Source organism: Enterococcus sp. AZ177 (assembly GCF_050544585.1).
Classification (GTDB): Bacteria; Bacillota; Bacilli; order Lactobacillales; family Enterococcaceae; genus Enterococcus_L; species Enterococcus_L plantarum.
Genome location: NZ_CP172944.1, coordinates 2,247,989 through 2,305,659, shown reverse-complemented (window position 1 = coordinate 2,305,659; position 57,671 = coordinate 2,247,989). Strand labels below are relative to the sequence as shown.

Below are 57,671 nucleotides of genomic sequence, written 5' to 3'. Positions count from 1 at the left end.
AAAAAAATACTGGCCTAGATGAATATATTGAAACGGGGATTCCTTTAGATGCCGATATCACAGGAGAATTGCTAATCAATATATTTATTCCCAATACGCCATTGCATGATGGAGCAGTGATTGTGAAACAAGGAAAAATCGCTGTAGCAAGTGCCTACCTGCCGTTGTCTGAAAGTAACTTGATTCCAAAAGAATTTGGGACGCGTCACAGAGCGGCCGTCGGTATCAGTGAAGTTAGTGATGCTGTGACCATCATTGTGTCTGAAGAGACAGGGGATGTCAGTCTCACCTTGAATAATGATCTGATTCCTAAATTGACACAGGAAGAATACCTGAGAATTCTTCGAGCAGAATTAGTGCCAAAAGAAGAACGCAAGGATAAAAAGAATCTTTTGCAACACTTTATTGAAGGTGTATCGAAAGGGGCGAAAAAGAAATGAAGATCCCCTATCAAAGCAATTGGTTCTCAGGATTATTAGCGTTACTTTTTGCTTTGTTATTATTTTTTAATGCCAATGCATCAGGGAATTTATCCGATATAACAGGTGGGAGCCAAGTTTATGATGAAATGCTGTATAACATTCCTGTTCAATTAGAATATGACCAAGATAAGTATTTTGTGTCTGGTTATGAAGAAACTGTCAATGTTCATTTAAGTAGTGCCAATCGAATTCAACTGAATTTAGAAGCAAATGAAGATACAAGAAACTTTCAAGTCGTGGCTGATTTGACCAAAACACCGATTGGGACATCAGAAATCCAATTGCGAGTTAAAGGATTGAGTACGGCAGTAACAGCTGAAATCGAGCCTAAAACGATTACTGTAACGGTAGAGAACAAAGTAACAAAATCGTTCGATGTTGAAGCGCAACTACCAGAATCGATTGAGGCAGAAGGCTACAAAGTAGAGAAAATTGCGGTTAGTCCTAAAACTGTTGAAATCACAACGGGAGAAGAGACTGCCAAAGCGATTACACGTGTTATTGCTCCCTTGTCCAATGTCAAACAATCGGTTGATACGATCAAGCAAACGGTCAATGTTCAAGCAATTGATAGCAAAGGACAAGTGTTAAGTATTGAAAATCCAGCACCTCAAGTAAAAGTCGTTGTTGATTTGACCTTACCTTCAAAAGAAGTGGGTCTTACGATCAGTCCAACTGGCTCACCACCAACAGGGGTTGAGAATTTCACATTTAATCTTTCAGAACAAAAAGTGGAAATTAGAGGAACAAAATCTGTTTTAGATGCAATTGATACAATAGAGTTACCAGTTGACATAAGTAATATAAAATCATCAACCAAACAAAAAATAAAAATACCGACAAATACAGAGTATATTGTTTCACCTGAGGAAGTAGAAGTGACGATCAATCCAGTCTTTGCAGGAACAAGTACAAGTTTTTCTGGAACTAGCGGACAAGGCACAACGACATCAAGTTCGAGTCGATCGGTCCCAACGTCTGTGACTTCCAGTGAAAAAACAACAAGTTCCTCTAGTACATCAAGCTCGTCGAGTTCGTCTAGCATTGAAAGTACAACTGAAGATGATCTGGAAAATGGGAGTAGTTCAGTTCCTGCAAATTAAGTTGATTGACTAAGAAAACCCATTATTCTATTGAGGACACCTCATAAGAATAATCGAGGCTAGCTTAGTAAGTAGAAGGAGAGTTATGATGGGTAAATATTTTGGAACAGATGGTGTTAGAGGAATTGCAAATAAGGAATTAACACCAGAATTAGCATTCAAATTAGGCCGTTTTGGCGGATATGTTTTAAGTCAACATGAAGATTCTACACGTCGTCCAAGAGTATTGGTCGGTCGTGATACACGTATATCAGGTCAATTATTAGAGCAGGCGTTGATTTCAGGTCTTTTATCTGTTGGGATCGAGGTATTTCAATTAGGTGTTATTTCAACACCCGGCGTTGCGTATCTAACAAGATTACAAAAAGCATCAGCTGGTGTCATGATTTCAGCTTCTCATAACCCAGCAGAAGACAATGGGATCAAGTTCTTTGGGGCAGATGGCTTTAAATTAGTGGACGATCAAGAACTTGAAATTGAAGCGTTATTAGATGCAGAAGAAGATAATTTACCTCGTCCTTCAGCTGAAGGCTTAGGTACATTGGATGAATTTCCTGAAGGCTTATTGAAATATTCTCAATTCCTCGTTCAAACGATACCAGGTGACTTATCTGGTTTAACGGTTTGTATCGATGCCGCAAATGGAGCAACGGCAACTTCTGTCAACCGTTTATTCGCTGACTTAGAAACTGATTTTTACACAATGGGTACAAGTCCTAATGGTTTGAATATCAATGATGGTGTAGGGTCTACACATCCAGAAAAGTTAGCTGAAATGGTTGTTGAAAAAGGCGCTGATGTGGGTCTTGCATTCGATGGTGATGGTGATCGAATTATTGCAGTGGATGAATTAGGAAATATTGTTGACGGAGACAAGATCATGTTTATCTGCGCAAAATACCTTGCCGAAAAAAATCGTTTGAAAAAAGATACGATCGTCACGACCGTTATGAGTAATCTGGGTTTCCGCAAAGCAGTGGAAGCCGCTGGTATGAAAGATGTAATCACTCAAGTTGGTGACCGATATGTTGTGGAAGAAATGCGTAAAAATGATTATAATTTTGGTGGAGAACAGTCAGGACATATGATTTTCTTAGATTATAATACAACAGGTGATGGCATGCTTTCCGGTATTCAGTTATTGAATGTTATGAAACAAACTGGGAAAAAATTATCTGAGTTAGCGTCAGAATTAACTGTTTATCCACAAAAATTAGTGAATATTCGTGTAACTGATAAACATGGTGCAATGGAAGTTCCAGCAATCAAAGAAATTGTTGACTTAATGGAGGCAGAAATGAATGGCGATGGTCGTATATTAGTTCGTCCTTCTGGGACAGAGCCTTTATTACGAGTGATGGCAGAAGCACCAACACAAGAAAAAGTGGATTATTATGTAGATAAAATCGCAGAAGTCGTGAAAGCTGAAATCGGCATAGGATGATAATCTTTTTTAGAATAACCTGCATACATGGAAAATGTATCAGGTTATTTTTCTGTTTTTATAAAGGACGAATAATCGTTGCTGAAAGTAGGTGATTGTTCGATAATATTATTGACAGAACTACTATAAAAAGGTACTATGTTTGAGAATTGATAGTGAAATAATCAGTGGTCAGCCTGTTCGTTCGTAAAAAATCATGAATAGAATAATTAGTGAGAGGGGAGATTAAATGGGGAACTATTTAGTTTTACAAACAGATTTTGGGCTTGGTGATGGCGCAGTAAGTGCAATGTATGGTGTTGCTCATATGGTAAGTGATGAGATCATCATTGGCGATTTGACTCATGAAATTCCTCCTTATGATATTTGGGCAGCGTCTTATCGTTTGTATCAGACAGTGAAATATTGGCCAAAAGGCAGTGTTTTTGTCTCTGTTGTTGATCCGGGGGTAGGCAGTACAAGACGAAGCATCGTAGCGAAAACAAATTCGGGGCATTATATTATTACTCCAGATAATGGTTCGTTAACGCATATTTCTCATTATCAAGGAATTGAAGAGATTCGTGCAATTGACGAAGTAACGAGTCGTTTACCACATTCAGAAGAAAGTCATACGTTTCATGGCAGAGATATTTATGCATACAATGGAGCGCGCTTAGCGAGTGAGGAAATTGCTTTTGAGGAATTAGGTAAGACTGTTGCGATTGATTCTATTGAAGCGTTACCGTTGATTGAAGCAAAGCATGATCAACATATTTTAGAAGGCAGTATCGATGTTTTGGATATCCGTTTTGGTTCCTTATGGACCAATATTCCATTGGCGTTTATGAAGGAAGAAAAGATTGTTCATGATGACCAGCTACAAGTAACAATCTATCATCAAGGGAAAAAAGTGTATCAAAATATTATGAAATTTGCTAAATCTTTCGCAGATGTTAATATTGGGGAACCTTTAGTTTATGTAAATTCATTAGTAAATATTGGTGTAGCAGTCAATCAAGACTCATTTTCTAAACTCTACCACATTGGTACTGGAACGGATTGGACGACCCAATTAAGAAAAGCACCGAAGATCATTTTTGAATAGGAGTAGGGAATATGAAAAAAGATTTTTCAGTAAAAACAATTGTGGCAATTGGTATCGGATCAGCTGTATTCGTAATTTTAGGGCGTTTTGTGGTGATTCCAACAGGCTTTCCTAATACAAACTTAGAGACAGCCTACCCATTTTTAGCACTGATTTCTGTTATTTTTGGACCGGTTGCAGGTGGCTTGATTGGGCTGATTGGTCATACGCTAAAAGACTTTACAACATATGGCAGTGCATGGTGGAGTTGGATCATTTGTTCTGGTATTATAGGAGTGGTGTATGGTTTAGCAGGAAGGAAAATCGATCTTATACACGGCGAATTTAATAAAAAAGACATTATTTATTTTAATATTTATCAAGTGATTGGAAATGCCGTTGTTTGGGGATTGATTGCACCGACATTAGATGTATTGATTTACAGTGAACCTGCTAGTAAAGTCTATACACAAGGTGTGATTGCTGTTGTATTAAATATTATTGCAGTAGGAATCATCGGTACATTGTTGATGGCAGCGTATGCTACAACACGGACTAAAAAAGGTAGTTTAACAAAAGATTGATTATGTAGTAAAATGAAATTAGCATAAATATAATTTCTGAAATAAAATTAAGGGCGAGAAAAAGCAAGCTTGATTTTTAAAGCTGAACAGCCTTTTCTTGTCCTTTTTTACATAGAATGAGGGAGCGTCATCAATGAAGAAACCACTGATAACTTTTGACAATTTTACTTTCCAATATCATAGTCAGGCTGAACCTACATTACATAGTATTGATTTAACGATTTATGAAGGGGAGAAAGTCTTGATCGTAGGTCCAAGCGGTAGTGGTAAATCAACTTTTGCCCAATGTATCAATGGACTGATTCCTTATAGCTATGAGGGCGAAATAACTGGAAATGTTACGATCAGGGATAAAGAATTAACAAAGACAAGTCTATTTGAGTTATCTTTTGACGTTGGGACAGTGTTGCAAGATACAGATGGTCAATTCATCGGATTAACAGTAGGAGAAGATGTTGCATTTGCTTTAGAAAACGATGAAGTATCGCAAAGTAAGATGAAACAAGAAGTCGATCATTGGACTAAAATCGTTGGATTGAATGATTTTTTACAGTATCGGCCGCAAGATTTATCAGGCGGACAAAAACAGCGAGTATCGATGGCTGGTGTGTTGATCGATGAAGCACCGATTTTATTATTTGATGAACCACTTGCGAATTTAGATCCTAAAGCTGGTAAAGAAACAATTGCATTGATTGAAGAAATCCATCAAAAGACAGAAACGACGGTTTTGATTATCGAGCATCGTCTGGAAGATGTTCTATATCGTTCGGTTGATCGTGTGATTGTTTTTAACGATGGGCGAGTTGTCGCCGATTTACCTGCAGATGAGCTGCTCAAAACAGATATATTAACGGAACAAGGAATTCGAGAACCACTTTATGTGACAGCAATGAAATATGCAGGCGTAGATTTGGAAACAGTTCAATATTTGGCTGACATTGAAAAAGTCCAAGCACCTGACTTAAAACTACAAATGGAAAAATGGATGAAAAAACAAGCTCAAATACCCAAGCAAGAAACGTTACAACCATTATTGAAATTGGAAACTATTATGTACCAATATAATCGAAAGGATCAATATGTTTTAAATGATGTTTCGGTTACATTCAATCGTGGCGAAATGCTGAGTATCGTTGGGAAAAATGGTGCTGGTAAATCCACTTTAAGTAAAGCAATCTGTGGTTTTGTTACACCGCAATCAGGCAAAATGACTTGGTCAGACGAAGATTTTACTCAGTTTTCAATTAAAGAACGAGCAGATAAGATTGGCTTTGTCATGCAAAATCCGAACCAAATGATTTCAAAGAAAATGATTTTTGAAGAAGTTGCTTTAGGATTGGTCTTGAAAGGCATGCCAGAAGCAGAAATCAAGGAACGCGTTGAACAAGCTTTAAAAATCTGTGGCTTGTATTCATTTCGCAATTGGCCAATTTCAGCGCTTAGTTTTGGTCAGAAAAAAAGAGTCACCATTGCTGCGATTTTAGTTCTGGAACCTGAAATGATCATCTTAGATGAACCAACGGCGGGACAAGATTTTAAACATTATACTGAAATGATGACATTTCTAGAAAAGCTCAATGAACGTGGCGTCACCATTGCGATGATTACTCATGACATGCATCTTATGTTGGAATATACAGAGCGAGCAATAGTCTTGTATGATGGCAAAATCATCGCAGATACATCGCCAGTTAAAGTATTGACTAATTCTCAATTAGTGGAGCGTGCATCATTGAAAGAAACAAGCTTATTTACTTTTGCTCAACATTTAGGTTTGGACGATCCTTTTTTGTTTACAGAAAACTTTATGACCTATGATCAGGAGGTGCGTTTGAAATGAATGAACATCAAATGTTAGGTTATATTCCTGATAATACAATGATTCATAAATTGAATGGAACAGCTAAATTAATTTTTTTGATTTTATTGTCTGTGGCATGTATGACCACATATGATACGCGTTTTTTGATTGGTATGACGGTATTTTCACTTGTTTTATTTAAGTTATCAAATATTAAGTGGCACCAGATTTCATTTGTTGTAAAATTTATTTTTGTATTTTCATTACTGAACATTATTGCCGTTTATCTTTTTGCACCAGAATATGGGGTAGACTTATACCAGTCTAGAACGCTTATTTGGGAAGGGCTTGGACGTTTTACTATAACGCAAGAGCAATTATTTTATGAATTTAATTTAGTTCTAAAGTATTTTTGCACAATACCGCTGGTACTAATTTTTCTTTTAACGACAAACCCTAGTGAATTTGCATCTAGTTTAAATCGGATTGGTGTTAGCTATAAAATTAGTTATGCTGTGGCTCTGGCAATTCGCTATATTCCCGACATTCAAGAAGATTTTTTCAATATCTCTCTGGCGCAACAAGCACGTGGGTTTGAAATGTCTAAAAAAGGCAAACTAATGCAACGATTAAAAGGAACCGCTCAAATTGTTTTTCCTTTGATTTTGTCTAGCTTAGATCGAATTGAAACAATCAGTACGGCAATGGAACTACGTCGTTTTGGGGAAAAAAAGAAAAGGACTTGGTATGCTCAGCGACCATTTCATGCTTCTGATTTTCTTGTTATTGGCTTAGCAGTTTTATTAACTGTCATAAGTTTTTCCTTATTTAAAGTCAATGGCGGAAGATTTTATAATCCGTTTAGTTGATTGTTTTTAAGAAGTTAGAACACGAATCTTTATATGAATTCCATGTGGAGGCTGGGACAGAAGCTTATTTCCGAAGGGATTGCTTCTGCTCCCACCGTTTATTCGTATCTGGGGTGTGAAACAAAAGTGATTTTACTTTTGTCCCACACCCTTTTTTTGTTTTTTATAACTAGACCAATTTTGGGTTTTTCATAAAATTATTGACATATATACTTGTTCTATTGTATTATTAATGCAGTTTCTATTTAATATGAAAAAAGGAGGGTAGTTAGACCAATAGGGATAGCGCCAGGCCTGAACATTCAGGTGACGAGGAAAGAGCTGATCGAAAAATTCGGCGGATAGCTCTAGGGACTGCACTCTACAAGCTAGAGGGAAAAAATAATTGCAAGGTTATAACAAAAATCTAGCTATGCAGAATAGAAACCTATGATAGAAATTCAAGAAATAGAATGTGCTGATACTAAAAAATACGAAGTTATCTACTGAAATAACTCAAGGCTTATTTTTTATGGATTTGCTTCTTTTTCTTGAATAGTGACTCAAGACAATCGAGAAAGTAGGAAATGGATAATATGTGTGGAATTGTAGGAATTATTGGAAAAGAGAATACAACGGATATTTTAGTTCAAGGATTAGAAAAATTAGAATATAGAGGATATGATTCTGCTGGGATTTTTGTCACAGGCAAAAACAAAGAAGATCATTTAGTAAAATCACTAGGAAGAATTGCTGATTTACAGAGTAAAATCACTCCAGAAGTTCAGGGAACAGTCGGGATCGGCCATACTCGTTGGGCAACACACGGGAAACCCAGTGAGAGAAATGCTCATCCACATACATCAAGTAACCACCAGTTTATTTTGGTACACAATGGTGTGATCGAAAATTTTGAAGAATTAAAACAGGAATTTCTTCAAAACAAGCAACTTGAAGGTGAGACGGACACAGAAATCGTTGTTCATTTAATCGAGCATTTTGCAGAAGATGGACTCGTAACAAAAGAAGCGTTAAAAAAAGCTTTAACAGTAATCAAAGGTTCATACGCATTTGCGTTGATCAACAAAAATGATCCAGATACTATTTATGTTGCTAAAAATAAAAGCCCATTATTGATTGGATTAGGGGATGGGTTTAATGTCATCTGTAGTGATGCGATGGCGATGCTTGCTGAAACAAACCATTTTGTCGAGATTGCGGATGGCGAAATGGTGATAGTTAAAGCAGACAAGATAGAAATCGAAGATGAAAAAGGGAATGTAGTTTATCGAGAGTCGTATGAAGCTCAATTTGATTTAAGTGACATCGGAAAAGGAACATACCCTTATTATATGCTAAAAGAAATCGATGATCAGCCAACTGTAATGCGTCGTATTATTCGGGAATATACGAATACAGTAGGTGATGCTGTGATCGATAAAAAAATCATCGAAAAATTAACTGCTAGTGATCGTATCTATATCGTTGCTTGCGGGACTAGTTATAATGCTGGCTGGGTCGGCAAAGCGATTCTTGAGAAAATGACGAATATACCAGTTGAGGTTCATCTTTCAAGCGAATTTGGCTATAACATGCCATTACTATCAGAAAAACCATTTTTCATTTTCTTAAGTCAAAGTGGAGAAACAGCTGATAGCCGTCAGGTATTAGTGCAGATAACTGAACTTGGGTTACCATCATTAACACTAACAAACGTGGCTGGCTCGACCTTATCCAGAGAAGCCGATTATACCTTACTTCTTCATGCTGGACCAGAAATTGCTGTTGCTTCAACAAAAGCGTATACAGCACAAATTGCCGTTTTAGCAGTTCTTGCCAAAGCAGCGGGAGATAATAAGGGAAATCAGTTATCATTAGACTTTGATATTGCGCATGAACTAAGTGTAATTGCAGCAGTAATGGAAACGATTATCGATGAGAAAATGACGATCAGTCAGTTAGTGGAAGATTACTTATCAACTACTCGAAATGCTTTTTATATCGGTCGTGGCGTTGATTACTATGTATCGATGGAAGCTTCATTGAAATTAAAAGAAATTTCATACATTCAAGCTGAAGGGTTTGCAGCTGGAGAATTAAAACATGGCACGATTGCCTTGATTGAAGAAGGGACGCCCGTTTTCGGTATAATTACAGATCAAAAAACAGCGGCACATACTCGTGGAAATTTGAAAGAAGTTGAAAGTCGTGGCGCTCATAATGTTGTCATTGCCTTAGCATCATTTGCGAAAGAGACGGATCAATTGATCATACCGGATGTCCACCCGTTGCTGACGCCTTTAGTTAGTGTTATTCCAACTCAATTAATTGCTTATTTTGCGACATTACAAAGAGGCTACGATGTAGATAAACCACGTAACTTAGCAAAAAGTGTTACGGTAGAATAAGAATGAAACAATGCGAGGCTGGGACAGAAGCTTATTTCTGAAGGGATTGCTTCTGCTCCCACCGTTTAATCGCATTTAGGGTGTGAAACAAAAGTGATTTTTACTTTTGTCTCACACCCTTGTTTGTTTTGCTTATGATTTAAGAAAAAGATTATATGGAAATGACAAGCAGAATCTGCCATGCTAGATTGAATGGTTTTAGTTTGTGAAAAATGAATAAAAAAATATTCCCTCATCTGAAAGATGGAGGGAACACAAATCAAATTACACACACTAATAAAGTACCATAATTTTTAATGATTCTCAACAATTTCATTTTTTATTTAAAAAAATGAGAAACTTTTTAGGCGCAAAACATTCTCTATTCAATTTATTATGGTTTTTATCAGGAAATCATTAAGAAGTTCCTTAAAATGAAAAAACAATCATTGCTCAATTGATGTGAGTGATGATTGTTTTTCGAGAGCACTTTATAAAATGTTAACAGCAAAATCAGGAGCATAAGAAGCGACCGTTGCGACTTGTACAACATCACCAGGAACGGGGGCGTGGATATAGGAACCGTCCCCCGTTGAGATGCCGACGTGATACGTTCCACCATGATTCCCCCAAAAAACTAAATCGCCAGCTTGTGCCTCTGCTACTGAAATTGTAGCACCAGCGGTTTCTTGATCAACGGTGGTTCTACCAATGGAACGACCGGCAGAAGCAAAAGCGACTTGAACCAAACCAGAGCAATCGAAAGCGTCAGGTCCAGCTGCACCATAGACATAGGGCTTACCTAAATGTGTTTTTGCAGCAGCAACTATAGCTGAACGAATGTCCGTTTGTTTTGCCTGTTCCGTTTTTTGTTTACTTACTTGAGCAATCTTTTCTGATAATTGAGTTTCTTGCTCAACTGTTTCTGATACTTGTTTTGAAATCGATTTTGTCGCTAAGGTTAATGAGACTTGTTTTTGTTTTAATCCTTCTAATTGTTCCTTTTTCTCTATTACTGAATCATCTTTTATCTTTATAGATGGAAGCTGTACCGAAAGTATTGATGCCTTGTCATTATCATCATCTTCTGTTTCTGAGATTGCACCGATAGATTCGATTTTTTCCAACTGATCAAGATCGATTTGAATTTTTTGCATTTTTTTCTCTATGCTAGAAAGTTGGTTATTATTCTCCATTTTTTGTTCTGAAAATGTTTGTTTCGTTTGTTTTAATTGTGCTAATTTTTTAGAATAGTCATGGATGAGATTGTCTTGAGTAGTGGCTTCTGTAGAGGTTGCAAAGGCGTGGTCACTTAGTAGTAAACCAGCAGAAAGTGTTAAACAACTGAGTAATAATTTAGTGATAAATTTATTTTTCTTCAAAAAAACGCTCCTTAATTATTTAAATTTTTTGATTAATTTGGTGATATTGCTTAAAATGTAGGATTTCTATTTTTAAGGCCAGTTAATATTTAAACATAGGTAGAGTGGAAAGTATGTAAAAGGGAGGTTAAATGTTTGTTTCTGATTTTACAAAAAAGGTACTTTTATTTCAAATTTCTTGTTCGATGTAATATAAAATTGAATAGATTTCAATAGTATGTGTTTTTCTAAAATAGACTAAATGGTAGATTTTTATAGTTGAAAGCTCACTGACTATTTTTATTGACTATCTTTTTTTCTAATTTTGATTTAAAATAGTTCATACAGTCAAAGAGTAGGATTATGAAAAAATTGGAGGGTAGGGCAATGAAAAAAGAAAAAGTTTTTGAGATCACTCATCACTCGATTTTAGAAACCGCCAAGGAACTGTTTTTGACAAACGGGTATAAAAATACTTCTACGCGTGACATTGCGAAAGCTGTAAATATCACACAACCGGCTTTGTATTACCATTTTTCCAATAAAGAAGTTTTGTTTATTGAAATCAATAAACAAATTGGTAGTCAGTTGAAACAAGAGATAGAGCAAATTCAGTATGCGTCAGACTCACTTGAAAACCAATTGATCAACTGTACTAATGCGTTGCTAAATGTCTATCACCGAGATATTTTTTCCTTTATCCATCAAAGTGCAGCTGAAATGGAGCAAGAAAACAAACAAAAATTGTTTTATATATTGAATGATTATTATTTGAAACCATTACAAGCTATTTTTGAAACAAGCCAAACACCTTTAAACACCAAGGTGTCATCAAAAAAAGCAGCTCAGTTTTATCTTATGAGTTTGTCATTGTTATTCTCAACTGTTCACCAACTATCTACAGAAAAAGAACGTTCAGAACAAATTGCTGAATTGATGGATATGGTTTTACATGGCGTTATAGCGTAAAGAATTAACTTTTTTATCATCTGATAAAAATATTGTTTAATTCTTTTTTTTGTGGTAAACTTTTTATCAAGTGATAAATAAAGGTTGATTTTTTTTCGGCCGTTTTTTATCAACTGATAAAAAAGAGGTGGAATCAATGTTTTTAGGTTTAGAAGAGATGAAGTATTTTAAGCTTAGGTACACATTAGTAATAGGTGTCATTGTACTAGTTGCTTATGTAGCGTTTATGTTGTCTGGTTTGGCGAATGGGCTTGCTCAAGGAGTGAGACAAGGCGTTGATCAGTGGGATGCTACAAGTATTGTATTGTCTGAAGATGCGAATAAAAGTCTGAATGCTTCAAGTCTGGTCATGGAAGATTTAAATCAGGTGGAAGCGAAGCAAAAAGAACCCCTTGGACAATATGCTGGTGCATTAAATAAAGTCGGTCAAAACAAAGAGGCGGATAAAATCAATATTTCGCTTTTTGGCGTGACCGAAACTAGTTCAATCAAACCGGAACTAGTTGAAGGACGCTATTTTAAGGAGTCGGGTGAAATCATCATTCCGCAAAATTTAGTGGATAAAGGAATTAAGCTCGGAGATACTGTGAAAATTGGAAAATTGGATAAAGAGCTGAAAGTTGTGGGCATCACGAAGCAAAACAGCTTTAGCATTGTCCCATTGATTTATACATCGCTTACTCAATGGCAAGAGCTTAAATTCGGCAAAATCATTGAAGGAGATAAAGCACCGATCAATGGAATTGTTGTTCGCTCGACTAAAACAAAGGATGTTAAATTGACAGACAAAGATGGTCATTTGGCCAAATATGAAATTGAAGCATTTATCGAGAAATTACCTGGTTACAGTGAACAAAATCTCACCTTAAATGCGATGATCTATTTCTTGTTTGTAATTACAGCTGCGATTATTGGGATTTTTATCTATGTGATGACCTTACAAAAAACAAGCTTGTTCGGCGTTATGAAAGCTCAAGGTATCTCTAATGGATATATTATCAAATCAATCATTGCCCAAACGTTTATTTTAGGGGTAATCGGTGTCTTGATCGGTGTGGTCTTGACTTTAGTGACAAATCTTGTTTTACCATCTGCAATGCCGTTTGAATTAGACAGTATGAATCTATTGATTTATAGTCTAGTATTGATTATCGTCGCTGTATTAGGTGGCGTATTCTCGATTCGCACCGTGACACATGTTGATCCAATGAAAGCGATAGGAGGGTAAAGAAATGACTGATATTTTGGTAATGGATGATATTCGTAAAAGCTTTGGTACAGGTCATGCAAAAGTTGAAGCATTAAAAGGAATTGATTTAAAGGTCAAAGCAGGAGAATTTGTTAGTATTATTGGTCCTTCTGGTTCAGGTAAAAGTACGTTTTTAACCATTGCAGGTGGGTTGCAAAGCCCTACTTCAGGTGCGATTAAAATCAATGGCAAAGATTTTACCCATTTAAATGAAAAGAAACGTTCGAGATTGCGTTTTGAAGAAATTGGCTTTATTTTACAATCTTCCAATTTGATTCCATTTCTGACTGTGGAAAAGCAGTTTACATTAGTTGATAAAATCGAAAAGAAAAAAATCGAAACAGAACGAATCAACGAATTATTAACATCATTAGATATCGCTGATTTACTGCATAAATTCCCAAGGGACCTATCTGGTGGAGAGCGTCAACGAGTAGCGATTGCTCGTGCATTGTTCAATGAACCAAGTTTAATTTTGGCAGATGAACCTACTGCTAGTTTAGACACAGAGCATGCGTATGAAGTTGTAAAAATTTTGGCAAAAGAAGCACACGAAAAACAAAAAGCAACGATCATGGTTACTCATGACCCTAGAATGATTGAGTGGAGTGATAATGTTTATCGGATTGAAGACGGTGAATTAACAAAAGAGTAGTAAACAATCAAAGGAGGGAAATAAACAAAAAAGTTTATTTTTCTTCTTTTTAATTTTGAGTATTATAAAAATCAATTTTAGGTTATGATGATAGTAGAATAAATAAAAAGGTTGAATAGACATGTGTTTGGTATGATAAATCAAAGAATTAAACATCAGAAAGTGAGGCAGTACAATGGATAACAGAGTTGAGGTAATGACTTTTTCGCAATTAAAACAGCTTGTGAAAGAACTTGAGACAAACAATTCCATCGATGATAATACAAAAGTATTTATTGATACTGGGTGGGATAGTGTTCAAGAAGTTGAACCAAATGCTTTTCATGTAGAAGAGGTTGTTGAATTTAAAGTACAAGATGAATTAACAAAAGATTTTTATGTTGGGTATACATTGAGCGAAAAAGCAGAACGGATGCAGGCACAAGGGCAAACAGAAACGGCTGTTATTATTAGAAATTTATATTAGTAGGACGTTGATGTTTCGGGGCTTTAAGTCCAAATTAAGTTTTCCCTTTTTATAGATACACACTATATCTTTTTTGATATGATACTATATCATGGGAAATAATCATTAGGAAGGTGGTGTTTCTTTTGACAAATAAAATTCCATTTCCAAAGAACTATGAACGGTTTATTGAGTTGGGACAAGAAGCAATAAAAAATAATAATCTGATTGGCGCTGTGGATTATTATGAACACGCGTATGCAATCAGACAAGATTTTACATTGAATTTAGTGTTGGTAAACATGTACTTAGAAATAGGTGAAAACGAGCAAGCATTATCATTAGCTTCAGAAATGAAAGAAAAATATTTTGCTTACTTAGATTATGTAGAAATTTACATTCAAATTTTGATTCAAAATCATCTGTTTATTCAAGCACATAGCATCATTAATGAACGAATTTTGATGGAGCAAAGCGGAGAAATGAGAAAGTTGATTTCTTTAAAGAAGAAAATCCGACACGTTGAACTGATGTATCAGCAATTTGAAGTAGGAAAAATCAAAGAATTAAAAGAAGAATTACAACAGTTAAATAAACACAATTACTATGAGCAGATGGCAATTGTAAAAAAAGCAGGGCAATTGCCTCAAGAAGAATTTATTGTAATTGGAAAAAAGATATTAGTAGATGTGCAGGTACATAATTTGGTTCGATCTTGGATACTTGAAGAACTTGTCCGCCTTCATGTTAAAGAAGAAGTTGAGTTTTTTTGGCGAGATAACAAAAAATATACCGTTGTTCCAGCTTCTGTTGGTACGCCGTTGGATAGTGCCGCGTATCAAAGAATCTTATTGTTTTTAGAAAAAGAATTAATTAACGATGATCCTATTTTACTAGTAGACATTATGGAAGAGATTCGTCTGCATTTTGCATTACTTTATCCTTTGGCAGATGAAATCATTGAAGATCCAAGGTTGTGGGCTGTGAGTTATGTGAGCTCTTACAACCATTCAATTGCACAGAAGTATCAAGTTGAAGAGGAACAATTAGAAATTGAAAAAATCCAGAAGATTCAAAGTGAGATACGTTTTGAATTAGAAAAGATGGTTTTATAGAGAGAAAAAGAGTAAAGGGCTGAAAATTCCTTTACTCTTTTTTGATATACATTAACTGCATGTTTAGTTTTTAGTCAAATAATGAATAAATAAGAGCAGTAAAAATGAAAGTAGAAAATAGAAAAAGATCCCTCCTTGAATGAAAACGAAAATCAAAAAGACAAGCTGATAATCAACAGACGTAAATTGAATAACATAACGATTCAAGATAAATTCTGCGAGGGTTAAAAGAAGTGAAGAAATTAATAATCTTTGATGGCGCTGACTCAATACTATTCACTACCTAACGATTAGAATGATTAAAAAAATATAGTAGCATAAAAAAAGATAGTTTTTTATCAATTTTTAGATGATATCGACAAATAAATGAGAATTTTGAAGGGACGTTTGCAATTTAGATCTTATTGTTAAGAAGAGTTTGATAGAAATAAAAAAACACTACTTACTTGTAGTGTTTAAGGTCAAGTTCTCATGATTATTGCGACATCTGATTTTAAATTATGCTATAATTCTACATGTAGTAGTAAAGCAATTATCTAAGAATAAAGACGCGCCCTGAGGGAATCGAACCCCCGTCTCAAGAACCGGAATCTTACGTGATATCCACTACACTAAGGGCGCAAGCACGTTTACTAGTTTAGCTGATATTTCGATAAATTACAAGGGGGAGGACAAAAATAATGAAATTTGAACAACATCAATCGCAACAACAAAAACAAGTCCAAAAGCTTGCAATGACGCAACAATTACAACAATCGATCCAGATTTTACAATACAATTCAGAAGAACTTTTTGCCTATATAGAAGCCAAGTCATTAGAAAATCCTTTGATCGACATCCAAACAGAGACCAACTATGGAGATTTTCCGAGTTCTAGTAACAAAACGTATAGCAACGAAGAAAATAACTATCTAAATCAAATTCCAGATAATCACACATCACTTTTTGAATATTTGATCGATCAAATCCACTTGAATTATCGTGATACATATCTACGAACATTGGTTTTATTTTTAGTCGAATATATTGATTTAAATGGATATTTAATGATTGATTTAGATGAAGCAACGCTAAAAACAGGAGCAAAATCTATTGAAATGCTAGATGCATTGACGCTGATTCAGCAATTAGATCCAGCAGGTGTTGGTGCAAGAGATTTACGTGAATGTTTGTTACTGCAAGTTGAGCGGGACGATACGGCACCAGCATTAGCCTATATTGTAATTGAGGAAGAATTTGATCATTTGGCTAATCGTAAGTGGAGCTTGATTGCTAAAAAATTTGAAGTAGAGATGTCAGAAATTCAAACGATTTTTGATTATATTCAGACATTGAACCCAGCTCCTGGAAGCATTTTCGAGTCAACATTGGGACTGTATATTCGTCCCGATTTAACCTTGAGAATCAAAGAGAATCAACTAAACGTGATATCTAATAGAACAGGTACTCCAACGATTCAATTTCAACAAGCCTATTTTGAGCGAATGGAAGCAACCGATGACAAAGAAGTCCAAGAATATATCAAGGAAAAGAAAAATGAATTTGAATGGTTAGAAAAAACGATCCTTCAACGTGGTGATACTATTTTAAGAGTCGGAACAGAAATCGTTCAGCGCCAACAACAATTCTTTTTTAAGGAAGACAGACCGCTAAAACCAATGACTCTAAAAGAAATTGCAGAGGCCTTGGATATCCATGAATCAACCGTTAGCCGAGCTGTAAATGGTAAATATTTAGAAACAGAATTTGGTGTTTTTGAGCTACGGTCATTTTTTTCAAATGGGTTGTCAAACGAAACCACTGGAGAAGAAACGTCAACAAGTAGCATCAAAAAACTAATACAAGCTTTAGTGGACAGCGAAAACAAAGCCAAGCCACTCTCAGATCAGAAACTAGTAGATTTACTAAAGGAACAAGAAATTGAAATTTCTCGTCGTACTGTTACAAAATATCGAGAAGCATTAGGAATACCCGCTTCATCTAAACGAAAACGATATGATAATTAAGAAAAAGCGTTTAACTCTCGAGTTCTACTCAAAGGGTTAGACGCTTTTTTATGGTTGCCAGATCAAGTGTTCAGAAGGTAATCCCTCTTCGATTCCTTGCCAGATGGAGACAAAGTGATTTTTTTCTAATAGATGTTTTGAGGCACCATTTTTAGGATCAATTATGGCGTAAACAGTGGATTCAGATAATCGTTCAGAATGTTCAACTATACGTAGTAAAGTAGCGATGACTTGTGTGGCGTATCTTTTCCCCCAGTGCTCAGGTAAAAGCATATACCCTATCTCGATTTTGTGTTCTTCATCCCAAGATAACTTACCAAAACCGATATACGTTTCTTTGTCAAAGAATTTGTAGTAGCCGGTTTGATCGTGGTGTCCCTGATTATAAGCTGAAATTTTTTTGAAGTTTTCAATAACGTCCTGTTCAGGTTCTGCTTTTTCAGTGATGTAGCGCATGACTCGAATCTCTTTTGTGAGTACAGAATAAAGTTCTTGATCATCTTTTTGATAGAACTCGAAGGTTAACTGTTTTGAATGGGTCATTCTCTTCACCTATTTCACTTAAAAGTTTGGGTAATTCAATAGAAAAAAACTATATCCAAATAAATCGGGTACAGTTTTTTGTAAGCCACCTGACGGATTCGAACCGTCGACCCCCACCTTACCATGGTGGTGCTCTACCAGCTGAGCTAAGGCGGCACTATTAATAATACAGATACCAGATTACCTTAGAAACTAATGTTTGTCAATCTATTTTCACTTGTAAAAGAAGATCAAATAGTTTAATAGAGTGTTATAGAACGAAGGTCTAATCCGAGCCTATATTGTATCATCCTATTGACATTGGATAATACCTATTGATAAACTAAAATAAAGGGGAGAAAAAAATATGTTTATTGTTTGGGGTAGTAAAGGATTTGAGAGAGCGTTAGGCGATACAGTGATTCAATGTGACTGTAGCCATTGTAATAATGAAGTGGTTATGCAAGGAAAACAAATCGGAAGAAAATTTACGTTATTTTGGATTCCAATTTTTACCACATCATCTAGTCATTACTTGCTGTGTCCAATTTGTGGATATGGAAAAGAATTGTCTAAAGAAATCTTGGCGCAATACTTAGTGAATTCCACTGAAACAATTATAGAGTAAAAATAAAAAAACATTTGACATGTAATTTACTTTCCAGTAAAATACAACGTAACAACAAATGAATAATAATCCGTTGAAGAGAAGAGTAAATTTGGACGTGCTTTAGTAGAGAGTCTCGGTTGGTGAAAAGAGATAAGCGCATAAGAGTTGAAGATGGCCTCAAGAGGACAAGCTGTTGATACGTAAGCAGCTTCGGGAAAGCACCCGTTATCAAAGCGACAAGTTATAAGACTTGGTCTAAGAAAAGTAAGCATGACTTACTTTAAAACAAAGGTGGTACCGCGATTATTCGCCCTTTACTAGCAGAAGCTGGTAGAGGGCTATTTTTATGTTTATCGATACAAATGAGAGGTTTCGTACAAGACATACGAAGGACGTATTAACCCTTAAAATTAACTAAATAAATAAAGCAATGAGATGGAAAGTACAGATGAAACGATATCTAACAGAGAGCTTGGGTAGCTGAAAACAAGTGATAAACGAAATCTGGAAAATGGCCATTGAGCAGCGCTTCGAGTGAGTGATTCATAAGACAGCGACGGATGCACCCGTTAATGTGCTAAAGTATAATCGATCATTGATCGACGTACTTGATGAGGATATCGACGTGAGTGGATATCAAATAGAGGTGGTAGCACGCAAAAGCGTCCTCAAATGTATGATAAATACATTTGAGGGCGTTTTTTCTTTTTATATATGACAATAATGGAGGGGACGATACATGAAGAAAAAGTGTTTGAGTATAGTGTTGATTTTGCTGGGAATAGTAACAATTACGGCATGTGGTAAGAATCAAGATTCGGCTGTGAATAAAGAAAAAGAGGGTAAAACGATTCGAATTGGGACTTCACCAGGACCGTATAGCGAATTATTTTTAGAAGCTGTCAAACCCATTTTAGAAAACAAAGGGTATCAAATAGAACAAACGGAATTTACAGAATTGATTCAAGCAAATGTAGCCTTAGCAGAAGGTACGATTGATTTAAATGTTGATCAGCATACTGCTTATCTAAATAATTTCAACGAGAATAAAGGAACCCACTTGATTGGGATAACAGCACTTCCTACCGTTCCGGCAGGGCTGTTTCCGGGAAATAGAAGCACTTTGGATACAGTAAAAGAAGGAGACAAAATTGGTATTCCAGATGATGCTTCAAATACTGCGAGAGCGTTCAATCTTTTGCAAAAGGCAGGCTGGATCAAATTGAAAACAGGCATCGATCCAGTCAAAGCAACAAAAGAAGATATTGTCAGCAATCCTAAAAAATTAGCACTTATCCAAATGTCATCGGCTCAAATTCCGAGGAGTTTAGCAGATTTAGAATACGCAGTAATTCCAGGAAGTATTGTTTACAGTGCTAAACTTGATCCAAAGGACAGTTTACTTTCAGAAGACGTGTTAAAAGACTATGAATTGGTTGCGACGGTCGACGAAAAAAATCAAGAGACTGATTGGGCAAAAGCCATAGTTAAAGCCTATCGCTCAGATGAGTTCAAACACTACTTAAAGGAAACTAATCAAGGAAATTACTGGTTTATCCCAAAAGAATTACAGGAGGAGCAAAAATGATCGAATTAAAGAATATAGATGTTACTTTTTTTCAGAAAAAACAGCAAATCGATGCAGTCAAGAAGGTTTCCCTCAGAATTGAAAAAGAAGATGTTTTTGGAATCGTGGGGTATTCAGGAGCTGGAAAAAGCACTTTAGTCCGGGTGATCAATTTACTGCAAAGACCAACCGCTGGAGAAGTTATTATCCACAATAAAAATATTCTTGGTTTTTCACCAAAAGAATTAAGAGCACAGCGAAAAAAAATTGGGATGATTTTCCAACATTTTAATTTGATGAAGGAACGAACAATTTTCGCCAATGTAGATTTTTCCTTAAAGTATTCTGGATTGTCAAAACAGCAACGGAAAGAAAAAATTGAAAGATTGCTTGATTTAGTAGGACTTTCAGAGAAGAAAGAGGCCTATCCTAGTCAATTATCTGGTGGACAAAAGCAGCGGGTAGCCATTGCTAGAGCCTTAGCGAATGATCCAGAGATATTATTATGTGACGAAGCAACAAGCGCATTAGACCCTAAAACAACGATTCAGATTTTAGATTTATTGAAGAAGTTAAATAAAGAGTTGGGGTTGACGATTGTTTTGATCACGCATGAAATGCAAGTTGTAAAAGAAATTTGTAACAAAGTAGCTGTGATGGAAGATGGACAAGTAATTGAAGAGAATGATATTGTGTCGATTTTCAGTCAACCTAAAGAAGCCTTGACGAAGGACTTCATAAGAACAGCAACGCATATTGATCAGGCATTGGAAACAATTATTCAACATCCAAGTTTAACTAAACTAAGTGGAGATGAAGTGTTAGTAGAATTTTCTTATGTAGGAGAGCAAACAAGTGAGCCGCTGATTGCTCAACTTTACAGCAAATATCATGTGGTCACGAATATTTTATATGGCAATGTAGAAATAGTACAACAAGTTCCCATCGGCAATTTGATCGTTATTCTTTCGGGAGAAGAAATTCAACGAGAAAAAGCATTGACGTTTTTACAAGCACAAGACGTGAAAATCAAAGTCTTAAAAAATAGCGGATCAGAAGACAAAATCATACCAGTACATGTTATCTAAACAGAACAGCGAGAAGGAGTGACTGAAATGCAAGATTTTTTACAACGGTATTTTCCAAATGTCTTATCACTAAAAGAAGAGTTTATCAACAGCACAATTGAAACCTTATATATGGTCTTTTGGACAGCTATTATTGCTGGAATTCTGGGGACATTACTTGGTGTTGTACTGGTTGCAACAGGGCCAGACGGCATTTTAATGAATCGCATTCTTTACAATAGTTTAGAAAAAATCATCAATATTTTTAGATCTATCCCCTTTATCATCATGCTGGCATTGATTCAGCCAATCACTCGTTTTTTAACAGGAACAACGATTGGGACAACGGCTGCTTTAGTGCCGCTGGTGATTGGGGTGATTCCATTTTTCGCACGTCAAATCGAAAATGCCTTATTAGAAGTTGATCCAGGAGTGATAGAAGCCGCAGAATCAATGGGAACGAGTCCGTTAGGGATCATTTTTCGGGTGTACTTAATTGAAGGCTTACCAAGCATCATTCGCGTTTCTTCTGTTACGATCATCAACTTGATTGGGTTAACAGCAATGGCTGGTGCGATTGGTGCTGGTGGTCTAGGCAATTTGGCGATCACAAGAGGCTATAATCGTTTCCAAACAGATGTGACAATTGTGGCAACATTGATCATCTTAGTTTTAGTTTTTGCCAGTCAGTTTATAAGTAACGCATTGATCAAGAAAACATCACATTAAAAAAACGAAAAGAGGAAATGTACATGAAAAAGACAATTAAATTTATCGTTTTAGCGTTAACTATCGGGTTTGTATTGGCAGGATGTTCTGCTGGAAGTGCTAAAGAAGAAAAGAATGAAGTTGTAAAAATAGGTGTTGTTGGTGCAAATAATGACGTCTTAGAATCGGTCAAAGAACGTTTGAAAGAGGATGGAATTGACCTTCAACTTGTTGAATTTTCTGATTATACACAACCCAATGCTGCTTTAGCAGAAAAAGAAATTGATTTGAATTCATTCCAACACCAGATTTTCTTAGATAACTATAACAAAGAACACAAAACAGAGCTTGTTTCAATTGGTCATACAGTCAGTGCACCATTAGGTATCTATTCTTCTAAAATCAAAGACGTCAAGGAATTAAAAAATGGCGCTGAAATTGCGATTCCAAATGACGCAACAAATGGCGGACGAGCATTATTGTTATTACAAAGTGCGGGACTAATCAAAGTGGACCCTGCTAAAAAACAAACACCCACTGTAAGTGACGTAACAGAAAATAAATTGAACATAAAAATCACAGAATTAGATGCTTCTCAAACAGCTAGGGCGCTACAAGATATCGACGCTTCTGTCATCAATAGTGGAATGGCTGTTGATGCAGGCTTTGTCCCAACGAAAGATGCAATTTTCTTAGAACCTGTGGATGAAACATCAAAACCGTATGTCAATATCATTGTTGCCCGTGAAGCGGACAAAGACAATAAAACATACAATAAAGTAGTTGATGTTTATCAACAAGAAGAAACGAAAAAAGTTATTGAAGAAACATCAAAAGGTTCAAGTATTCCAGCTTGGGAAACATTTGGCAGAAACTAAAAGGAGGATGATCATATGACTACATTGACAAAACAATCAATCAAAGAAGAAATTCAACAATATGCAGATGAAGTGATTGCGTTAAGACGACATTTTCATCAGTACCCAGAAGCTAGTTTAAAGGAATTTGAAACAATCAAACGAATCAAAGCAGAATTAAATAAGCTTGACATTCCTTTTGAAGAAGTCGGAAAAACTGGCGTACTTGGAACAATCGTTGGAGAAAAGCCTGGTAAAACAATCATTTTAAGAGCCGATATTGATGCATTGGAATTAGAAGACGCAACAGGAAAAGAGTATCAATCTAAATATCCAGGCTTGAATCATGCATGCGGTCATGACGGTCATACTGCAGCTTTATTAGGCGCTGCTAAAGTCTTGAAAAACCATAAAGACGATTTTGCTGGAACAATCAAATTAGCGTTTCAACCTGCAGAAGAAATTGGCGCTGGCGCTTGTCAGTTTGTCGCTGGCGGTTTTGTTGAAAATATCGATCAGGTTTTTGGCATCCATTTAGATTCAAGTGTTCCTGTAGGGAAATTGGTTGCGACTAAAGGTGCGACTAATGCCTCTTGTGATATTTTCAAGATTGAAGTTGAAGGGTTAAGCAGTCATGTGGCACAACCGAATGTTGGACGGGATGCTGTATTAGCTGCAGCAAGTATTGTAGTTGAACTACAAAAAATTGCTGCAAGAGAAGTTAGTCCCCTAGATCCAATCGTGGTCGGTATTGGTGTGCTTGACGCTGGCACTAGATATAACATTGTGGCTAACCATGCGAAAATCGAAGGGACAGTTCGAGCTTTTAGTCACGAAACGCGCGCCTTTGTTTTAAAACGTGTGGAAGAGATTGCGCATCAAATTGCTGAAGCTCATCGGACTAAAATTTCATCTTTCCATATCTACGATGCGGCAGGACCGTTGATCAATGATGATACTGCAACAGAGTTAGCTCAAAAAGTAGCAGCTGAAATTGTTGGCAGTGAAAATGTCGTGACCGATCATACAAAGAGTTTAGGCGCTGATGATTTTGCTGATTTTTTACAGAAAGCACCAGGCGTATATGGTCGAGTAGGAACTCGAAATTTAGATAATCCGGATACACAATATGGCCATCATCATGAAAAATTTGATATTGATGAAGCTGGATTGGCGTTAGCAACAGAATTTCATGTGCGTTATGCACTGACCTATTTACATTCTTTTGAATAATTTTTATAAAAGTATAAGGTTTTAAGAGTAATTGACGTTCAATCTTATACTTTTTCATTTTGTGAGGTAAGAAGACAGGTTTAGTGATCAGATATAGCACTATTCTTGCATTTCAAAACAATTATGTTAAACTATTTTTGTAAAGAAAGGTGATTAAGAATGTTTTTTCTTTCAGATAAATTTGTGAAAAGAAGCAGCTCCCGACAAATGAATGTGATGAAGCATTGTTGTGGAGCCTAATAAAATGAACCCTTCATCGTCTAAATCAATACTGAATTTTTGAGACTAAGCTGTAGTCTTATTTTGTGTTGTTTTTGGCGATGAACTTGATTTTTATAACGCTGAACAAAGGACAACGTGTTTCGTACGTTGTCCTTTGTTGATACTGACAAGGGATGAGATAGGGGGACCTATTTGATTGCTTGTTTTTTTGTCTGGATAAGCAAATACCTTTCAGCCTAACGTACGAGAACGTTGGAGCAAACAATTTTAATTTTGAATCAATAAAACAGATAATTACTACAATTTACCATTAAAGAGAAGCAAAGAGAGCAGAAAAATCTTTGCAATAAACGAAAAGAGGAAGAAAGATGAGTTTATTAACAATCGAACATTTAACCCAACGTTTTGGGGAGAAAATTCTTTATGAAGATGCATCACTTCGTGTCAATAAAGGGGATCACATGGGGTTAACAGGTCAAAATGGTGTAGGGAAATCTACTTTAATCAAGATTTTAACAGGGGAAATTTTAGCGGATGATGGAACGATCACGTGGCAAAACAATACGAAAATCGGTTACTTAGATCAATATGTGGAAGTGATTGGCAATAGTACGATTAACGAATTTTTACACCAAGCATACAAGCCATTATACGAAATTGAAGGAAAAATCAATGATTTATACACAGAATTTGGTGAGAATGGTGCAGATAAATTATTAGAGCGAGCAGGGAACTTGCAAAAACAGCTAGATGAAAGTGATTTTTATCAAATCGATACAATCATCAACGATCTTGCAAATGGTCTGGGTATTGAAGCAATCGGGTTGGAACGACCAATGAAAGAATTGAGTGGAGGACAACGATCTAAAGTTATTTTAGCGAAACTACTTTTAGAAGAACCAGATGTTTTATTATTAGACGAACCAACAAACTACTTGGATGACACTCATATTCAGTGGTTGATCCATTATTTAAATGATTTTGATGGAACCTTTATTTTAGTTTCTCACGATTATCACTTTTTAAATGCCGTAACGAATTGTATTTGTGATATTGAATTTGCTAAATTAACGAAATATACAGGAAATGTTGAAAAATCTTTTGCTCAAAAAGAACAAAACAAAGAAAGCTACTTAAAACAATACCATGTGCAACAAGCGAAAATCGAAAAAGCCGAAGCGTATATTCGGAAGTACAAAGCTGGAAATCGTGCTACAATGGCGAAAAGTCGTCAAAAACAATTAGACCGAGTAGAACGAATGGCACCTCCAGGCAGTTTGATGAAACCACAGATTCAGTTTCCTTACCAACCAATCGTTGCCAGCTTGTCCCTGATTACAGGTGGATTGACGATTGGTTACACTGAACCATTATTAGCGCCAATTAATCTATCTGTCCACAGTGGTGAAAAAGTGGCAATCAAAGGATTTAATGGCATAGGAAAATCGACATTGATCAAAACGTTGACAGGAAAGATCAAACCAATCGATGGAGAATATCACTATCCTGCAAACACAAAAATTGCTTATTTTTCACAAGATTTACTTTGGGAAAATGATTATTTAACACCCCTTGCTTTTTTAAGTAATTGCTTTCCAAAAAAAACAGTGAAAGAAATTCGAACGTATTTAGCGAAATGTGGCTTACCAGACAAATTAGTGAATCAACAATTGCGTCTACTAAGCGGAGGGGAACAAACGAAAGTGAAGCTATGTGAGTTGACAATGGAGTCTAGTAATCTTATTTTTTTAGATGAACCAACGAACCATATTGATGCAGCTGCAAAAGAAAGCGTACGTCAAGCGATTCAGCAATTTCAGGGAACGATTGTCATCGTTTCACATGAGGAGGAGTTTTATACTGATATTACAGACCGTGTGATCAATATTGAGGAAATGATACAATAAAAAAATTGCTTCTAACAATTTAGACCGTTAGAAGCAATTTTTTTATTTCATTAACCCATCATGGATTTTATCTAAATTCCATTTCATCATTGCATAATAGCTATCGCCATCTTCCCCTTTTTTAGCAATAGAATCAGTAAAAATCGTACTATAAATTGGCAAATATGTTTCTTTTGATACTCGTTCCATACTACGTTTGTCGACACTTGTTTCAACAAATAAAGCAGGTACTTTTGTTTTGTGGATTTGATCAATGATTTGTTTCATTTGATCGGGTGTTCCTTGGCTTTCTGTATTGATTTCCCAAATATAAGCAGCAGTCAGTCCATATGCTTTAGAGAAGTATTTAAAAGCCCCTTCACTGGTAACGAGTAATTTTTGATTTTCGGGAATATCTGCGAATTTTTCTTTGGCTTCTTTGTCTAGAGTGTTAAGCTTTTCGATGTATTCTTTAGCATTTTTTTCATAAGTTTCTTTGTTTTTTGGATCTTTTTTACTCAATGTGTCTCTGATCGATTCTACATAAGCAATCCCGTTTTGAATATCTAGCCATGCATGTGGATCTTGTTCGTCTTCTTTTCCAGCACTCGTTAAATACATGGGTTCGACTTTCTTACTTACAGAGAAAAAGTCTTCATCTTCTTTTTTCTTAGCGGTTTCCATTAGTTTATTGAACCAACCGTTACCACCTGTTTCTAAGTTTAACCCATTGAAGAATAAAACATCAGCTTCCGAAGCTTTAGCCACATCTTCAGGTAGGGGTTCATATTCATGTGGATCTGTTCCGACCGGCACAATACTATGGAGATTAACTAAATCTTCTCCAACATTTTCGACCATATCGGCAAGAATCGAGTTCGTGGCAACAACGTTGATCTTTTCTTTTTCTGAAGTATTGGCAGAGTTAGGTTGACAAGCGACTAGTAAAAATAAACTGGCTAGAGCAGTGATAAAAAGTATTTTTTTTCTCATAAAGTTGGTTCCTCCGTTTTCTGTTTATTGACAAAAAATAGTCCTTTTTTTGGTGAAAATAGAAAGGCAATAATAAAAAATGCTGCGGCAGTTAAAACGATCGTAGCCCCCGATGCTAAATTGTACGAATAGCTAAAGAATAGGCCGATAATCGAACTTAGAATTCCGAAAAGAGAAGCTAAGGCAATCATAGTAGGCAAGTGATTCGTCAACAAGTAAGCGGTAGCGGCAGGAGTAATCAGCATAGCAATCACTAAAATCGTTCCGACTGTTTGTAAAGATGAAACAGCAACGAGCGTTAATAAAAACATTAAAGCATAGTGGAAAAATTGAACATTTAATCCATAGGCTTGTGCCATTGTAGGATCAAAAGAAGTAATTTGTAATTCTTTATAGAAGATTCCGACAAAAATCAATACGATAATCCCCACGATCACAGTAATCAATATATCAGAATCACGAACAGCTAGAACATTCCCAAAGAGAATATGATAAAGGTCAGTCGAACTTTTAGCAAAAGAAATCATAATAATTCCTAAAGCAAAAAATGAACTGAAGACAACCCCAATAGCTGTATCGTTTTTTAACTGACTTTTTTGAGTGATAAATCCGATCAATAAAGCAGCTAGAATACCGAAAATCGATGCCCCAAAAATATAATTGACCCCAAACATATAAGAAGCTGCTACTCCTGGGAGTACGGCATGAGAAATTGCATCTCCCATCAAAGACATTCCTCGTAAAACAATAAATGAACCAATAATTCCTGAAACCAATCCAACGATGATCGAGGTGATCAAAGCATTTTGTAAAAATTGGTAACGAACCAAACCATCAATAAAATTTGCAATCATGCGTCAGCCACCCCTTTGATCATAATATCACCCATTGTGTCACCATAGGCTGATTGAATATTTTTGTTTGTAAACGTTGTTGCAACAGGACCACTAGCAATCAATTTTTTCTTTAAAATGATCACATTATCAAAGTAATGAGCAACTTTGTGAAGATCATGATGAACGATCAAAATCGTTTTTCCGGCATCTTTTAATTGTTTTAGAATATCCATGATCACTTTTTCGCTGGTCATATCGATGCCTACAAAGGGTTCATCCAAGACGATGACATCTGCTTTTTGAGCGAGAACGCGCGCAATGAATACTCGTTGTAATTGACCACCGGATAATTCACCGATTTGACGTTTGGCAAATGCCTCCAACTGAACGGTTTTGAGGGCTGCCAAAGCTTGTTCTTTTTCTTTCTTTTTAGGTCGTTTCATCAAACCCAGTTTCGGATATGTTCCTAAGAGAACGACTTCCATAACATTGATTGGAAAAGAAAGGTCTAATGCACTCCGTTGTTCTACATAAGCGATTCTCTTTTTCTGTGTATCCAGAGGTTGCTCTCCAATTGCTACAGTTCTGGAGTCTGTTTTAAGTAGACCTAGCAATCCCTTTAGAAATGTTGACTTTCCGGCTCCATTTGGACCGATGATCCCCGTTATTTTTCCAGCAGGAATGTTTAAAGAAATATCAGTTAGCGCTTTTTGACCTTGATAACTAACTGTTAACTGTTTGATTGTAACATTATTGTTATTTATAGACATAAAAAAACCTCCTTTTTAGGTTTGCCTTAAAATCAGTATAAGATAAACTTAAAATAAAATCAATCCATTTTTTAGGTTCGCCTAAAAATAAACGAAAAAAGAGGCCGGATACAACTCTACGAGTCATATCTCAGCCTAAAAGAATTCAAATAAACGATATAAGTAAAAGCAACGCCTTCGGAAATTAGCTCAAAAACACAACGAGGGACGTATTGATATTATACAGCATCTACTTGTTTTTCGGAGTTAATTACGTCTCTCTCAACTTCTTTATAGTAAAATTATTCGCTTTGATCGGATTCTAATAAGTCGAAAATTGAATCAGCTAATTTCGAATGGGAATCATTTTTTGGGTATTGATTTGATAATAAAATGACTGCATTTTTTCGGTCTTTTGAGAACATTGCATTTGATTCGAAACCTGCTTCGTTACCATGTCCTTTGATATGGGTTGCGAAATTGTATAATCCGCCCATATATTTTGTTTCAGTTTCAGGAGTCCAAACTTCTTCCATGATTTGTTGGTCAATAATTTTTCCTTCAAATAAGTCAGAGTAAAATAAATAAAGATCGCCGACGGTCATGCCAACATTTCCTGTTCCAACTTCTTGATCAAATGTTAATGGATTGTCATTGATTTGGGTGCCAAAATCTTTACCAGACGCTGGTTTATACGCATAGGTTCGATTCGAAGAGTGTATAAAGTCATCATAAAAGCATGTATGAGACAAATTTAGTCCTTGAATAAAGGTTTGCGTAAATAAAGTTCGATAAGACTGACCAGTCACTTGTTCTAGAATACCAACTAAAATGGAGTAATTAACTCCTTCATATTTATATTTTCCATAAACGCCCATAGTGGCATTGGCAATAGAAAACTGAATGAAATCATCATCCGTCATCAAAATAGTAGGCTTGACCTTTTGCTCTAATCCGGAAGTCATTGAGAGTAATTGGCGAATGGTTATTTTCTGGCTATCTGGAATTGTAGGATAAAATTGATCTAAAGTATCATCCAACGAAAGTTTTCTCGCTTGAACTTGCTTTAAAATAAGTGAAGCGGTAAAAGCTTTTTGAATCGAACCGATTTGAAAGGTAGCGTCATAAGTGTTCGGTCGACTTTCAGAAACATTGGCATAGCCAAAGCCTTTTTGCAATATGATTTGTCCGTTGTGAATAATTAAAGCTGTACCTGTAAACTGAATATCTTCTAGTTTTTGGTTTAGTTCTTCAGCAAAATCTGAACTGGGTTGAACTTCTTGATTAAAGTTTTTCGTTTGCTCTATATCTTGGGTATTTGAAGGAGAAGATTCAGTCATCATACTTGTTTCGCTTGAGTTGGTTTGCGATGAAGAATCAGGCTGGTTTTGATAGAACAAAAGATAACATTCTACCATGACCAAAAGAATCAAAACTAAAATGATGAATGCAGGGATAAAAGAATTTCTTTTTTTATGATGTTTTTTGTAATGCATGAGTTCAGGCACCTCCGATTATTAATTTATTTTACTTATATTTTGTTGAAACACAAGATGATCCTATAAGATTTTACGAACAGTTTTGTAAGCACAACTATTCTTCATTTAAAAGTCGATAGATTTTCAATTATTTTTCACAAGAAAGCAAAAGATTCATGATTTTTTTAGCAATCAATGTTAAAATAGAAACTGAAGTTTTTAACTATAGGAAAAGAAAAATACCTAGATCACGGAGGAAATCATGACCCAAAAATACAAGGATAAAACATTACGAATCTTTAGTTTGAATGCCAATCGCCCTTTAGCGGAGAAAATTGCTGAAGTTGTCGGGACTGAACTGGGAAAAAGTACGGTGCGCCAATTTAGTGACGGAGAGATTCAAATCAATATTGAAGAGAGTATTCGTGGGGACCATGTTTTTCTTGTTCAGTCAACCAACCTTCCAGTTAATGATAATTTAATGGAATTGTTGATCATGATTGATGCATTAAAACGAGCAAGTGCTAAAACAATCAATGTAGTGCTGCCTTATTATGGGTATGCTAGACAAGATCGTACGGCTAAGCCAAGAGAACCTATTACCGCAAAATTAGTCGCCAATTTATTAGAAGAAGCCGGAGCAACGCGTGTCTTGACCTTGGATTTACACACTGTTCAAGTCCAAGGATTCTTCGATATTCCAGTAGACAATCTATTCACAATGCCGTTATTCGCGCACAATTATCGTGAGCAACAGTTGACAGGTGACGATATCGTGGTTGTTTCACCTAAAAATAGTGGGGTGCAGCGTGCTAGAAGTTTATCGGAATATTTAGATGCGACACTTGCAATTATTGATCAAGATGAAGTAGATGGTGTACGTTCAGGTTACGTTATCGGAGAAGTCAAAGGTAAGACATGTATTTTAGTCGATGATATTTTAAATTCCGGTAGTACTATGGCAACAGCTGCTAAGATTTTAAAAGAAAATGGCGCCAAATCTATTTATGCTTGTGCGTCTCATGGTTTACTATCTAAAGGGGCTAAAGAGAGGTTAGATGCATCGCCGATCGAGCAAATTTGTGTAACGGACTCTGTTTTCATTTCTGAGGACCGCAAACCTGATGCTTTAAGTATCGTTTCTTGTGCGGAGCTTATGGGTGAGGCAGTTAAACGAATCCACGAAAATACGCCGATGAGTCCACTATTTCGTTTAGAAGAGAAATAAGACCGATTGAGTTAAATCAAGAAAGAAGTTCAGTTATTGTTTTATACTGGGCTTCTTTTTATCATTTAATAGAATGGAGTTGTACATGTGAAGGAACAGAAAAAAGGAATCTTATTTGGATTTATTGCGTATATATTTTGGGGGATCATCCCAATTTACTGGAAATTGCTACCTACAGTCGATCCGTTGGATATCTTATGCTATCGAATAGTTTGGTCATTTGTCTTTATGATTCTTTATATTTTGATCACTAGAAGATGGTCATTATTTTTAGCAGAAGTTAACGTTGTATTACAAGATAAGAAAAAATTATTCGCTATTATTTGCGCCGCTATGCTGATTTCAGTAAATTGGTTTACCTTTATTTATACGGTTAGCCAAGGACATGTTACACAAGCTAGCTTAGGTTATTATATAAATCCGTTAGTGAATGTGTTGTTAGCAACATTGATCTTGAAGGAAAAATTGAGTCGTTCGGGAATGATTGCATGTGGGTTAGCACTGTTCGGTGTTCTGTTATTAACGATTCAAACAGGAGAAATTCCATATGCGCCATTAATTATGGCGGTGACCTTCAGTTTTTACGGGTTGATCAAAAAAGGGATAACCGTAAGTTCATATACGGGTTTGACCATTGAGACAGTGGTTATTTTGCCAATAGCGGTCATTTATTTAGTCTTCTTTTCAAGCCAAGGATTTATGCACTATGAACTGTCTACTAATTTATTATTGATGGGAGCAGGCATCGTGACGGCTATTCCATTATTGCTATTTGCACAAGCAGCAAAACAAATTTCCTACATTATTCTAGGATTCATTCAATATATAGGCCCAACAATCATGTTGCTATCTGCACTTTTTTTATACCATGAACCCTATTCAGCAGAGCAATTTATCGCCTTTGGTTTTATTTGGTTAGCGATAGCAGTGTTTACGTATGGCAATATTTACACGTATCGCAAGGAAAAACGGTTCGCCAAGTGAGAAGCTTAAGAATCAATCTTTGAGGAACATTTCTAGTTATGTTAAACTAATCCCATTAAAAAGGATTCAGAAAGGACGAGTTTAGTGGAACCCATTTATTTAGATCACGCAGCAACAACACCAGCGCATCCAGCAGTTATTGAGATAATGGCCAGTGAATTGGCTAACACATTTGGTAATCCATCTAGTATCCATACATTTGGTAGAAAAGCACATCGTACCTTAGAAGATATCCGTCAAGTGATTGCAGCTAGTCTTAAAGTGAGCCCTCATGAAATTATTTTTAATAGTGGTGGGACTGAAGGGGATAACACAGCAATCATCGAAACGGCGCTTTCTAGAAAAAATCAAGGGATGCATTTGATCACAACGGCGATCGAACATCCAGCTGTTTTGGAAACCATGAAATATTTGGAAGAATTAGGTTTTGAAGTCACCTATTTACCTGTTGATGAACGTGGAGAATTGTCTATCACAGATTTCGAGAATGCCTTAAGAAAAGATACAACATTGGTTTCTGTGATGTACGGTAATAATGAAATCGGTAATTTGCTCCCAATCAAAGAAATCGGCGCTTTACTAGTATCACATCCAGCGATTTTTCATACAGATGCCGTACAAGCGTATGGTTCTGAACAGATTTCACCTCACGAATTAGGGATTGATTTATTAAGTATTTCTGCTCATAAAATCAATGGACCAAAGGGTGTGGGCTTCTTATTTAAAAATGACAACATTTCGTTGCCCTCATTTTTACATGGTGGCGAGCAGGAAGAAAAACGTCGGGCAGGAACGGAAAACTTAGCTGGCATTGCAGGTATGGGCAAAGCGGTTGAGCTTTTATCAGATAGTGAAAAAAAACAACGACATGAAAAATATGCTGATTTTGAGCGAATGATTTTAGCTCAACTAGATCAAGCTCAGATTGAGTATCAGGTCAATGGCAATCCTGAAAATAAATTAGCTCATATTCTAAACTTACGGTTTTCAGGTGTCTCAAGCGAGCTGTTATTGATGCATTTAGATCTTCAAGGTGTGGCAATCTCAACGGGATCGGCGTGTACGGCTGGCACAGTAGAGCCTTCTCATGTTTTAGAAGCAATGTATGGCGAGAACCATCCTGCAATCAAGGAATCTGTTCGGATCAGTTTTGGGTTAGGCAATGATGAAGTACAAATTCAACGTTTCGTAGCGCTATTGATCGAAACAATCAAAAAAATTAAACAGTAATGCAATAAAAATAAGATTAGAACTAGTAAAAAGAAAGCGCACCAATTATAATAGAAGAGACAAAAAATAAAGAGGTGGAAAAATGGCATTTAAAGAAAAGGCAACAGTCGAAGGTTGTACGGTATTTTATAAGGTAAATGAACAAGCAAAAAAATACACACTGAAAGATAATGGCTTCACTGAAACAAATTCAGGAAATTTTCAATTGATTCGTCCATTAGATGGGACACCCCAAAGTAAAGAAGGATTTAAATTAAAAATCACGATTGCTGAAGATCTGAAAACATTGAAAATGTCAGTAACAACTGCAAATGGATTAAAAGCAATGAATATCTTTAAGAGTGAATCTCATGCAATGAGTCAAGAGAAGTTTTATTTCTTGATGGATGGTATGATTAACCGCGGTGTGTTTGAGAAAGCGTAATGTTCAAATCCTGAAAATAAGACAAGGTCAAAAAGATCGAGTCTTATTTTTTTACTATCAAAATGAAGAAAGATTTTGCAAAGAAGGACGTTGTATTCTCTTAATACCTTTACTTCTTCCAAAATCCTAGTATAATAAGTATCACTGAAAAGTTACGACCTTCAAATCGTAGATGCATTCAGAATCTAAATTGAAATGATGGTGATCAAATGACAGATAACAGCAAAACTCGTGTCGTTGTGGGCATGAGCGGAGGCGTAGATTCTTCTGTTACAGCACTGCTTTTAAAAGAGCAAGGCTATGATGTTGTGGGTATCTTTATGAAAAATTGGGATGACACGGATGAAAATGGTGTGTGTACAGCTACCGAAGACTACAAAGATGTAGCAAAAGTTGCCGATCAAATAGGTATTCCTTATTACTCTGTAAATTTTGAAAAAGAATATTGGGATCGCGTATTTGAGTATTTCCTTAAAGAATATCGCTTGGGACGAACGCCAAATCCTGATGTGATGTGTAATAAAGAAATCAAATTCAAAGCCTTTTTGGAATATGCCATGCAATTAGGCGCAGATTATGTTGCAACTGGACATTATGCTCAAGTAGAACGAAAAGAAGATGGCACCGTACGTATGTTGCGTGGTATAGATAACAATAAAGACCAAACTTATTTCTTAAGTCAATTATCTCAAGCTCAATTGGCTAAAACCATGTTTCCTTTAGGCGGTATGGAAAAATCAGAAGTTCGAGCAATCGCTGAACGTGCTGATTTAGCAACAGCGAAGAAAAAAGATTCAACCGGGATTTGTTTTATTGGAGAAAAGAACTTCAAGCAATTTTTAAGTACCTATTTACCTGCTAACAAAGGAAATATGGTGACTTTAGATGGTGAAATCAAAGGACAACATGATGGTTTGATGTATTATACCATTGGGCAACGTCAAGGTTTAGGCATTGGCGGTGGCAAAGGTTCACAAGAACCTTGGTTTGTAGTGGGAAAAGACTTAGCAACGAATACATTATATGTTGGACAAGGGTTTCATCATGAACAATTATATGCAACGCATTTAGACGCAAGTGAAATCCATTTCACAGTCGATACAGAAATGCCAAGAGAATTTGAATGTACGGCGAAATTCCGCTATCGTCAAGAGGATATACCAGTCAAAGTTGTGTTAACTGGTGACGGAGCGACAGCGAAAGTGATTTTTTCTGAACCTGTTCGTGCCATCACTCCAGGACAAGCAGTCGTCTTTTATGATGGCATGGAATGTCTTGGTGGTGGCTTGATTGACCAAGCCTATCAAGAAGAAAAAATATTGCAATATATTTAATCAAAGCGGTTGGGACAGGAGTGTTTAATCCCGAAAAATAAGGAGGGATTGCTCCTGAACCCACCGTTTATAAGGATTCAATGTGAGCGGGATATGACTCAAAGAGTTGTCCTACTCATTTTTTTTAGTAATATAAGCTCTTGATTCAGGCGAAATAACAAGATAAATCATTGAAGCAAACTCGATCACACGAAATGCTAGCATAAGCATTTTAGGAAACATACTGACCATCATAGGAGGATAAATGTACATTAAAAAGATAAATGGAATGAAAAGAATGGAAATGATGTACCCTTTTTTACCACCCGTCATCAATCCGGCAATCTCAATAATGTAAATAAGATAGACAAATATCTGATACCAAACATCCGATCCAAATGTTCCATTTCCTTCGACCACCGTTTTTAGCGCTATGATCAATGAAATAATAAGTAAAATATTATTATATAAGAGTAAATAAATCGCAATCGAGTTCCAAAATACAGGTTTTTTCATAATAAGAAACGTTCCTTTCTATTCTTTCCATATTTTAGCAAATGCTATTTCTATTCGCAATCAAATAAAGTAGAAATTAAGTTTATTCTTTCGTACAGAATAACTTGTGGTGGAATAAAAAAACGCAAACGTTTAAACAAAAAGAATTTCACAAGCACTTAAGTTGAAAAGTTTTTGGGAAGTGACTAGAATAGCTCTTGTAGAAAGAATTGGAGTGATCGATCAATGTATCAAGTAGTTACCATGTACGGCGATAATGAACCTTGGTGGTTTTTTGAAGACTGGCAAGAAGATATTGAAGAAAATAAAACGTTTAATTGTTTAGAAGATGCCGAACGTTACTACATAAAAAAATGGCAAGAACTTTCTTCAACATATGAATACATAAATACAAAAGTGAATTATTTGGCAGCCTTTTGGAATGCTGGTGATGAACGCTGGTGCGAGGAATGTGACGAAGATTTGCAACAATACAAAGGAATAGCTTTGCTGAAAGACTTGCAGGCTGTAACATTTGAAAGTGGCGATGATTTTCATGAAAGGCATAATGACTGTGCTAAGCCGAAATGTTGTAAATCGAGTTTTGCTTAAATGAACCAATAAAGGGTTAGAAGAGTGAGAGAACAGAATTGTTTCTTACTTTTCTAACTTTTTATATTCTATTAGAGCAAACAACCGAGTAATCAAAAATCTGATTCACAGTATGAGCTGTACAAAAATTAGTTTGAAGACATGATTAATCTGTACAAACCCATTTGCCATTTTCCATGTTGCAAGATCCATGCTCGGACTCATTATTTTCGATTACTTCAATAATAGGTGTTTCTTTATCTTTGATCGTCTCGATAGCTTGGCTGATTTGGTCCATTGGTTGTGCACCGCTAATCAGATATTTTCCGTTAACGATCAATGCAGGGTCGCCTGTAAGTTGATAAGTATTAGCTAAAAGAAAATCGTCTTCAACTAAAGTTAGAGTAGCTGGATCAGTGAAGGTCTGTTGCCACTTTTTAAAATCAATCGAGCTAGCTTTTACGATGGACTCAATCACGTTTAGATCATCAATATTTTGGCTATTAACGAATAAGCCTGTCTGCAAAGCATCAAAAACAGACCAATAACCGGTCTGCCCTCCTACGACACCAGCTGCCTTTGAAGCAAGCAAACTGTTCATAGAGGTTAGGAAAAGAAAATCAGCCTCGTTCATTCCTTCGATATTAAAGCGATGGAGAGCATCATTTTGATTCGCATGAACCCAGTGGGATAAAATATCATTTTTTGCATTTTCTCTTGAGCCAAACATTTCCTCGTGACCTTTTGAATCTCTAGCTAAAGCAAAAGAGCGGTGTATAATTTTGACTTCAGGCATTTCTTTTTGAACTTGTCTCATTCTATAGGACATGGGAAAACAAAAACTGCAGATAACGTCGTGAAAAAATTTAATTGCAATCATAGCTTCTCCTTGATAATCATTATTTTATCTTACAATTAGTAAGTATATGCTCTTTTATAGGCATTTCAATGAAAAAGCGTAAATAAGAGGCGAAAAGAATAGGGAGAGTGTGGTAAAATCTACCTATTGACATTTTACAGATAAATTCAATTTACATAAGGAATACAGAAAGTGAGTGAATAAAATGGCGAATAAACAACTGATCATTGCTGAAAAACCGAGTGTTGCCAAAGATTTAAGTAAAGTACTTGGCGCCAATCAAAAAAATAAAAGCTACTACGAAGGCCCAAATGTCATTGTGACTTGGGCATTAGGACATCTGCTAGGATTAAAAATGCCGGAAGATATCAACAAAGAATGGCAGTCTTGGCAAATGGAGACTTTACCAATGGTACCCAAACATCTAGGGATCAAACCATTACCCAAAACGGGTCATCAATTAAAAGCCATCAAACAATTAGCGAACAGAAAAGATGTCACAGAAGCAGTTATCGCAACGGATGCTGGACGTGAAGGAGAACTTGTTGCTCGTTGGATTTTAGAATATGTTCATTTTAATAAGCCAGTTAAGCGTTTATGGATCTCTTCTCAAACAGACAAAGCAATCAAAGATGGCTTCAAAAAATTAAGACCAGCTAAAGAATATGACAACTTATATTATTCAGCCTTAGCTCGTGCAAAAGCGGACTGGTTAGTGGGATTGAATGTTACTAGAGCTTTGACTGTGAAGTATCAAGATAGCTTATCAGCAGGACGTGTACAAACACCAACCCTATCTTTGGTCCGTCAACAAGAAAAGAAAATCGAAGGCTTTAGACCGCAAACGTATTTTTCAGTGGAACTACACGTTCAAAAAGAAAAAGCTAAATTAGTTCAAAGTAATCCATATGCCTTAAAAGAACGCAATGATGTCGAATCCTTTGTAAAAAAATTAAACGAAGGCAAAGGAAAAGTAACTGATATTCAAGAAAAAACAAAGACAGAACAAGCACCGTTACCTTATGATCTAACCGAAATTCAAAGAGAAGCGAACCAACGCTACCAATTTTCAGCGAAGAAAACGCTATCGCTTGTTCAAAGTCTCTATGAATTTCATAAAATTGTGACGTATCCAAGAACGGATAGTAAATATTTAACAACGGATATGAAAGCTACTATGAAAGAACGCTTGCAAGCAGTCAGCGATTTTTCGCCAGAAGTTAAAACCTATATCAAAGACGGCGGTCAAGTGAAACTAACAAAAGTATTCCAAAATGAGAAGGTCACAGATCATCATGCCTTAATCCCAACAGAACAACGCCCACGCTATGAGAAGCTAAGTGGGGATGAACAAAAAATCTATAACATGATTGTGACTCGTTTCCTAGGGATGTTTGCAGAATCTCATCGCACGAAACAAACAAAAGTAATCGTGAATTTTGGCAAAGAACAATTTATCTTCCGTCAAAGTAAAGTTGAAGTTGCTGGCTGGAAACAAGAAAAAGAAGAAGTCGTTCCGTCTGTGGATTGGAAATTAGGCATGATCATACCGCCGAATTTCACTATAAACAAAGAACTCACTACGCCACCTAAACCTTTAACTGAAGGAACCTTACTCGGTTTGATGGAAAAACACAGCTTAGGAACGCCTGCTACACGAGCAGAAATCATTGAAAAACTAATCAAATCAGAATTGATGGAACGGAATACGAATGGGTTAAATGTTTCTCCGAAAGGGAAGCAATTACTAGAATTAGTCAATCCGTCATTGGTAACGCCAGAACTAACTGAAAAATGGGAAAAAACACTTGAAGCTATCGCCAAAGGCAAACAAAGTAGCACTGTTTTTCTAAAAGAAATCGAACAAGACACGAAAAAATTAGTCAACGAAATCAAACAAAGCGAAAGCAAATACCAAGACTTTTCGATCACGCAAAAGAAATGCCCAGAATGCGGCTCAAATTTACGTGAGAAAAATACCAAAGATGGAAAAATCTATGTTTGCTCCAACCAAGATTGTAGCTATCGCCGTAGAAAAGATCCAAAAGTATCTAATCATCGTTGTTCACAATGCCATCGAAAAATGGAAATCATCGATGGTAAAAACGGTTCATACTTCAAATGTAAGTACTGCTCAATCACTGAAAAAATGCAAGATAAAAAAGAACGTAGTAAAAAACTTACAAAACATGAAGAACGTAAGTTAATGAAAAAATACTCACAAAAAGAAGAACCAGAAGAAAGTGCATTAGCACAAGCGCTGAAAGCAGCGATGAAAAACGATTGATCACAAAAAATCCAACCATTAGCTATTCTTTTGGTTGGATTTTTTACGTTACAGTTCACTAAGCGGGTATTTTTTCCAAATATTTTGCTGGAATTCATTTACGTCATCCTCGGGATAAAAAGAAAAGAGCCATGAAAAATGCTCGATATACCATTCTTGATAAGGATCACCAGACCAAATATATCGGCCAACTAAAAAAGATACTGCAAGTTGTTCCCAAGAAGAAAAGTCTTGTACGACCAATTCGTTAAATGCAAGGATGTAGCGCCACGTTTCGTTTTCATCAAGATAGCCTAAATTATAACAATCTTTTGCCATGCTTGCGCCACGGATATAATCCCAACCACTAAGATTCGTAAAGTTGTAGATGATGTTGGGGTTGATGTAATCAATCTGTTTGCTGTGAATAGAATATGTAATTTGATTGACATTTTTGATCAATTCAGAGATTTCTTCTGTTAACTCAGCTGGATTACGTAGCTGAGCTATGAGGGCATTTTTTTGAGTGATGATAGTCTTGTCATTTCTATGACCAGAATGAAGCAACCAATCAAGTTGTTTTTTTGCAGAAGTCATATCAACAATTCCCCAAGACTCGTTTATATTCTCTTTTCCCTTTAGAGTATCTTCGGGTTTTTGCAGAAAAAACTTATTCAAGCATTCAACAGTCCGATAGGGATGAAGTGAAAATAACGCGCCCAGAGCCAGATATTTTCTTTTCTCTTCCGGTGCAATATGGTTAAATAGAAAATCTTCTTGTTGATTTTCTAAGGTTGAAGCAGAGCCAGATAAATTCCGTATAAAAATAAAAAGGCCAATGAGAAGTGATAGACCACCGCCTATCAAAACGTAACCTGCGTAACCAGTATTCCAATCAACATAGGTATCTTTTGTGAACCCCATAAAAAGGAAAACTAGCCCCAATAAAAGAAAGACTCCTGATTTACTTAGCGCACGTGAAAGACGAATATACAACAACATAATAGTACCTCCTTTTTTAAAAAATTATAACAAAAAGTTATATATTTGTACATATTAGCTTTACTTTACCGTCACTTCAGTGATATAAATAGAGTAAGCAGTTTCAGAGTGTAGAGTTTTTAAAAGTTAGACAACCATTTACGGTATGTTGAATCAATTACAAGTAATTGATCATATGAAAAAATTATTGTAGGCAAAATCTTACTATTAAGGAATATATTTATGAAATATCGACTAAAGTAAAAGTTGTTTCTAAATTAAGGAAGAAAAACTTTATTCAGACTGTTTTTTTTATATTCTATCATCTGAGCCTACTTTTCTTATTTTTCCCCAAGAACAAAGGAATATTTTGATGAAAATAGGACAGAAACATTTGTATTTTGTAAATAAAAGAGTATACTTTAGATTGGAATCATTCTAAAATTAATAAAAAGAGTTTCCGCGCACATATTGTATTTAGGTTTGTTTTATTCTGAGTTTTGATTCATTTTGGCAGCACCAACCAACTGCGCAAATGAATAATTATGTTGAATGAAATTAGCTTATTCTTTTTGTGGAGACAGTAAAAAAGGGGGATTATTGATGTTTGATATTGTAACATTAGCAAGATTCCAATTTGCAATGACAACAGTCTTTCATTACTTCTTCGTACCGTTTTCAATAGGATTAGCACTTGTAGTTGCAGTCATGGAAACGATGTATGTCGTGAAAAAAGATGAACGTTATCGCAAAATGGCGAAGTTTTGGGGCAACATTTTTCTATTAAGTTTTGCAGTCGGAGTTGTAACAGGAATTATTCAAGAATTCCAGTTTGGAATGAACTGGTCAGATTATTCACGCTTTGTTGGAGATATTTTTGGTGCTCCACTGGCAATCGAGGCGTTACTTGCATTCTTTTTAGAATCAACATTTTTAGGGTTATGGATCTTTACTTGGGATAAAGTAAGTCCTAAACTACATTTAACATTTATTTGGTTGGTGGTATTTGGTTCAATGATGTCTGCTTTCTGGATTTTAGCTGCAAACAGCTTTATGCAACATCCAGTGGGCTATACATTAAATAATGGTCGTGCTGAGTTGATCGACTTTGGAGCCGTAATTGGCAATCCAAAAGTGTGGTATGAGTTTACCCACGTTCTGTCTGGCGCAATTGTAATGGGCGGCATGATCGTTGCAGGTCTTGCAGCGTTCCAAATTTTGAAAAAACGTGATCTTAATTTCCACAAAACGTCTATGCGCATTGGGTTATGGATTGCTTTATTTGGTTCACTATCTGTTTTATTTACAGGGGACTTACAAATGAAAGCTTTGATCAATGATCAACCAATGAAATTTGCGGCAATGGAAGGCGATTATGAAGATTCTGGAGATCCAGCAGCTTGGACATTGATCGCATGGGCAGACGAAGCGCAGCATAAACAAGTATTTGGAATCCAAATTCCTTATATGCTAAGTATTCTTTCTTATAATAGTTTATCTGGTTCTGTTGATGGAATGGACACTGTGAATGAACGTTTGAAAGAACAGTATGGTGATGATAAAAATTATTATCCACCAGTCAACACATTATTCTGGAGCTTTAGAGTCATGGCTGGCTTTGGTGCATTGATGCTTTTAGTTTCAGCTTTAGGATTATTCTTTAGTCGCAAGAAAAAACCTTCACTTTATGAAAAACGTTGGATGGTTTGGATATTAGCATTGTGTACATTTGCTCCATTCTTGGCAAATACAACAGGTTGGTTGATCACTGAACTTGGTCGTTATCCTTGGACTGTTTATGGTCTATTCACGATTGAAGATAGTGTCTCACCAAATGTATCAGTGGCTTCATTATTAACATCGAATATTATTTACTTCATTCTTTTTGCTGGTCTAGGCTCAGTAATGGTTTACTTGATTACTGTAGAACTTAAAAAAGGCCCAGATTATGAAGAAAAGAAATTAGCAGAGGCGAACTCTACTGATGTAGATCCATTTGATAAGGAGGTCTTTGGCGAATGAGTACGTTGCAATTACTTTGGTTTGTCCTAATTGGTATTTTATTCTCAGGCTTCTTCTTTCTAGAAGGGTTTGACTTTGGCGTGGGTATGTCGGTTCAAACTTTGGCTCATGATGAAGAAGAGAAAGAACAAATCATCCAAACAATTGGACCGGTTTGGGATGGTAATGAAGTATGGTTATTAACAGCAGGTGGGGCGATGTTTGCTTCTTTCCCATACTGGTATGCTTCATTGTTTAGTGGTTTTTACTTGATTTTGTTTATTATTTTAGTTGGTCTGATCATTCGTGGAGTGTCGTTTGAATTCCGTCACCGTATGCCAGATGGCAAACGTCGTAGAATGTGGAACTGGACATTATCGATTGGTAGTTTTATCGTACCATTTTTCTTTGGGGTTTTATTCATTGATCTAGTTCAAGGGATGCCTCTTGATGTGAACGGAAATATGATGGCGTCATTTACAGATTATATCAATGTGTTTTCTGTTGTTGGTGGTGTTGCATTGTCCTTACTTTGCTACTTGCATGGTTTAAACTATATTACGCTTAAAACAGAAGGACCAGTTAGAGAACGTGCTCGCAATTATGCGTCATTCTTCTATTGGGTTTTATATGTTGGCTTAGTTGTGTTTGCAGCTTTGTTGTACTTTAAAACAGATTTCTTTGATAATCACTTTTTAGTGACAATGTTACTTGTTGTAGCAATTGTAGCATTGACAGTTGTTGCTAACGTTAGTGTCTTTAAGAAAAAAGAAATGTTGGCGTTTCTTGCTAGTGGTTTAACACTGATTCTTCTAGTGGCGTTATTATTTAGTGGTTTATTCCCACGAGTGATGATCGGTAGTGAAGGGTATTATGACATCTTGATCCAAGATGCTTCAAGTTCTCCTTACACATTGAAGACAATGACGTGGTTATCATTAACGATTCTACCATTTGTACTAGCGTATACAGGTTGGTCTTATTATGTCTTTAGAAAACGTATCAAACATCCAGCGATTGCTGCTGTGGGGTATGAAGGATGATTGATAAAGCCATCTTAAAAATGCCGAAAATCAAAAATATCATGATCTTGCTTGCAGGTTTTTCTTTCCTGCAAGCAGTATTTATTATAGGACAAGCATTTTATTTATCTAAAGCCGTTGTTGGGTTATGGGAAGGTGGTCAGCTACACGACCAGCTGTTGAATATTTTGGTGTTCTTTTTGTTTTACACTGGTAGACATGTCGTGACGTATCTTCGTGAGAAAATGTTAGACACCTTTAGTTATGAGCGGTCACGTGAATTAAGGGAAGCTTTGTTACAAAAGGTTTTCCGCTTAGGACCAACGGTGGTTCAAAAAAATGGTACGGGAAATATGATTACAATGGCGCTTGAAGGAATTAGTCAAGCGGAAAATTATCTTCATTTGATCTTGATGAAAATCATGAATATGATGATTATTCCGTGGATCATTTTGATTTTTGTTTTTATGTTGGATGTTCGTTCAGGGGTTGTTTTACTGGTTGTGTTTCCTATGATCATTATTTTTATGATCATTTTAGGCTATGCAGCGCAAAGTAAAGCGGATAAACAATACAAAGCTTTTCAAATTTTGTCTAATCACTTTATTGATTCGTTACGAGGATTGGATACGTTGAAGTTGTTTGGCTTGAGTAAAAAATACGCAAGTAGCATTTACAATACGAGTGAGCGGTTTAGAGAAGCAACGATGAGTACGCTAAAAATTGCGATTTTATCAACGTTTGCTTTGGATTTTTTCACAACGTTATCTGTGGCTGTTGTGGCAGTGTTTTTAGGATTGAGCTTGTTAGAAGGGGGGATTTTACTATTCCCAGCATTAACGACCTTGATTTTAGCACCAGAATTCTTCTTACCTGTTCGAGATTTTGCCAGTGATTATCACGCGACATTAGACGGGAAAAATTCATTCCAGGCAATTCAAGCTGTATTGGATTTACCAGAAATGACTGAAACGGATCGCCTTACTTTAGGGGATTGGACTGCATTAAGTGAAGTATCTGTTAAACAATTGACATTCCAATATGAAGAAGCAACTCATCCTGCTCTAAAAGGACTGGACTTTGCAGCAAGAGGGTATCAAAAAATTGGAATCATTGGTGCTAGCGGTTCAGGAAAATCGACGCTGATCAATGTATTGAGTGGATTTTTAGAACCTGATACACAAATGACTGAAATTGAAGTTGATGGGCAATCCATTCCTCATTTTTTACAAAAAGAATGGCAGAAGCAAGTCGTGTATATTCCGCAGTCTCCTTATATTTTCCAAGATACATTGGCAAACAATGTTCGTTTTTACACACCTGAAGCGACAGATGAACAAGTTTCAGCTGCAGTTCAATTAGTAGGATTAGAAACGCTTGTAGAAGAGCTTACGGATGGTTTAAGCACGGTGATCGGTGAAAGTGGCAGAATGTTAAGTGGTGGTCAAGCGCAGCGTGTAGCGCTTGCTAGAGCCTTTTTAGACAAAACACGTCGAATTTTATTATTTGATGAACCGACTGCTCATTTGGATATTGAAACGGAAGTGGAATTAAAAGAAAGAATGTTGCCATTAATGGAAGATCATCTTGTATTTTTTGCTACACACAGATTACATTGGATGGCCGAAATGGACTATATTTTAGTGATGGATAAAGGGCGACTGGTTGAGGCCGGAACTTTATCAGAATTGACCGATAAAAATGGTTATTATGTGAAATTAGTCAATCAAATGAGGGGGACAGAATAATGGAAAATACCCCAACAAATAAAGAATTATACCAAAAAGATAAATGGATCAAACCGTTTTTAAAAAAATACAAAGGATTATTATACTTAGCATTGGTTTTAGGTTTTTTGACTTTCTTCAGTGCAGGAGCGTTGATGTTTAACTCTGGTTATTTAATTAGTCGAGCGGCGTCACTTCCAGAGAATATTTTGATGATTTATATTCCTATTGTACTAACACGTGCGTTTGGGATTAGTCGACCAGTTTTTCGTTATATTGAACGTTTAGTTAGTCATAATTGGGTGTTGAAAATGACGTCTGATTTACGTTTGAAGCTTTATCTAGTATTAGAAAAAGATGCAATTTTCTTTAAATCAAAATACCAAACGGGTGATATTTTAGGGTTATTATCAGAAGATATCAATCATTTGCAGAATTTGTATTTACGTACGGTGTTCCCAACTGTGATTGCTTGGTTGTTATATATCTTTATCATTATTGGCCTAGGATTATTTTCTTGGTGGTTTGGGTTGTGTATGTTGCTAATGTTAGGTGTAGTGATTTTTCTATTGCCATTGATTTCAGTTTTAGTGAATGGCGCCAGACAAGAAAAACAAAAAGTGTCAAAAAATGAATTGTATAAAACGTTAACGGATAATATCTTAGGTGTTTCAGATTGGGTATTCAGTCAGCGTGGACAGGAATTTGTTCATTCTTATGAAAAAGAAGAAGCCAAATTACGACAGTTAGATGAACAAATCAAACGCTTCAATCGTTTTCGAGATTTTGTATTACAAGTGGCTTTTGGTGTAATCACTATTGCGATTTTAGCATGGGCGAGCGTTCGTTTTCCTGGAAATCACGGTGGTGCGGCAAATTGGATTGCGGCTTTTACACTGACCGTTTTTCCGTTGATTGACGCTTTTGCACCGCTACCCGACGCAGCGCAAGAAACGAATATTTACAAGGATTCAATCAAACGTTTAAATGATTTGCCGGAATTAGAAGAAAACCAAGTTGTAACAAAAGAAATCTCAATCACAGATGCGGAAATTAAAATTAGCGATGTTTCTTTTTCGTATGCTGGAACAACTAAACAAGTGTTAGAAAACATAGAGTTAACGATTCATACAAAAGAAAAATTAGCGATTTTAGGTCGTAGTGGTTCAGGGAAAAGTACTCTAGCAACATTGATTCGTGGAGATTTACAACCTGATAAAGGATCGATTACATTGGGTGGACTACCGACTTATGAATTTGGGGATCAAATTACGAAATCAATCGGTGTGATTCATCAAGCACCGTATCTTTTTAGAACAACGATTTTAAATAATGTCCGAATCGGCCGAGAAGAAGCCTCTGAAGAAGAGGTTTGGCAAGTATTGGATAAAGTTGGTTTGAAAGAAATGATCGAAGGTCTTCCAGAGGGACTATTAACGATGGTAGATGAAGCTGGTTTACGTTTTTCCGGTGGTGAACGTCATCGATTAGCGCTAGCTCGTATTTTACTTCAGGATACACCAGTGGTATTGTTGGATGAACCAACGACAGGACTGGATCCAATCACAGAACAACATTTATTAGATACATTCTTTGAGGCATTAGAAGACAAAACCATTATTTGGATCACTCATCATTTACAAGGGGTTCACAAAATGGATCGAGTGATATTTATTGAAGATGGACAACTAGAGATGAGTGGTTCTCCAGAAGAGTTATTAGCGACAAATCAGCATTACCAACAGCTTTATGCCATTGATCGTGGAACAAATCACCGTTAATGAAACTAAAAAAGATGAGGCTGGGATATAACTCTATGAGTCACATCTCAGCCTCAATAACTTTAACGAACTACTTCTGTTTTAACTTCATTCGTTTAAAAAGTGAAGTTGAGTATCAAAAAGAGCGTTGCAGTAATAAATCTGTCAACAAAGTTAATTGTTCTTTCCCTAGACAATTTGGTAATTTTTCGATGTCAGTCAAGGCTTTTTCAGTGACACGTCGCGCAAATACTTTGGCATCATTGACGCCATCTAGCTCATGAACCAGTTGAGCTGTTTCAATTGCTTGTTCGGCTGTGATAGCAGCCCCTTTCTCTAAGTAAACGGCAAAGCGTTCGGGCGCTTTTTGCATTGCATAAATCAAAGGCAATGTATAGACACCTTGTGCCAGATCCTCTAAAATTGGTTTTTTCAAGGTTTTTACATCTGCTGTATAGTCTAAGATATCATCATAGATCTGAAAAGCAATTCCAATATGCCGACCAATTCGTTTGGCTAAGCGTTGTACCTCTGGACAAGCGTAACCAAAATGAGCGCCTTCCAGACAGCTTAGAGAAAATAATTCAGCTGTTTTTCCATTGACACTTCGTAAGTAATCGGAAATACTCATGTCTGTTTTGTAGCGTGTGTGCATTTGATCTAATTCACCAAGTAGAAGTCGTTTCATTGCAGAAGCGTTTGTATGTAGAAAATCAGAGCCATTCATCGTTTCGGCTAGTAATTCAAAGAATTCAGTAAACAATAAATCTCCTGTGTAAACAGCAATATCTTTACCATAGCGGGATTGAATCGTCACAGCTCCTCTACGCAGTGGAGAGTCATCTATGATATCGTCATGTATCAATGTCGCCATGTGTAGAATTTCGATAGAAGCGGCGATTTTAATCAGTTGTGTGCGGTCTTGTTTTTGCTCATCGCCGATTTGGGTAAATAAAAAAAAGAAAGCTGGGCGTAGTAATTTACCGCCTGAACTGGTTAACTCGATCAGAGCGGCTTCGATATCTTTGTTTCGTATTTTAACTTGATGTTTGATCAGTTCACAAGTTTCATTTAATTGTTGTTGGATAATAGGAAATTCTTTCCAAAAATCATTCATAACACAATAGTCCTTTCAGTAATTCAATACTATTGATTGTATACGATGTTAGTGATGAAATACAAGTAAATTATTCTGTGAGCATAAAACTAAATATTGTAGGGAGAGAGGAGTATACTTTGAATAGAGAAGTATTTTTTGAATTAGTTGAACTAAAAGCAAAGACAGCCAGTATTTTGCCCTTTCTTTTGGGAATTTGTTTTAGTTGGTATCATTATGGACATTTACATTTAGGGTATGTTCTTATTTATTTTATTGCGATGTTTATTTTCAATATGGCTGTTGATATTTTAGATAACTATAATGATTACCATCATGCTAAAGACGGGCATGATTACAAACAGAAGACGAATATCATTGGGCGAGAAAATTTATCTTTGCCGATGATTCGTCGTTGGATCATTTGGATGGTGGCCATTTCTGCATTGATGGGGATTGGTCTGTCTATGATTGTCGGTTGGCCATTGTTATGGTTAGGACTGTATTGCTACTTGATTGGCATCTTTTATTCTTCTGGACCTAAACCATTATCAAGCTTACCTTTGGGTGAATTCTTTTCGGGATTTACGATGGGGTTTATGATCATGTTGATTTGTGTCTATATCAATACATTTGATTCATTTCAGTGGACATGGGGCAATCTTGGCAGTATCTTCTTAGTGTCGCTACCCAATACTTGTTTGATTGCCAATTTAATGTTGGCGAATAATATTTGTGATTTAGAAGAAGACGAAATGAACCATCGTTTTACCTTAGTTCATTATCTAGGGAAAAAAACGTCGATTGGTTTATTTGTGGGGTTGATCGTGATCGCCTTTGCTTCGATCGTGTTAAGCGTTGTATTAGGGTTAACACCGATTACGATGTTGCTCACGCTTTTGGTCGTGCCATTTATTTGGAAACAAACAAAGGTATTTTTACACGAACAAGTCAAAACAAAAACTTTTATCTGCGCTGTGAAAATTTTAGCAGTCGGAGCATTAGCACAAGTTGTATTTTTTGCCATAGGATTATGGCTTAAATAATAAAATAAAAAGGTTAAGAGGGGATTTTAAAAATGAGTAAGCACGTCGTTATTTTAGGCGCTGGCTATGCCGGTTTAAGAGCGCTACATGAATTACAAAAAGGAGACAACGAATTAAAAATCACATTGGTCGATCAAAATGATTACCACTTTGAAGCAACGGATATCCATGAAGTTGCAGCAGGAATTCAAACGTCAGAAAGAATTACCTATCCAATTAAAGATGTTGTAAAATCTGCTTGCACGACATTTGTACAAGGAACTGTAGAAACAATTGATAGTGAAAACCAACTCGTTCATTTGAAAGATCAAGCAGCGATTTCTTACGATTATTTGATCGTAGCATTAGGCTATGAATCAGAGTCATTTGGGATTCCTGGTGTTGAAGAATTTTCATTAAAAATGGTCGATATTCCAACATCAGAAAAAGTCTATCAACATCTAACGGAACAAATGGAAGCATACAAAGAAACGAAAGACGAAAATTGTCTGAAAATCGTTGTCTGTGGAGCTGGTTTTACAGGAATCGAATTATTAGGGTCATTACATGAAGGAAAGAAAAAACTAGCTACTATTGCTGGCGTTGAACCTGAAAAAATTCAATTATATTGCGTTGAAGCAGTGACACGTTTATTGCCAATGTTTAGTGAAAAACTTGGGGGTTACGGGATTGATCATTTGAAAAAATGGGGTGTCAATTTCTTAGTTGGAAAACCAATCAAAGAAATCAAACAAGATACTGTTGTGTATTTAGATAATCAAGAAACAAATGAATTGAATGAACTAAACGCTAAAACAATTATTTGGACGACGGGAGTAAGTGGTAGCCATGTAGTGGGTGATTCTGGTTTTGCAGCAAAACGCGGACGAGTGATGGTTCAATCAGATCTAACGGATGCAAATCATAGTAATGTCTATATCATTGGGGACTGTTCTGCTGTGATGGATAAAGAATCGAACCGTCCGTATCCAACAACTGCGCAAATTTCACTTAAAATGGGTGAGCATGCAGGTAAGAATATCAAAGCACAACTAAAAGGTGAACCAACGAAAGAATTTACCTTTAAATCACTTGGTTCTGTTGCCTCAATCGGTAATAGCCATGCCTTCGGTGAAGTTGGAAAAATGGAAGTTAAAGGCTATCCAGCATCAGTGATCAAAAAAGTAATCATGGATCGTTCATTATTCGAAACAGGCGGCATCAAAGAAATGTTAGCGAAGGGTCGTTTTGATTTTTACCGTTAACAGTTGGAATAACAAGAAGCGCTAGGAAAGATTATAGTAGAGCGTTGTTTTGAAATAACAGAAAGTCAACGGTAGATGGAAGTTGACCAAAGCAAATACTTGAAGTACAAATCTGGAGCGAAATAATAGATTCGGGTAAGATCCGTTAGCGTCTTTTGAGTGGAAATTATTTTTTAATTTCAATTTGGGTGGTACCGCGTATAGGTTGCGGCTGAGACAAAAGCGCTTGTTTCCAAAGGAAGTTGCTTTTTCTCGCTATTATACGTCCCTGACAGTCTATTTGTGATTGTCAGGGATTTTTTGTATGCAATAATTAAATTTTTAAAAAGAATGAGGATCGTAAATGAAGAAAGAATTAAGTGTAAAAGAAGCATTAGTTGTATTTTTGGCCCTTTTATTGATTATCAGTATTTGTGTGATTGGTGTCGGGATGAGTCCAATTTTTCCCGTATTGTGTGCATTGGGTTTATTGATTGGTTGGAGTAAATGGCGAGGAGCATCATGGGATAAAATCCATGAAGGAATCATAGAAGGTGTAAAAACAGGTATTGTACCAATGATTATTTTTATTCTGATTGGCGCTTTGATTGCGGTTTGGATCGCCAGTGGTGTTATTCCAACGATGATGTATGCAGGTTTTTCAGTTATCAGCACAACAATCTTTTTGCCTTCGGCCTTTGTCAGTTGCGCAGTGGTTGGAATTTCGATTGGGAGTGCTTTTACAACCGTTTCAACGATTGGCTTAGCGTTGATGGGGATGGGGATTTCGATGGGATTCAACTCTGCTATTTTAGCAGGAGCGATCATTTCAGGAGCTGTTTTTGGGGATAAAATGTCTCCTCTATCAGATACGACGAATTTAGCATCAGCAGTTGCTGGAGCAGATTTATTTAAACATATTAAAAATATGATGTGGACAACGGTCCCAGCTTTTATTATATCATTTATCCTTTATGCAATTATTGGGTTTCAAACAGAAATTGGCCAAACAGAAATTAAAACAACGCAATTTTTAGATGTCTTACAGGATAATTTTGCTATCAGTTGGTGGGCGCTTCTACCGATTTTGTTACTTGTTCTTTGCTCAATCAAACGTGTTCCAGCAATTGCTTCATTACTAGTCACGATTTTACTTTCCAGTGTGATGTATATGGTTCAGACAAAAAATGTTGATTTAAAACAATTGAGTTCGATTTTAGAAAATGGGTTTGTATCAAAAACAGGGATGGAACAAATCGATGCCTTATTAACTCGTGGCGGTATCCAAAGTATGATGTGGTCTGTTTCATTGATTTTATTGACTTTATCCTTAGGTGGTTTGCTGATGAAAATGGATGTGATTACTGTTTTGATGGCGCCGCTGGCGGATAAATTAAAGTCAACAGGGAGTTTAGTTGCGGCAACAGTTTTCAGCGGTGCTTTGGCGAACGTGATGATTGGCGAACAATATTTATCGATCATTTTACCGGGACGGGCGTTTAAAGAAAGTTATGATAAAGCTGGACTTGAACCAGAAGTATTATCTAGAGCCTTGGAAGATTCAGGAACGGTTCTAAACTCATTGATTCCTTGGGGAGTAAGCGGGGTATTCATGGCAAGTACACTACAAGTTTCTACATTAAGTTATGCACCATTTAGTTTCTTTATAGTATTCTGTCCTATTTTATCGATCCTTTCTGGGCTAACTGGTATTGGGATACCTAAAAAAAGGATCACCACACGAAAGTAAGTAGAAAAATAGAAACTAAAACATTAAAATTTTAAGAGAAACAATGGGGGTACTTTTGTTCGGCTCGTTTTTTAGGTATAATGGATACTGATTGAAAAGAGGGATGTTAGATGGCACAAAAAAGGAAAAGTGCAAAAAAGAAAAAAACAAAAAAACAGCAACAACAGCAAGAGCATCTTAATTTCATTTTTCTCGGTATCTTTTTTATCTTCTTCGGATTATTTGGACTTTTAAAATTAGGATTTCTTGGCACTTTGATTGCCAATGGTTTACGTGTGGTTATAGGAAATACATTTCCAGTGGCAGCTATATTACTGATGCTTTACGGGCTTTCTCTAGTTATTTTTGGGAAAGAGTTTCCTATCAAAAAAAGTCGACCGATGATCGGTGGTGTATTTGTTTACTTGGGTGTGGTGCTATTTTTGCATGCGTATATGTTTCGTAATGTAGGAACGCAAACGCCAGATATTATAGGAACAACATGGGAATTTCTTAGAATGGATTTAAAGGCCAGTACTGTGGCTCAAAATGTCGGTGGTGGTATGATCGGTGCTGCAATGTATAGCGTGACGTTCTTTTTAGTTGCACAATTTGGTAGCTATCTAATTGCTGCTTTATTGATTGCATTAGGCCTATTTTTAATGAGTATGCTTGATTTTCAGCAAGTAATGAACGGATTGCAAAGCATTCGGGAAATGCTTAGTGGGCTAACGGCTAGAAGTGCAGAGCGTCAAGCTGAAAAAGAAGCCAAACGAGCTGAAAAACGTGCGGCGAAACAGGCTGAAGTGGAGAAACGTGCTCAAGAACGTCTAAAAAATGAGGTAAGAGAATTAACTCCAGGTGAAAAATTAGCCCAAAAAGCAAGGGAGCAAGAAGAAAAAGAAGCACAGGAACCAGAGCAACTGACACTTGTGCCAATCGACAGTTTCCAAAGCCAAGCTGAAACACAGCCTGTCCAACAAAAAACTATTGTCGAATCTGAAATGGATGAAGGCGGCGAATTAAACTTTGAAATTTCTGAAGAAGCGGAAGATCGTGATTATGAACTCCCACCTTCAACACTATTAGATTCGATTCCATCTGCGGATCAAAGTGGAGAGTACCAAAAAATCGAAAAAAATATTGGGGTGTTAGAACAAACATTCAAAAGTTTTGGTGTTGATGCTAAAGTAGTCAAAGCAAGTCTTGGACCTGCTGTTACAAAATTTGAAATTCAACCAGCAGTTGGGGTGAAGGTGAGCAAAGTCGTTAGTCTAACAGATGATATTGCTTTAGCGCTTGCTGCAAAAGATGTACGGATGGAAGCACCAATTCCTGGGAAATCTCTGATTGGAATCGAAGTACCAAATAGCACTGTAAGTACAGTTTCATTTAGAGATATCATTGAAGCACAACCAAGTCATCCAGATAAATTGTTGGAAGTACCACTTGGACGAGATATTTCTGGGATGGTTCAATCAGCTGATTTAGCTAAAATGCCTCATTTACTGATTGCAGGCTCAACCGGTAGTGGGAAGTCTGTTGCAATCAATGGGATTATCTCCAGTATCTTAATGAGAGCCAAGCCACACGAAGTGAAATTAATGATGATCGATCCAAAAATGGTTGAGCTGAATGTCTATAATGGGATTCCACATCTGTTGACACCAGTCGTAACAAATCCACGAAAAGCTGCACAAGCATTGCAAAAAGTCGTGCAGGAAATGGAATTCCGTTATGAAAAATTTGCCGCTACTGGGGTTCGAAATATTTCTGGTTACAATGAGTTAGTCATTCAAAAAAATTTAGAAGACGGTGAAAATCGTCCGATCTTGCCATTTATTGTAGTCATCGTTGATGAGTTAGCAGATTTGATGATGGTTGCTAGCAATGAAGTAGAAGATGCTATCATTCGTTTAGCGCAAATGGCTCGTGCTGCTGGAATTCATATGATTTTGGCAACACAACGTCCAAGTGTGGACGTTATCACAGGAATCATCAAGGCGAATGTTCCTTCTAGAATGGCATTTGCTGTTTCAAGTGGAACGGATTCACGGACTATCATTGATAGTAATGGAGCAGAAAAGCTTCTGGGTCGAGGAGACATGTTGTTCTTGCCAATGGGTGAAAATAAACCGATCCGTGTGCAAGGCGCGTTTATTTCCGATCATGAGGTTGAACGAATCGTGGCCTTTGTCACAGAACAACAGGAAGCAGACTATCAAGAAAGTATGATGCCAACAGAAGAAGAGAACACTGGTGGTAGTAGCGAAGCATCACAAGATGAACTGTATGAAGAAGCGAAAGCTTTAGTCGTAGAAATGCAGACAGCAAGTATATCCTTACTGCAAAGACGCTTTAGAATCGGGTATAATCGTGCAGCACGTTTAGTGGATGAATTAGAAGATCATGGTGTAATTGGACCGTCTGAAGGGAGTAAACCAAGAAAAGTTTTTCTTGAACCAGTACCAGAAGATATGCCGATAGATCATGATTCAGAGTGAAAATAAGTATGAATAAAAAATAGAGTGAGCTGAAAAGCTGGCTCCATTTTTTTGATCGATTAATGATGTATCTTTTGTGTAGACTACTTTTTAAATTCGTTTTCCATAAATGGAATCTTTGGTATAATGTATGAAATACTATCGTTTGGATAGATGAAAAGTTGAATTAAATGGCAAATACGATTAGAATGAGGATAATCTAACGGAATAACGAATAAACTAAAATAAAACGATAGACTAAATAAAGAGTATAAGGATGGATCACATGAGAAGAAAAAGCGTATTGTATTTAGACGTAGCAGATCAAATCAAATCAGATATCATGAATGGTACCTATCCCGTAGGGTCATTATTACCAACAGAGGCTGAACTTGAGCAGCTGTTTGATGTAAGTAAAATCACAGTTCGTCGTGCAATCGAGTTATTATCGTCAGAAGAATTAGTGGAGAAAAAAAGCGGTAAGGGAACTACTGTGTTGAGTAATCGTCCTTACAATAAATTGTCTAAAGCGGGAACCTTTACAGAATATTTAAATGAGTCTGGACAAAAAGTAGCTAAGAAAATTTTGAATTTGGAAAAAGTAACGTTAGCACCTGATTCTCCAGTGTATCAATCTCTAGGTGAGCATGCAGTAAAAGTTTCGCGTTTATATACACTAGATGAGCAACCGTACATCTACTTTAACTATTTTTTACCGAGTAGTTTAGCAGATGTACCTTTAGAAGATTTTGAAAAGGAATCATTGTATCGACTAATGGATCAACACGGCATCGAGATCATCAAGTTCGAAGATAGCTTCCAAACCATTGAATTAACAAAACAACAACAAGAAATTCTAGCTACATCTGAAAAGAATGGATTAAAACGTATTAGAAAATCTATTGGGCTATCAGAGGAAATCGTTGAGTTTTCAGAAGCCATTTATAATACCGCTCTTTATCCGTATGTGATTGAATATGAAGCCTAATAACAAGTGTTAACGGAGCTTAAATCTGCTGAGCAAAATACAGGGATCAACGAGTAAATACCATTAAAATAAGAGCTTTTTATCAATGTTTTTGATAAAAAGCTCTTATTTAGTTATCGTGTATTGAATAATCATCCGATAGTTAGTAAGAAATCTCTTTTTTCTAGACGGAATAGAATACATCCAAAACGATAAACCGATTATCCTAATTGCTCATGATTAGAATAACCGGTTTTTGAATCTTTTTTATCTTAGAGTATTTAAAACATTACTCTATGTTATAGTTGTAAATGGCATAATTCTCTCTTAATAATAACTTGAATAAATGAAAAATTGTTCTTTTTGTTACAAGTATATAGATTTCTTGTTTTATAATTTATATCATTTTTGTTATTTTATTTTTGACTGAATGAAATAATTCGGATAGGTTAGTTCGTTAAAAATAACTTTATGTAATCAAATGATTACGTTTCATATTTTTACTTAAAACATGAAATCTCTTAACTAGAAACAGTATATCCCTTTGAAATCAGTAAATCAAGAGTTTTTTTAAATGGAAATTCTCAATTTTTAGCATATTAATATAAAAAAATGAGAATTTCGTTTATCATGTTGTTAAATAACCTAGGTTAATCAAGGTTGTTTTTTAAAGCCGTCAATTGCGCCGTCAAAATTTACAGAAAAGGATTTGATTTTTTGGCTAAAGGAGAAAATATTTATAAACGAAAAGATGGTAGATGGGAAGGTCGATACCCAAAAGCAAGAAAGACTGATGGTTCAATTCATTATGGGTATGTTTATGCATATTCTTATCGTTCTGTGAAAGAACAACTATTTGAGAAAAAAGTTCAAACAAGTATGTTCTATTCCAAAAGCAAAAAAGAATTTCACGGAACATTTGGAGATTGGACTAAGATTTGGATGACCTCTATTATGGCGCCAAAGATAAAAGAAAGTACCTTTGCAAGTTACAAGAACAAAATGGATCTACATATTTTACCTTTATTAGAGCACCGACCACTGCAGAAAATTGGTTTAAACGATATTGATCAAGTAATCAATCAATTATCTAACAAGTTATCAGCAAGCTCGGTTCATGTCATCTTTCGTATAGTCAAAAGCTGCCTTGAAGCAGCAAAGGAACGTGGCTATATCTCCTCCAATCCATGTGAAGGAGTGATTCTACCAAAAGTTAAAAAAGAAAAAGTTCGTGCGCTCACGCGAGCAGAGCACAAGGCAATCGAACTGGAAAGTTTGAAAACGAAAAGAGGACTTCCTATATTAATAGCCTTAGAAACCGGAATGCGTATTGGTGAAATATGTGCCTTAAAATGGGACGACATTGATTTCGATTCTTCTATTATTCATGTTAGTAGAACGAAACAAAGAATCTGTTTGCCTGATGACTCTGGAAATAAAACCCAAATTATTGAAACAGCACCAAAAACACCAAACTCCAATCGTTTTATTCCACTTTCCTTAAAATTAAAAAAAGCACTGCTACAGTGGAAAGATGAATCTCAGTCATCATTCGTTATTACAAATAAGGGACACGCCATTGAACCGAGGACAGTCAGTTATCGATTTGATCAGATAAAAAGTCAACTTGGATTGACAGATATATCGTTCCACTCATTGAGGCATACATTTGCCACTAGATGTGTAGAACTCGGGGTAAATATTGCTGCCATTAGTTCTCTGTTAGGTCATTCATCTATAAAATTGACATTAGATACGTACACCAGTTCATTTTTAGAAGAAAACCGCATAGCTATTCAAAAATTAGATAAATTAACGTTTTAAATTGAGTAGGATAAAGCAAATCTATTTTTTATATAGAAGCTAACATTCCTTACTCGACAACAGTGTTGAACATAAACAGAGCTTTTTTTATTTTTCCCGCCGTCATTTCCGCCGTCAGATCATGTTTTTTTTCATATAGGACAAGAGATTTAGCTGTTTTTCATATTTTAAGTAAA

48 protein-coding genes, 2 tRNA genes and 2 other annotated features (1 of these 52 cut by a window edge) are annotated in these 57,671 nt (G+C 36.2%); of the genes, 38 read left to right on the top strand and 12 right to left on the bottom strand.

Annotation, left to right across the window (positions count from 1 at the left end):
- The 8 genes from cdaA to glmS form a co-directional block, all read left to right on the top strand.
- Positions 1 to 440: the end of a diadenylate cyclase CdaA gene (cdaA, locus tag IGJ34_RS11245; RefSeq protein WP_069654347.1), read on the top strand. Its footprint begins 448 nt before the window's first position; the window shows 440 of its 888 coding nt (coding positions 449-888); the start codon falls outside the window, past its left edge; its stop codon occupies positions 438 to 440.
- Complete coding sequence (locus IGJ34_RS11240) at positions 437 to 1,585, top strand: CdaR family protein (RefSeq protein WP_430597483.1); 1,149 nt, start codon at positions 437 to 439, stop codon at positions 1,583 to 1,585. Before cdaA ends, IGJ34_RS11240 begins: the two co-directional genes overlap by 4 nt.
- Positions 1,586 to 1,673: 88 nt before the next feature.
- Positions 1,674 to 3,029, top strand: coding sequence for a phosphoglucosamine mutase (gene glmM, locus IGJ34_RS11235; RefSeq protein ID WP_069654345.1), 1,356 nt, complete (start codon positions 1,674 to 1,676; stop codon positions 3,027 to 3,029).
- 229 nt (positions 3,030 to 3,258) lie between these two features.
- Complete coding sequence (locus IGJ34_RS11230; protein WP_430597482.1) at positions 3,259 to 4,116, top strand: SAM hydrolase/SAM-dependent halogenase family protein; 858 nt, start codon at positions 3,259 to 3,261, stop codon at positions 4,114 to 4,116.
- Between the two features lie 11 nt (positions 4,117 to 4,127).
- Positions 4,128 to 4,679 carry an ECF-type riboflavin transporter substrate-binding protein gene (locus IGJ34_RS11225; protein ID WP_430597481.1) on the top strand — a complete coding sequence of 184 codons (552 nt, stop codon included), beginning with the start codon at positions 4,128 to 4,130 and terminating at the stop codon, positions 4,677 to 4,679.
- A gap of 133 nt (positions 4,680 to 4,812) precedes the next feature.
- The gene (locus tag IGJ34_RS11220) at positions 4,813 to 6,522 is read left to right on the top strand and encodes an ABC transporter ATP-binding protein (RefSeq protein WP_430597480.1); all 1,710 of its coding nucleotides are present in this window, start codon (positions 4,813 to 4,815) and stop codon (positions 6,520 to 6,522) included.
- Positions 6,519 to 7,352, top strand: a complete 834-nt coding sequence (locus IGJ34_RS11215; RefSeq protein ID WP_430597479.1) for an energy-coupling factor transporter transmembrane component T family protein — start codon at positions 6,519 to 6,521, stop codon at positions 7,350 to 7,352. The genes IGJ34_RS11220 and IGJ34_RS11215 overlap by 4 nt, the downstream gene beginning before the upstream one ends.
- A 575-nt stretch (positions 7,353 to 7,927) precedes the next feature.
- Positions 7,928 to 9,739 carry a glutamine--fructose-6-phosphate transaminase (isomerizing) gene (gene glmS / locus IGJ34_RS11210; RefSeq protein ID WP_430598535.1) on the top strand — a complete coding sequence of 604 codons (1,812 nt, stop codon included), beginning with the start codon at positions 7,928 to 7,930 and terminating at the stop codon, positions 9,737 to 9,739.
- Between the two features lie 470 nt (positions 9,740 to 10,209).
- Here the strand turns inward: glmS and IGJ34_RS11205 are convergent, their stop codons facing one another.
- Complete coding sequence (locus tag IGJ34_RS11205) at positions 10,210 to 11,100, bottom strand: NlpC/P60 family protein (RefSeq protein ID WP_430597478.1); 891 nt, start codon at positions 11,098 to 11,100, stop codon at positions 10,210 to 10,212.
- Positions 11,101 to 11,466: 366 nt separating this feature from the next.
- On the opposite strand from IGJ34_RS11205, the gene IGJ34_RS11200 reads away from it, so the two are divergent.
- The 5 genes from IGJ34_RS11200 (at position 11,467) to IGJ34_RS11180 (ending at position 15,512) form a co-directional block, all read left to right on the top strand.
- Positions 11,467 to 12,048: a TetR/AcrR family transcriptional regulator gene (locus IGJ34_RS11200; RefSeq protein WP_206834411.1), complete on the top strand. Its 582-nt coding sequence runs from the start codon at positions 11,467 to 11,469 to the stop codon at positions 12,046 to 12,048.
- A 136-nt stretch (positions 12,049 to 12,184) separates the two neighbouring features.
- Positions 12,185 to 13,276: an ABC transporter permease gene (locus IGJ34_RS11195; RefSeq protein ID WP_111247227.1), complete on the top strand. Its 1,092-nt coding sequence runs from the start codon at positions 12,185 to 12,187 to the stop codon at positions 13,274 to 13,276.
- 4 nt (positions 13,277 to 13,280) lie between these two features.
- Positions 13,281 to 13,952 (top strand): ABC transporter ATP-binding protein, encoded by a 672-nt coding sequence (locus IGJ34_RS11190; RefSeq protein WP_206849441.1) that lies wholly within the window; start codon positions 13,281 to 13,283, stop codon positions 13,950 to 13,952.
- 175 nt (positions 13,953 to 14,127) lie between these two features.
- Entirely contained in the window at positions 14,128 to 14,418 is a 291-nt protein-coding gene (locus IGJ34_RS11185) for a hypothetical protein (RefSeq protein ID WP_069655115.1), read from the top strand.
- A gap of 116 nt (positions 14,419 to 14,534) precedes the next feature.
- Positions 14,535 to 15,512, top strand: coding sequence for a hypothetical protein (locus IGJ34_RS11180; RefSeq protein ID WP_430597477.1), 978 nt, complete (start codon positions 14,535 to 14,537; stop codon positions 15,510 to 15,512).
- Between the two features lie 549 nt (positions 15,513 to 16,061).
- On the opposite strand, the gene IGJ34_RS11175 is transcribed toward IGJ34_RS11180, so the two are convergent.
- Positions 16,062 to 16,133: transfer RNA gene (locus tag IGJ34_RS11175), tRNA-Arg, on the bottom strand.
- A gap of 59 nt (positions 16,134 to 16,192) precedes the next feature.
- Here IGJ34_RS11175 and rpoN point away from each other — a divergent pair.
- The gene (gene rpoN, locus IGJ34_RS11170) at positions 16,193 to 17,518 is read left to right on the top strand and encodes an RNA polymerase factor sigma-54 (protein ID WP_430597476.1); all 1,326 of its coding nucleotides are present in this window, start codon (positions 16,193 to 16,195) and stop codon (positions 17,516 to 17,518) included.
- Positions 17,519 to 17,566: 48 nt separating this feature from the next.
- Here rpoN and IGJ34_RS11165 read toward each other — a convergent pair whose 3' ends face one another.
- Both IGJ34_RS11165 and IGJ34_RS11160 read right to left on the bottom strand, forming a co-directional pair.
- Positions 17,567 to 18,061 carry a GNAT family N-acetyltransferase gene (locus tag IGJ34_RS11165; RefSeq protein ID WP_430597475.1) on the bottom strand — a complete coding sequence of 165 codons (495 nt, stop codon included), beginning with the start codon at positions 18,059 to 18,061 and terminating at the stop codon, positions 17,567 to 17,569.
- A gap of 83 nt (positions 18,062 to 18,144) precedes the next feature.
- A tRNA-Thr gene (locus IGJ34_RS11160) sits at positions 18,145 to 18,217 on the bottom strand.
- A 190-nt stretch (positions 18,218 to 18,407) separates the two neighbouring features.
- On the opposite strand from IGJ34_RS11160, the gene IGJ34_RS11155 reads away from it, so the two are divergent.
- The 7 genes from IGJ34_RS11155 (at position 18,408) to IGJ34_RS11125 (ending at position 26,211) form a co-directional block, all read left to right on the top strand.
- Positions 18,408 to 18,668 carry a zinc-ribbon domain-containing protein gene (locus tag IGJ34_RS11155; protein WP_430597474.1) on the top strand — a complete coding sequence of 87 codons (261 nt, stop codon included), beginning with the start codon at positions 18,408 to 18,410 and terminating at the stop codon, positions 18,666 to 18,668.
- Positions 18,669 to 18,732: 64 nt separating this feature from the next.
- Positions 18,733 to 18,968 (top strand) — a binding site (T-box leader).
- A 103-nt stretch (positions 18,969 to 19,071) separates the two neighbouring features.
- Positions 19,072 to 19,323, top strand: a binding site (T-box leader).
- Between the two features lie 66 nt (positions 19,324 to 19,389).
- Positions 19,390 to 20,238 (top strand): MetQ/NlpA family ABC transporter substrate-binding protein, encoded by an 849-nt coding sequence (locus IGJ34_RS11150; protein WP_206834404.1) that lies wholly within the window; start codon positions 19,390 to 19,392, stop codon positions 20,236 to 20,238.
- Complete coding sequence (locus IGJ34_RS11145; protein ID WP_206834402.1) at positions 20,235 to 21,305, top strand: methionine ABC transporter ATP-binding protein; 1,071 nt, start codon at positions 20,235 to 20,237, stop codon at positions 21,303 to 21,305. The genes IGJ34_RS11150 and IGJ34_RS11145 overlap by 4 nt, the downstream gene beginning before the upstream one ends.
- A gap of 27 nt (positions 21,306 to 21,332) precedes the next feature.
- The gene (locus tag IGJ34_RS11140) at positions 21,333 to 22,013 is read left to right on the top strand and encodes a methionine ABC transporter permease (protein ID WP_069655122.1); all 681 of its coding nucleotides are present in this window, start codon (positions 21,333 to 21,335) and stop codon (positions 22,011 to 22,013) included.
- A gap of 23 nt (positions 22,014 to 22,036) precedes the next feature.
- Positions 22,037 to 22,870: a MetQ/NlpA family ABC transporter substrate-binding protein gene (locus IGJ34_RS11135; RefSeq protein ID WP_430597473.1), complete on the top strand. Its 834-nt coding sequence runs from the start codon at positions 22,037 to 22,039 to the stop codon at positions 22,868 to 22,870.
- Between the two features lie 15 nt (positions 22,871 to 22,885).
- On the top strand, positions 22,886 to 24,082 hold the full coding sequence (locus IGJ34_RS11130) for an amidohydrolase (RefSeq protein ID WP_430597472.1): 1,197 nt from the start codon (positions 22,886 to 22,888) through the stop codon (positions 24,080 to 24,082).
- Between the two features lie 590 nt (positions 24,083 to 24,672).
- Complete coding sequence (locus tag IGJ34_RS11125; RefSeq protein WP_430597471.1) at positions 24,673 to 26,211, top strand: ABC-F family ATP-binding cassette domain-containing protein; 1,539 nt, start codon at positions 24,673 to 24,675, stop codon at positions 26,209 to 26,211.
- 42 nt (positions 26,212 to 26,253) lie between these two features.
- On the opposite strand, the gene IGJ34_RS11120 is transcribed toward IGJ34_RS11125, so the two are convergent.
- The 4 genes from IGJ34_RS11120 to IGJ34_RS11105 all read right to left on the bottom strand — a co-directional run bounded on the left by IGJ34_RS11120 (position 26,254) and on the right by IGJ34_RS11105 (position 30,264).
- Positions 26,254 to 27,183, bottom strand: a complete 930-nt coding sequence (locus IGJ34_RS11120; protein WP_430597470.1) for a metal ABC transporter substrate-binding protein — start codon at positions 27,181 to 27,183, stop codon at positions 26,254 to 26,256.
- Entirely contained in the window at positions 27,180 to 28,037 is an 858-nt protein-coding gene (locus IGJ34_RS11115; protein WP_069655128.1) for a metal ABC transporter permease, read from the bottom strand. Before IGJ34_RS11115 ends, IGJ34_RS11120 begins: the two co-directional genes overlap by 4 nt.
- Complete coding sequence (locus IGJ34_RS11110) at positions 28,034 to 28,789, bottom strand: metal ABC transporter ATP-binding protein (protein ID WP_111247237.1); 756 nt, start codon at positions 28,787 to 28,789, stop codon at positions 28,034 to 28,036. The genes IGJ34_RS11115 and IGJ34_RS11110 overlap by 4 nt, the downstream gene beginning before the upstream one ends.
- 281 nt (positions 28,790 to 29,070) lie before the next feature.
- A complete protein-coding gene (locus tag IGJ34_RS11105) occupies positions 29,071 to 30,264 on the bottom strand; it encodes a serine hydrolase domain-containing protein (RefSeq protein WP_069655130.1) in 1,194 nt (397 codons plus the stop codon).
- Positions 30,265 to 30,508: 244 nt separating this feature from the next.
- On the opposite strand from IGJ34_RS11105, the gene IGJ34_RS11100 reads away from it, so the two are divergent.
- The 5 genes from IGJ34_RS11100 to mnmA all read left to right on the top strand — a co-directional run bounded on the left by IGJ34_RS11100 (position 30,509) and on the right by mnmA (position 35,446).
- Positions 30,509 to 31,474, top strand: a complete 966-nt coding sequence (locus IGJ34_RS11100; RefSeq protein ID WP_069655131.1) for a ribose-phosphate diphosphokinase — start codon at positions 30,509 to 30,511, stop codon at positions 31,472 to 31,474.
- A gap of 87 nt (positions 31,475 to 31,561) precedes the next feature.
- Positions 31,562 to 32,458 (top strand): EamA family transporter RarD, encoded by an 897-nt coding sequence (rarD, locus tag IGJ34_RS11095; protein WP_430597469.1) that lies wholly within the window; start codon positions 31,562 to 31,564, stop codon positions 32,456 to 32,458.
- 84 nt (positions 32,459 to 32,542) lie between these two features.
- Positions 32,543 to 33,688, top strand: a complete 1,146-nt coding sequence (locus IGJ34_RS11090; RefSeq protein ID WP_430597468.1) for a cysteine desulfurase family protein — start codon at positions 32,543 to 32,545, stop codon at positions 33,686 to 33,688.
- 82 nt (positions 33,689 to 33,770) lie between these two features.
- Positions 33,771 to 34,112: a DUF1831 domain-containing protein gene (locus tag IGJ34_RS11085; protein WP_430597467.1), complete on the top strand. Its 342-nt coding sequence runs from the start codon at positions 33,771 to 33,773 to the stop codon at positions 34,110 to 34,112.
- 209 nt (positions 34,113 to 34,321) lie between these two features.
- Entirely contained in the window at positions 34,322 to 35,446 is a 1,125-nt protein-coding gene (gene mnmA, locus IGJ34_RS11080; protein WP_069655135.1) for a tRNA 2-thiouridine(34) synthase MnmA, read from the top strand.
- Positions 35,447 to 35,557: 111 nt separating this feature from the next.
- On the opposite strand, the gene IGJ34_RS11075 is transcribed toward mnmA, so the two are convergent.
- Positions 35,558 to 35,941: a hypothetical protein gene (locus IGJ34_RS11075; protein ID WP_069655136.1), complete on the bottom strand. Its 384-nt coding sequence runs from the start codon at positions 35,939 to 35,941 to the stop codon at positions 35,558 to 35,560.
- A gap of 225 nt (positions 35,942 to 36,166) precedes the next feature.
- Between IGJ34_RS11075 and IGJ34_RS11070 the strand changes: the two genes are divergently transcribed.
- Positions 36,167 to 36,532 (top strand): DUF1033 family protein, encoded by a 366-nt coding sequence (locus IGJ34_RS11070; protein ID WP_069655137.1) that lies wholly within the window; start codon positions 36,167 to 36,169, stop codon positions 36,530 to 36,532.
- A gap of 145 nt (positions 36,533 to 36,677) precedes the next feature.
- Here IGJ34_RS11070 and IGJ34_RS11065 read toward each other — a convergent pair whose 3' ends face one another.
- Positions 36,678 to 37,391: a DsbA family oxidoreductase gene (locus tag IGJ34_RS11065; protein ID WP_430597466.1), complete on the bottom strand. Its 714-nt coding sequence runs from the start codon at positions 37,389 to 37,391 to the stop codon at positions 36,678 to 36,680.
- Between the two features lie 184 nt (positions 37,392 to 37,575).
- Between IGJ34_RS11065 and IGJ34_RS11060 the strand changes: the two genes are divergently transcribed.
- The gene (locus IGJ34_RS11060) at positions 37,576 to 39,657 is read left to right on the top strand and encodes a DNA topoisomerase III (RefSeq protein ID WP_430597465.1); all 2,082 of its coding nucleotides are present in this window, start codon (positions 37,576 to 37,578) and stop codon (positions 39,655 to 39,657) included.
- 48 nt (positions 39,658 to 39,705) lie between these two features.
- On the opposite strand, the gene IGJ34_RS11055 is transcribed toward IGJ34_RS11060, so the two are convergent.
- On the bottom strand, positions 39,706 to 40,638 hold the full coding sequence (locus IGJ34_RS11055) for a DUF1266 domain-containing protein (RefSeq protein ID WP_206849412.1): 933 nt from the start codon (positions 40,636 to 40,638) through the stop codon (positions 39,706 to 39,708).
- Between the two features lie 582 nt (positions 40,639 to 41,220).
- Between IGJ34_RS11055 and IGJ34_RS11050 the strand changes: the two genes are divergently transcribed.
- The 4 genes from IGJ34_RS11050 to cydC are packed head-to-tail and all read left to right on the top strand — an operon-like array spanning position 41,221 to position 47,148.
- Positions 41,221 to 42,639, top strand: a complete 1,419-nt coding sequence (locus IGJ34_RS11050; RefSeq protein ID WP_069655140.1) for a cytochrome ubiquinol oxidase subunit I — start codon at positions 41,221 to 41,223, stop codon at positions 42,637 to 42,639.
- Complete coding sequence (cydB, locus tag IGJ34_RS11045) at positions 42,636 to 43,661, top strand: cytochrome d ubiquinol oxidase subunit II (RefSeq protein ID WP_206837333.1); 1,026 nt, start codon at positions 42,636 to 42,638, stop codon at positions 43,659 to 43,661. The genes IGJ34_RS11050 and cydB overlap by 4 nt, the downstream gene beginning before the upstream one ends.
- Positions 43,658 to 45,388 (top strand): thiol reductant ABC exporter subunit CydD, encoded by a 1,731-nt coding sequence (cydD, locus tag IGJ34_RS11040; protein WP_430597464.1) that lies wholly within the window; start codon positions 43,658 to 43,660, stop codon positions 45,386 to 45,388. Before cydB ends, cydD begins: the two co-directional genes overlap by 4 nt.
- A complete protein-coding gene (gene cydC, locus IGJ34_RS11035; RefSeq protein WP_181429439.1) occupies positions 45,388 to 47,148 on the top strand; it encodes a thiol reductant ABC exporter subunit CydC in 1,761 nt (586 codons plus the stop codon). The genes cydD and cydC overlap by 1 nt, the downstream gene beginning before the upstream one ends.
- Before the next feature lie 115 nt (positions 47,149 to 47,263).
- On the opposite strand, the gene IGJ34_RS11030 is transcribed toward cydC, so the two are convergent.
- Positions 47,264 to 48,244, bottom strand: a complete 981-nt coding sequence (locus IGJ34_RS11030; protein ID WP_430597463.1) for a polyprenyl synthetase family protein — start codon at positions 48,242 to 48,244, stop codon at positions 47,264 to 47,266.
- A gap of 119 nt (positions 48,245 to 48,363) precedes the next feature.
- Here IGJ34_RS11030 and IGJ34_RS11025 point away from each other — a divergent pair, with 119 nt between their 5' ends.
- The 6 genes from IGJ34_RS11025 to IGJ34_RS11000 all read left to right on the top strand — a co-directional run bounded on the left by IGJ34_RS11025 (position 48,364) and on the right by IGJ34_RS11000 (position 57,495).
- Complete coding sequence (locus IGJ34_RS11025; protein ID WP_206849409.1) at positions 48,364 to 49,269, top strand: prenyltransferase; 906 nt, start codon at positions 48,364 to 48,366, stop codon at positions 49,267 to 49,269.
- Positions 49,270 to 49,301: 32 nt separating this feature from the next.
- Positions 49,302 to 50,513: an NAD(P)/FAD-dependent oxidoreductase gene (locus IGJ34_RS11020; protein WP_111247249.1), complete on the top strand. Its 1,212-nt coding sequence runs from the start codon at positions 49,302 to 49,304 to the stop codon at positions 50,511 to 50,513.
- Between the two features lie 343 nt (positions 50,514 to 50,856).
- Positions 50,857 to 52,242: a Na+/H+ antiporter NhaC gene (nhaC, locus tag IGJ34_RS11015; protein ID WP_206837347.1), complete on the top strand. Its 1,386-nt coding sequence runs from the start codon at positions 50,857 to 50,859 to the stop codon at positions 52,240 to 52,242.
- A gap of 110 nt (positions 52,243 to 52,352) precedes the next feature.
- Complete coding sequence (locus IGJ34_RS11010) at positions 52,353 to 54,725, top strand: DNA translocase FtsK (protein WP_111247251.1); 2,373 nt, start codon at positions 52,353 to 52,355, stop codon at positions 54,723 to 54,725.
- Positions 54,726 to 54,990: 265 nt separating this feature from the next.
- Positions 54,991 to 55,692 (top strand): GntR family transcriptional regulator, encoded by a 702-nt coding sequence (locus tag IGJ34_RS11005; RefSeq protein ID WP_206849405.1) that lies wholly within the window; start codon positions 54,991 to 54,993, stop codon positions 55,690 to 55,692.
- Between the two features lie 696 nt (positions 55,693 to 56,388).
- Complete coding sequence (locus tag IGJ34_RS11000; RefSeq protein WP_430597462.1) at positions 56,389 to 57,495, top strand: tyrosine-type recombinase/integrase; 1,107 nt, start codon at positions 56,389 to 56,391, stop codon at positions 57,493 to 57,495.
- The last annotated feature ends 176 nt before the right edge of the window (positions 57,496 to 57,671 follow it).

Coding starts and splice junctions, on each gene's coding strand:
- IGJ34_RS11240 (WP_430597483.1), top strand. CDS start 437: ATGAAGATCCCCTATCAAAGCAATTGGTTCTCAGGATTATTAGCGTTA.
- glmM (WP_069654345.1), top strand. CDS start 1,674: ATGGGTAAATATTTTGGAACAGATGGTGTTAGAGGAATTGCAAATAAG.
- IGJ34_RS11230 (WP_430597482.1), top strand. CDS start 3,259: ATGGGGAACTATTTAGTTTTACAAACAGATTTTGGGCTTGGTGATGGC.
- IGJ34_RS11225 (WP_430597481.1), top strand. CDS start 4,128: ATGAAAAAAGATTTTTCAGTAAAAACAATTGTGGCAATTGGTATCGGA.
- IGJ34_RS11220 (WP_430597480.1), top strand. CDS start 4,813: ATGAAGAAACCACTGATAACTTTTGACAATTTTACTTTCCAATATCAT.
- IGJ34_RS11215 (WP_430597479.1), top strand. CDS start 6,519: ATGAATGAACATCAAATGTTAGGTTATATTCCTGATAATACAATGATT.
- glmS (WP_430598535.1), top strand. CDS start 7,928: ATGTGTGGAATTGTAGGAATTATTGGAAAAGAGAATACAACGGATATT.
- IGJ34_RS11200 (WP_206834411.1), top strand. CDS start 11,467: ATGAAAAAAGAAAAAGTTTTTGAGATCACTCATCACTCGATTTTAGAA.
- IGJ34_RS11195 (WP_111247227.1), top strand. CDS start 12,185: ATGTTTTTAGGTTTAGAAGAGATGAAGTATTTTAAGCTTAGGTACACA.
- IGJ34_RS11190 (WP_206849441.1), top strand. CDS start 13,281: ATGACTGATATTTTGGTAATGGATGATATTCGTAAAAGCTTTGGTACA.
- IGJ34_RS11185 (WP_069655115.1), top strand. CDS start 14,128: ATGGATAACAGAGTTGAGGTAATGACTTTTTCGCAATTAAAACAGCTT.
- rpoN (WP_430597476.1), top strand. CDS start 16,193: ATGAAATTTGAACAACATCAATCGCAACAACAAAAACAAGTCCAAAAG.
- IGJ34_RS11165 (WP_430597475.1), bottom strand. CDS start 18,061: ATGACCCATTCAAAACAGTTAACCTTCGAGTTCTATCAAAAAGATGAT.
- IGJ34_RS11155 (WP_430597474.1), top strand. CDS start 18,408: ATGTTTATTGTTTGGGGTAGTAAAGGATTTGAGAGAGCGTTAGGCGAT.
- IGJ34_RS11150 (WP_206834404.1), top strand. CDS start 19,390: ATGAAGAAAAAGTGTTTGAGTATAGTGTTGATTTTGCTGGGAATAGTA.
- IGJ34_RS11145 (WP_206834402.1), top strand. CDS start 20,235: ATGATCGAATTAAAGAATATAGATGTTACTTTTTTTCAGAAAAAACAG.
- IGJ34_RS11140 (WP_069655122.1), top strand. CDS start 21,333: ATGCAAGATTTTTTACAACGGTATTTTCCAAATGTCTTATCACTAAAA.
- IGJ34_RS11135 (WP_430597473.1), top strand. CDS start 22,037: ATGAAAAAGACAATTAAATTTATCGTTTTAGCGTTAACTATCGGGTTT.
- IGJ34_RS11130 (WP_430597472.1), top strand. CDS start 22,886: ATGACTACATTGACAAAACAATCAATCAAAGAAGAAATTCAACAATAT.
- IGJ34_RS11125 (WP_430597471.1), top strand. CDS start 24,673: ATGAGTTTATTAACAATCGAACATTTAACCCAACGTTTTGGGGAGAAA.
- IGJ34_RS11120 (WP_430597470.1), bottom strand. CDS start 27,183: ATGAGAAAAAAAATACTTTTTATCACTGCTCTAGCCAGTTTATTTTTA.
- IGJ34_RS11115 (WP_069655128.1), bottom strand. CDS start 28,037: ATGATTGCAAATTTTATTGATGGTTTGGTTCGTTACCAATTTTTACAA.
- IGJ34_RS11110 (WP_111247237.1), bottom strand. CDS start 28,789: ATGTCTATAAATAACAATAATGTTACAATCAAACAGTTAACAGTTAGT.
- IGJ34_RS11105 (WP_069655130.1), bottom strand. CDS start 30,264: ATGCATTACAAAAAACATCATAAAAAAAGAAATTCTTTTATCCCTGCA.
- IGJ34_RS11100 (WP_069655131.1), top strand. CDS start 30,509: ATGACCCAAAAATACAAGGATAAAACATTACGAATCTTTAGTTTGAAT.
- IGJ34_RS11085 (WP_430597467.1), top strand. CDS start 33,771: ATGGCATTTAAAGAAAAGGCAACAGTCGAAGGTTGTACGGTATTTTAT.
- mnmA (WP_069655135.1), top strand. CDS start 34,322: ATGACAGATAACAGCAAAACTCGTGTCGTTGTGGGCATGAGCGGAGGC.
- IGJ34_RS11075 (WP_069655136.1), bottom strand. CDS start 35,941: ATGAAAAAACCTGTATTTTGGAACTCGATTGCGATTTATTTACTCTTA.
- IGJ34_RS11070 (WP_069655137.1), top strand. CDS start 36,167: ATGTATCAAGTAGTTACCATGTACGGCGATAATGAACCTTGGTGGTTT.
- IGJ34_RS11065 (WP_430597466.1), bottom strand. CDS start 37,391: ATGATTGCAATTAAATTTTTTCACGACGTTATCTGCAGTTTTTGTTTT.
- IGJ34_RS11060 (WP_430597465.1), top strand. CDS start 37,576: ATGGCGAATAAACAACTGATCATTGCTGAAAAACCGAGTGTTGCCAAA.
- IGJ34_RS11055 (WP_206849412.1), bottom strand. CDS start 40,638: ATGTTGTTGTATATTCGTCTTTCACGTGCGCTAAGTAAATCAGGAGTC.
- IGJ34_RS11050 (WP_069655140.1), top strand. CDS start 41,221: ATGTTTGATATTGTAACATTAGCAAGATTCCAATTTGCAATGACAACA.
- cydB (WP_206837333.1), top strand. CDS start 42,636: ATGAGTACGTTGCAATTACTTTGGTTTGTCCTAATTGGTATTTTATTC.
- cydD (WP_430597464.1), top strand. CDS start 43,658: ATGATTGATAAAGCCATCTTAAAAATGCCGAAAATCAAAAATATCATG.
- cydC (WP_181429439.1), top strand. CDS start 45,388: ATGGAAAATACCCCAACAAATAAAGAATTATACCAAAAAGATAAATGG.
- IGJ34_RS11030 (WP_430597463.1), bottom strand. CDS start 48,244: ATGAATGATTTTTGGAAAGAATTTCCTATTATCCAACAACAATTAAAT.
- IGJ34_RS11020 (WP_111247249.1), top strand. CDS start 49,302: ATGAGTAAGCACGTCGTTATTTTAGGCGCTGGCTATGCCGGTTTAAGA.
- nhaC (WP_206837347.1), top strand. CDS start 50,857: ATGAAGAAAGAATTAAGTGTAAAAGAAGCATTAGTTGTATTTTTGGCC.
- IGJ34_RS11010 (WP_111247251.1), top strand. CDS start 52,353: ATGGCACAAAAAAGGAAAAGTGCAAAAAAGAAAAAAACAAAAAAACAG.
- IGJ34_RS11005 (WP_206849405.1), top strand. CDS start 54,991: ATGAGAAGAAAAAGCGTATTGTATTTAGACGTAGCAGATCAAATCAAA.